General features: G+C 70.3%; 55 protein-coding genes and 1 pseudogene (1 of these 56 only partly in view). 30 read left to right on the top strand and 26 right to left on the bottom strand.

Translation table 11 applies throughout. The features are described from left to right. The 4 genes from HW130_RS15905 to HW130_RS15890 all read right to left on the bottom strand — a co-directional run. A protein-coding gene (locus tag HW130_RS15905; RefSeq protein ID WP_177150232.1) for a DUF2993 domain-containing protein crosses the window boundary here: on the bottom strand, positions 1-604 show its 5' portion. It extends 146 nt beyond the left edge of the window; 604 of the gene's 750 nt are visible here — the first part of the coding sequence; it begins with the start codon at positions 602-604; its stop codon lies off the left edge, out of view. 169 nt (positions 605-773) lie between these two features. Beyond that, complete coding sequence (locus tag HW130_RS15900; protein ID WP_177150231.1) at positions 774-1,835, bottom strand: hypothetical protein; 1,062 nt, start codon at positions 1,833-1,835, stop codon at positions 774-776. Positions 1,836-1,845: 10 nt separating this feature from the next. Beyond that, on the bottom strand, positions 1,846-2,100 hold the full coding sequence (locus HW130_RS15895) for a MoaD/ThiS family protein (protein WP_177150230.1): 255 nt from the start codon (positions 2,098-2,100) through the stop codon (positions 1,846-1,848). Between the two features lie 44 nt (positions 2,101-2,144). Continuing rightward, positions 2,145-2,963: an alpha/beta hydrolase gene (locus tag HW130_RS15890; RefSeq protein WP_177150229.1), complete on the bottom strand. Its 819-nt coding sequence runs from the start codon at positions 2,961-2,963 to the stop codon at positions 2,145-2,147. A 258-nt stretch (positions 2,964-3,221) separates the two neighbouring features. Between HW130_RS15890 and HW130_RS15885 the strand changes: the two genes are divergently transcribed. The 5 genes from HW130_RS15885 to HW130_RS15865 all read left to right on the top strand — a co-directional run bounded on the left by HW130_RS15885 (position 3,222) and on the right by HW130_RS15865 (position 8,664). Beyond that, a complete protein-coding gene (locus HW130_RS15885; protein WP_177150228.1) occupies positions 3,222-4,001 on the top strand; it encodes a response regulator transcription factor in 780 nt (259 codons plus the stop codon). Between the two features lie 24 nt (positions 4,002-4,025). Continuing rightward, entirely contained in the window at positions 4,026-5,051 is a 1,026-nt protein-coding gene (locus HW130_RS15880; RefSeq protein ID WP_177150227.1) for a LacI family DNA-binding transcriptional regulator, read from the top strand. Positions 5,052-5,489: 438 nt separating this feature from the next. After that, positions 5,490-6,479: a S1C family serine protease gene (locus HW130_RS15875; protein WP_177150226.1), complete on the top strand. Its 990-nt coding sequence runs from the start codon at positions 5,490-5,492 to the stop codon at positions 6,477-6,479. A 20-nt stretch (positions 6,480-6,499) separates the two neighbouring features. After that, entirely contained in the window at positions 6,500-7,213 is a 714-nt protein-coding gene (locus HW130_RS15870; protein ID WP_177150225.1) for a response regulator transcription factor, read from the top strand. Further along, positions 7,210-8,664, top strand: coding sequence for a cell wall metabolism sensor histidine kinase WalK (locus HW130_RS15865; protein ID WP_177150224.1), 1,455 nt, complete (start codon positions 7,210-7,212; stop codon positions 8,662-8,664). Before HW130_RS15870 ends, HW130_RS15865 begins: the two co-directional genes overlap by 4 nt. Before the next feature lie 33 nt (positions 8,665-8,697). On the opposite strand, the gene HW130_RS15860 is transcribed toward HW130_RS15865, so the two are convergent. Further along, on the bottom strand, positions 8,698-9,570 hold the full coding sequence (locus HW130_RS15860) for a phosphatidylinositol-specific phospholipase C (RefSeq protein WP_177150223.1): 873 nt from the start codon (positions 9,568-9,570) through the stop codon (positions 8,698-8,700). 151 nt (positions 9,571-9,721) lie between these two features. After that, complete coding sequence (locus tag HW130_RS15855; RefSeq protein ID WP_177150222.1) at positions 9,722-11,539, bottom strand: bifunctional UDP-sugar hydrolase/5'-nucleotidase; 1,818 nt, start codon at positions 11,537-11,539, stop codon at positions 9,722-9,724. A gap of 497 nt (positions 11,540-12,036) precedes the next feature. Between HW130_RS15855 and mshD the strand changes: the two genes are divergently transcribed. From mshD to pstB, 11 genes are all read left to right on the top strand, one after another. After that, the gene (mshD, locus tag HW130_RS15850) at positions 12,037-12,960 is read left to right on the top strand and encodes a mycothiol synthase (protein ID WP_177150221.1); all 924 of its coding nucleotides are present in this window, start codon (positions 12,037-12,039) and stop codon (positions 12,958-12,960) included. A 100-nt stretch (positions 12,961-13,060) separates the two neighbouring features. Continuing rightward, positions 13,061-13,459 (top strand): GntR family transcriptional regulator, encoded by a 399-nt coding sequence (locus tag HW130_RS15845; RefSeq protein WP_177150220.1) that lies wholly within the window; start codon positions 13,061-13,063, stop codon positions 13,457-13,459. Continuing rightward, the gene (locus tag HW130_RS15840) at positions 13,456-14,337 is read left to right on the top strand and encodes an ABC transporter ATP-binding protein (RefSeq protein WP_177150219.1); all 882 of its coding nucleotides are present in this window, start codon (positions 13,456-13,458) and stop codon (positions 14,335-14,337) included. The genes HW130_RS15845 and HW130_RS15840 overlap by 4 nt, the downstream gene beginning before the upstream one ends. Next, on the top strand, positions 14,334-15,278 hold the full coding sequence (locus HW130_RS15835) for an ABC transporter permease (RefSeq protein WP_177150218.1): 945 nt from the start codon (positions 14,334-14,336) through the stop codon (positions 15,276-15,278). Before HW130_RS15840 ends, HW130_RS15835 begins: the two co-directional genes overlap by 4 nt. 201 nt (positions 15,279-15,479) lie before the next feature. Beyond that, the gene (locus HW130_RS15830) at positions 15,480-17,711 is read left to right on the top strand and encodes an RNA degradosome polyphosphate kinase (protein ID WP_177150217.1); all 2,232 of its coding nucleotides are present in this window, start codon (positions 15,480-15,482) and stop codon (positions 17,709-17,711) included. Then, positions 17,698-18,984, top strand: coding sequence for a CHAD domain-containing protein (locus HW130_RS15825; protein WP_177150216.1), 1,287 nt, complete (start codon positions 17,698-17,700; stop codon positions 18,982-18,984). Before HW130_RS15830 ends, HW130_RS15825 begins: the two co-directional genes overlap by 14 nt. Beyond that, a complete protein-coding gene (locus HW130_RS15820) occupies positions 18,981-19,397 on the top strand; it encodes an NUDIX hydrolase (protein WP_177150215.1) in 417 nt (138 codons plus the stop codon). Before HW130_RS15825 ends, HW130_RS15820 begins: the two co-directional genes overlap by 4 nt. A 236-nt stretch (positions 19,398-19,633) precedes the next feature. Next, positions 19,634-20,767, top strand: coding sequence for a phosphate ABC transporter substrate-binding protein PstS (gene pstS / locus HW130_RS15815; RefSeq protein WP_177150214.1), 1,134 nt, complete (start codon positions 19,634-19,636; stop codon positions 20,765-20,767). Between the two features lie 95 nt (positions 20,768-20,862). After that, positions 20,863-21,858, top strand: a complete 996-nt coding sequence (gene pstC / locus HW130_RS15810) for a phosphate ABC transporter permease subunit PstC (RefSeq protein WP_177150213.1) — start codon at positions 20,863-20,865, stop codon at positions 21,856-21,858. After that, positions 21,855-22,928, top strand: a complete 1,074-nt coding sequence (pstA, locus tag HW130_RS15805) for a phosphate ABC transporter permease PstA (RefSeq protein WP_177150212.1) — start codon at positions 21,855-21,857, stop codon at positions 22,926-22,928. The genes pstC and pstA overlap by 4 nt, the downstream gene beginning before the upstream one ends. Before the next feature lie 50 nt (positions 22,929-22,978). Further along, positions 22,979-23,755, top strand: coding sequence for a phosphate ABC transporter ATP-binding protein PstB (gene pstB, locus HW130_RS15800; RefSeq protein ID WP_177150211.1), 777 nt, complete (start codon positions 22,979-22,981; stop codon positions 23,753-23,755). A gap of 833 nt (positions 23,756-24,588) precedes the next feature. Here pstB and HW130_RS15795 read toward each other — a convergent pair. Beyond that, positions 24,589-25,587 carry an inorganic phosphate transporter gene (locus HW130_RS15795; RefSeq protein ID WP_177150210.1) on the bottom strand — a complete coding sequence of 333 codons (999 nt, stop codon included), beginning with the start codon at positions 25,585-25,587 and terminating at the stop codon, positions 24,589-24,591. A 5-nt stretch (positions 25,588-25,592) separates the two neighbouring features. After that, entirely contained in the window at positions 25,593-26,213 is a 621-nt protein-coding gene (locus tag HW130_RS15790) for a DUF47 family protein (RefSeq protein WP_177150209.1), read from the bottom strand. A 194-nt stretch (positions 26,214-26,407) separates the two neighbouring features. On the opposite strand from HW130_RS15790, the gene HW130_RS15785 reads away from it, so the two are divergent. Then, positions 26,408-26,752 (top strand): metal-sensitive transcriptional regulator, encoded by a 345-nt coding sequence (locus HW130_RS15785; protein WP_218183572.1) that lies wholly within the window; start codon positions 26,408-26,410, stop codon positions 26,750-26,752. Between the two features lie 111 nt (positions 26,753-26,863). Here HW130_RS15785 and HW130_RS15780 read toward each other — a convergent pair whose 3' ends face one another. Continuing rightward, positions 26,864-27,055: a hypothetical protein gene (locus HW130_RS15780; RefSeq protein WP_218183571.1), complete on the bottom strand. Its 192-nt coding sequence runs from the start codon at positions 27,053-27,055 to the stop codon at positions 26,864-26,866. 169 nt (positions 27,056-27,224) lie between these two features. Next, on the bottom strand, positions 27,225-28,049 hold the full coding sequence (locus HW130_RS15775) for a hypothetical protein (protein ID WP_177150207.1): 825 nt from the start codon (positions 28,047-28,049) through the stop codon (positions 27,225-27,227). 401 nt (positions 28,050-28,450) lie between these two features. On the opposite strand from HW130_RS15775, the gene HW130_RS15770 reads away from it, so the two are divergent. Beyond that, positions 28,451-30,019 carry an FAD-binding oxidoreductase gene (locus HW130_RS15770; RefSeq protein WP_177150206.1) on the top strand — a complete coding sequence of 523 codons (1,569 nt, stop codon included), beginning with the start codon at positions 28,451-28,453 and terminating at the stop codon, positions 30,017-30,019. Between the two features lie 22 nt (positions 30,020-30,041). Here HW130_RS15770 and HW130_RS15765 read toward each other — a convergent pair whose 3' ends face one another. Together HW130_RS15765 and HW130_RS15760 are read right to left on the bottom strand one after the other, a co-directional pair. Beyond that, entirely contained in the window at positions 30,042-30,785 is a 744-nt protein-coding gene (locus tag HW130_RS15765) for a phosphatase PAP2 family protein (protein WP_177150205.1), read from the bottom strand. 241 nt (positions 30,786-31,026) lie between these two features. Then, entirely contained in the window at positions 31,027-32,040 is a 1,014-nt protein-coding gene (locus tag HW130_RS15760) for a bifunctional lytic transglycosylase/C40 family peptidase (RefSeq protein WP_177150204.1), read from the bottom strand. Positions 32,041-32,420: 380 nt separating this feature from the next. Here HW130_RS15760 and HW130_RS15755 point away from each other — a divergent pair, with 380 nt between their 5' ends. After that, entirely contained in the window at positions 32,421-32,612 is a 192-nt protein-coding gene (locus HW130_RS15755) for a hypothetical protein (RefSeq protein ID WP_177150203.1), read from the top strand. Positions 32,613-32,759: 147 nt separating this feature from the next. Further along, complete coding sequence (locus HW130_RS15750; protein WP_177150202.1) at positions 32,760-33,554, top strand: thioesterase family protein; 795 nt, start codon at positions 32,760-32,762, stop codon at positions 33,552-33,554. A 14-nt stretch (positions 33,555-33,568) separates the two neighbouring features. Here HW130_RS15750 and HW130_RS15745 read toward each other — a convergent pair whose 3' ends face one another. Then, entirely contained in the window at positions 33,569-34,375 is an 807-nt protein-coding gene (locus HW130_RS15745; protein WP_177150201.1) for an SAM-dependent methyltransferase, read from the bottom strand. Between the two features lie 138 nt (positions 34,376-34,513). Between HW130_RS15745 and HW130_RS15740 the strand changes: the two genes are divergently transcribed. Then, positions 34,514-35,194, top strand: coding sequence for a hypothetical protein (locus tag HW130_RS15740; protein ID WP_177150200.1), 681 nt, complete (start codon positions 34,514-34,516; stop codon positions 35,192-35,194). Positions 35,195-35,205: 11 nt separating this feature from the next. Here HW130_RS15740 and HW130_RS15735 read toward each other — a convergent pair whose 3' ends face one another. Together HW130_RS15735 and HW130_RS15730 are read right to left on the bottom strand one after the other, a co-directional pair. Continuing rightward, positions 35,206-35,355 (bottom strand): hypothetical protein, encoded by a 150-nt coding sequence (locus HW130_RS15735; RefSeq protein WP_177150199.1) that lies wholly within the window; start codon positions 35,353-35,355, stop codon positions 35,206-35,208. Positions 35,356-35,370: 15 nt separating this feature from the next. Next, positions 35,371-35,787 (bottom strand): ATP-binding protein, encoded by a 417-nt coding sequence (locus tag HW130_RS15730; RefSeq protein ID WP_177150198.1) that lies wholly within the window; start codon positions 35,785-35,787, stop codon positions 35,371-35,373. 201 nt (positions 35,788-35,988) lie between these two features. On the opposite strand from HW130_RS15730, the gene HW130_RS15725 reads away from it, so the two are divergent. Together HW130_RS15725 and HW130_RS15720 are read left to right on the top strand one after the other, a co-directional pair. Continuing rightward, positions 35,989-36,840, top strand: a complete 852-nt coding sequence (locus tag HW130_RS15725; protein ID WP_177150197.1) for a helix-turn-helix transcriptional regulator — start codon at positions 35,989-35,991, stop codon at positions 36,838-36,840. A gap of 11 nt (positions 36,841-36,851) precedes the next feature. Beyond that, positions 36,852-37,172 (top strand): DUF397 domain-containing protein, encoded by a 321-nt coding sequence (locus HW130_RS15720; RefSeq protein ID WP_177150196.1) that lies wholly within the window; start codon positions 36,852-36,854, stop codon positions 37,170-37,172. 166 nt (positions 37,173-37,338) lie between these two features. Here HW130_RS15720 and HW130_RS15715 read toward each other — a convergent pair whose 3' ends face one another. The 8 genes from HW130_RS15715 to HW130_RS15680 form a co-directional block, all read right to left on the bottom strand. Then, positions 37,339-37,773: a hypothetical protein gene (locus HW130_RS15715; protein ID WP_256356113.1), complete on the bottom strand. Its 435-nt coding sequence runs from the start codon at positions 37,771-37,773 to the stop codon at positions 37,339-37,341. 77 nt (positions 37,774-37,850) lie between these two features. Then, positions 37,851-38,081: a hypothetical protein gene (locus HW130_RS15710; protein ID WP_177150195.1), complete on the bottom strand. Its 231-nt coding sequence runs from the start codon at positions 38,079-38,081 to the stop codon at positions 37,851-37,853. A 51-nt stretch (positions 38,082-38,132) separates the two neighbouring features. Further along, positions 38,133-38,519: a hypothetical protein gene (locus HW130_RS15705; protein WP_256356137.1), complete on the bottom strand. Its 387-nt coding sequence runs from the start codon at positions 38,517-38,519 to the stop codon at positions 38,133-38,135. Positions 38,520-38,638: 119 nt separating this feature from the next. Continuing rightward, positions 38,639-39,118: a contact-dependent growth inhibition system immunity protein gene (locus HW130_RS15700; protein WP_177150194.1), complete on the bottom strand. Its 480-nt coding sequence runs from the start codon at positions 39,116-39,118 to the stop codon at positions 38,639-38,641. A gap of 6 nt (positions 39,119-39,124) precedes the next feature. Beyond that, entirely contained in the window at positions 39,125-39,457 is a 333-nt protein-coding gene (locus tag HW130_RS15695) for a hypothetical protein (RefSeq protein ID WP_177150193.1), read from the bottom strand. 33 nt (positions 39,458-39,490) lie between these two features. Beyond that, entirely contained in the window at positions 39,491-44,206 is a 4,716-nt protein-coding gene (locus HW130_RS15690) for a putative T7SS-secreted protein (RefSeq protein WP_177150192.1), read from the bottom strand. Then, entirely contained in the window at positions 44,206-44,853 is a 648-nt protein-coding gene (locus HW130_RS15685; protein WP_177150191.1) for a hypothetical protein, read from the bottom strand. Before HW130_RS15685 ends, HW130_RS15690 begins: the two co-directional genes overlap by 1 nt. Further along, positions 44,850-45,362 (bottom strand): SseB family protein, encoded by a 513-nt coding sequence (locus HW130_RS15680; RefSeq protein ID WP_309140448.1) that lies wholly within the window; start codon positions 45,360-45,362, stop codon positions 44,850-44,852. The genes HW130_RS15685 and HW130_RS15680 overlap by 4 nt, the downstream gene beginning before the upstream one ends. Before the next feature lie 217 nt (positions 45,363-45,579). On the opposite strand from HW130_RS15680, the gene HW130_RS15675 reads away from it, so the two are divergent. Continuing rightward, on the top strand, positions 45,580-46,122 hold the full coding sequence (locus HW130_RS15675; protein ID WP_177150190.1) for a MarR family winged helix-turn-helix transcriptional regulator: 543 nt from the start codon (positions 45,580-45,582) through the stop codon (positions 46,120-46,122). A 23-nt stretch (positions 46,123-46,145) separates the two neighbouring features. Here HW130_RS15675 and HW130_RS15670 read toward each other — a convergent pair whose 3' ends face one another. After that, on the bottom strand, positions 46,146-46,499 hold the full coding sequence (locus tag HW130_RS15670; RefSeq protein WP_177150189.1) for a hypothetical protein: 354 nt from the start codon (positions 46,497-46,499) through the stop codon (positions 46,146-46,148). A 41-nt stretch (positions 46,500-46,540) separates the two neighbouring features. Further along, positions 46,541-48,194 (bottom strand): annotated as a pseudogene (locus HW130_RS15665) (cbb3-type cytochrome c oxidase subunit I). A 394-nt stretch (positions 48,195-48,588) separates the two neighbouring features. Here HW130_RS15665 and HW130_RS15660 point away from each other — a divergent pair. The 6 genes from HW130_RS15660 (at position 48,589) to HW130_RS15635 (ending at position 55,767) form a co-directional block, all read left to right on the top strand. Continuing rightward, the gene (locus tag HW130_RS15660; RefSeq protein ID WP_142217964.1) at positions 48,589-48,897 is read left to right on the top strand and encodes a hypothetical protein; all 309 of its coding nucleotides are present in this window, start codon (positions 48,589-48,591) and stop codon (positions 48,895-48,897) included. Positions 48,898-49,049: 152 nt separating this feature from the next. After that, positions 49,050-49,883, top strand: coding sequence for a hypothetical protein (locus HW130_RS15655; protein ID WP_177150188.1), 834 nt, complete (start codon positions 49,050-49,052; stop codon positions 49,881-49,883). After that, a complete protein-coding gene (locus HW130_RS15650) occupies positions 49,873-51,171 on the top strand; it encodes a hypothetical protein (RefSeq protein WP_177150187.1) in 1,299 nt (432 codons plus the stop codon). Before HW130_RS15655 ends, HW130_RS15650 begins: the two co-directional genes overlap by 11 nt. After that, positions 51,168-52,721 carry an SCO6880 family protein gene (locus tag HW130_RS15645; RefSeq protein ID WP_177150186.1) on the top strand — a complete coding sequence of 518 codons (1,554 nt, stop codon included), beginning with the start codon at positions 51,168-51,170 and terminating at the stop codon, positions 52,719-52,721. Before HW130_RS15650 ends, HW130_RS15645 begins: the two co-directional genes overlap by 4 nt. A 12-nt stretch (positions 52,722-52,733) precedes the next feature. Further along, entirely contained in the window at positions 52,734-54,149 is a 1,416-nt protein-coding gene (locus tag HW130_RS15640) for an ATP-binding protein (protein WP_177150185.1), read from the top strand. 1 nt (position 54,150) lies between these two features. Continuing rightward, a complete protein-coding gene (locus HW130_RS15635; protein ID WP_177150184.1) occupies positions 54,151-55,767 on the top strand; it encodes a type IV secretory system conjugative DNA transfer family protein in 1,617 nt (538 codons plus the stop codon). Between the two features lie 4 nt (positions 55,768-55,771). Here the strand turns inward: HW130_RS15635 and HW130_RS15630 are convergent, their stop codons facing one another. Then, complete coding sequence (locus HW130_RS15630) at positions 55,772-56,323, bottom strand: GNAT family N-acetyltransferase (protein ID WP_177150183.1); 552 nt, start codon at positions 56,321-56,323, stop codon at positions 55,772-55,774. Positions 56,324-56,439: the final 116 nt, after the last annotated feature.

Here is a 56,439-nt window from a genome sequence, read left to right as displayed (position 1 = left end):
CCGGGACGGGCAGCCGCGGCAGCTCCTGCGCCTTCAGCCGCACCGTGGTCCCGTCACTCAGGCCGACCGTGCTGTACGTGCTGACCTGACGGTCGCCGAGCAGCGCCTTCAGCGTGTCGGGCACCGGGACGCCCGCGCCCTCCAGCAGCCCGGTCAGCGGACCGGTCACCTTGACCTGCCCCTTCGCGGCCCGCTCGGGACCGGCGTATGCGACAGCGGCGCCCCTGGGGGCCGCCTCGCTCAGGTCCGCGTACGAGATGCGGGCCGACCCGTCGGCCCGGCCGGCGGTGGCGGAGGAGAAGCTCCCGTCGACGCGCACCTGGCGCAACTCGGCCTTCACCTCGGTGACGTTGACCTCGCGGCCGCCCGCGGTGGCGGTGATGCCGGAGAGGCTCACGTCGACCTCGTCCAGCTCCCTGCCCAGCACCTGGGTGAGGAACGGGAAGCCGCCGATGGACACCTCGGGCGTCGTGGACAGCCCCTGACTGCTCTTGATCCTGTCCGCCGCCTCGGACTCGGCCAGGTTGACCGCCAGCCGGTCGGCGGCGACGAAGAGGCCGCCGAGGATCACGCCGACGATCAGCAGTATCCGCAGTGCACGCATTGCTCGGAGTCCCCCACCTTGTCCTGGCCCTGTCCTGTCGGCCCCCGGCCGCCCGCGGGCGTGAATCGGTCCGGACGACGCCGTCTGCTCAATGATCGACGTCCGGGGCCCGGCATTGGTTCCGTACCGGGCCTGCGTCGCGCACCGAGACCGCCGGGCCGGCGCCCGCTCAGACCAGTGCGCGGCCGAGGAGATACACCACGGGAGCCGCGGCCGTCAGCGGCAGCGCCACGCCCGCCGTCATGTGCACGAAGCGGGACGGGTAGTCGTAGCTCGCAACCCGCAGCCCGATCAGCGCGCAGGCACCGGCCGCGCACCCGAGCAACGCGCCCCCGGATCCCGCACTCGTCAGCCCGCCCGCGGCGATGCCCGCTCCGGTGGCCGCGAGCAGCGCGACCACGACGGAGACCACGCCCGGCAGCGGCAGCGCACGGGCGACGACGGCCACGGCGACGGCGATCGCGGCGATCGTCACCGCGTCGGCGTCCGCCGCGAGGAATCCCGTGGCGAGGATCGCCAGCGCGGCCGAGGCGACCGTCGCCATCAGCCCGGCCATGCGCTCGTCCGCGCTCGCGAGGCTGCGCAGCTGCAGGACGAGCGTGAGCAGCACCCACACGCCGAGCGTGCCGATGATCGCGGCCGGGGCGCTCCCCCGGCCCACCGCGAGCAGCGCGGCGTCGGCGACGAGGCCGCCCGCGAAGGCCAGGGCGATGCCCTGCCGCGCGGGCCACATCCCGTTCAGCCGGAACCAGCCCGCCGCGGTGACCGCCTGGAGCAGCACGAGGGGGACGAGCAGCCCGTACGTGCCGAGGGCGGCGCCGCCCGCGAGCAGCAGACCCAGCAGGGCGGTCAGCCCGGCGGGCTGCAGACCGGGCGCGATGATCGGCGAGCGGCCTTCGGCACGGGCCCGCTGGGCTTCAGTGAGCCGCGGCTGTGGAGCGTCCCCGGGCGCGCCGTGGCTCATGCCGGCCGGCGCCGCAGGGGACTCGGGCGGCAGCGGAGCGGCCGCCTCGGCGGGCGGCGGCGGCAGGAAGGCCGTGCCGGCCGCGGCAGCGGGCTGCATCACCGGCTGGTACTGGGTGTCCCAGGTGTCGCCCTGCCAGGTCTGCGTGGCGCCCGCGTCCGGGTAGGGCTGCTGCCCGTACGCGTCCTGCTGTGCCGGGTACGGCTCCGGCTGCTGCTGCCGGTACGGCTCGTAGGAGCCGGACGGATACTGCTGATCGCTGCTCATTCTGTGCGGTTCACCCTCCTGCGAACGGCGGGAGCACCTCGACCGTGCCGCCCTCGGCAAGGCGTACGGTCTCATGGCTCCGGGTCCCGACGGGGTCACCGTCGACGAGGAACGAACACCGACGGAGTACCCGCGTCAGCTCGCCCGGGTGCCGTTCGCGTACCGCGTCGAGCGCCTCGGCGAGCGTCTTCGCGGCGTACGGCTCCTCCGCGACGCCGGCCGCCGCCTTGGCCGCGGCCCAATAGCGGATGGTTCCCGCTGCCATAGCGGCACTCCTCTCATTCGTGTCGCGCCGCCCTCCATCATGGGTCATGCGGCGACCAGCCAGTCCGCGAGGCGGACGAGCAGCGCCTCGTCCGCGGCGTTCTCGGCGTGGCCCATGCCCGCTTCCAGCCACAGCTCGGCCGAGCCTGCGGCGGCCGCGGCCAGCATGCGCGGATGGTCGAGCGGGAAATAGGGATCGCTGTCGCCGTGGACGATGAGCAACGGGGTCGGCGCGATCAGCGGCACCGACTCGACCGGCGAGAGGGGAACCGGGTCCCAGTCGCGGTGGTGGATACGGGTGCGGAAGCCGTAGCGGCCCACCAGCCGGCCGACCGGGCGCGTGACAACCCAGTGGAGGCGGCGCATCGGGGCCGTACCCCGGTAGTACCAGCGCGCGGGGGCGCTCACGGCGGCCACCGCATCGGTCCGTGCTTCCGTGCGCCCCTCGCGCTTCTGCACGGCCGCGTGGCGCAGGACGACGGAGCCCCCCATGGAGAACCCGACCGTCACCACCCTGGCGTAGCCGAGCGAGCGGGCCCACTCCACCGCGGCGGCCAGATCGAGCACCTCGCGGTCGCCGACGGTGGAGCGCCCTCCGGAGCGGCCGTGCCCCCGGAACGAGAACGTCACCACACCTGCCCGCCGCGCGAAGACGCCGGCCGCACGCCGCAGCGCGGGTCGGGCCACGGAGCCCGTGAAGCCGTGGGCGACGACGATCGCCGTCGCGGCCGGACCGGCCGAGCACGGCTCGTGGAACGCCTCGATCGGGACGCCGTCGAGAGCCCGCAATATTGCGCGCCGGGGGCCGCGAGAGATCGAGGACACGTCCACAGTGTGAAATCGGCCCTCTTCCGCGCAACTCATGTGGGCTATTCTGCTGGGCAGAGGATCCGGGCAATGCCGCCCCCGGGTCCTTTTGTGTTTTCCGGCCGTTGTTACAGCAAGGTGAACACAAGCTCACAAAGGCTCTCGGGCGCGAGAGAGCCGCCGTACGAAGCAGTGCCGCAGGCGTCCTCGCAGGGACCGAGGAGGAACCGACGTCATGGACGAGCGAACCGAGCACCGATCCGAACACCGATCCGAAGACATGCACCGCACGACGATCCGGACGGGTGGAATCCGATGAGCTCTCTGCTGCTCCTGACCAATGCCCTCCAGCCGTCGACGGAGGTTCTCCCCGCCCTCGGACTGCTGCTGCACAACGTACGGGTGGCCCCCGCCGAGGGCCCGGCCCTCGTCGACACCCCCGGCGCCGACGTCATCCTCGTCGACGGCCGCCGCGATCTGCCGCAGGTGCGGTCGCTGTGCCAGCTGCTGCGCTCCACCGGGCCCGGCTGCCCGCTCGTCCTGGTCGTCACCGAGGGCGGCCTCGCCGCCGTCACCGCCGACTGGGGCATCGACGACGTCCTGCTCGACACCGCCGGACCGGCCGAGGTCGAGGCGCGGCTGCGGCTCGCGATGGGCCGCCAGCAGATCACTGCCGACGACTCCCCCATGGAAATCCGCAACGGCGACCTGTCGGTGGACGAGGCGACCTACAGCGCGAAGCTGAAGGGCAGGGTCCTGGACCTGACCTTCAAGGAGTTCGAGCTGCTGAAGTACCTCGCCCAGCACCCCGGCCGGGTCTTCACCCGCGCCCAGCTGCTCCAGGAGGTCTGGGGCTACGACTACTTCGGCGGTACGCGCACGGTCGACGTCCACGTACGGCGGCTGCGCGCCAAGCTCGGCCCCGAGCACGAGTCCCTCATCGGAACCGTACGGAACGTGGGCTACCGCTTCGTCGCCCCGGAGAAGGTGGAACGGGCCGCGGAGGAGGCCAAGGCGAAGACGTCGGCGGCCGTCACCCACTCGGACGAACCTCCTGTGATCGAGGAAGCGGCCGTACGCCCTGCCCAGAGGTAGGTCACCCCGCGTAGACTTCGCGCCGTGGCCAAGGTGACGCGGGACGACGTTGCGCGACTGGCGGGTACTTCGACCGCCGTCGTCAGCTACGTCATCAACAACGGACCCCGGCCGGTCGCCCCGGCCACGCGCGAGCGGGTTCTCGCAGCGATCAAGGAGCTGGGGTACCGGCCCGACCGGGTCGCGCAGGCGATGGCCTCGCGACGGACGGATCTCATAGGCATGATCGTGCCGGACGCCCGGCAGCCGTTCTTCGCCGAAATGGCGCACGCGGTGGAACAGGCTGCCGCCGAGCGCGGAAAAATGGTGCTCGTCGGCAATTCGGACTACCGCGACGAGCGCGAGGTCCACTATCTGCGGGCGTTCCTCGGCATGCGCGTCTCGGGACTGATCCTGGTCAGCCAGGGCATGAGCGAGCGGGCCGCGGCCGAGATCGAGGCGTGGGACGCACGGGTCGTGCTGCTGCACGAGCGGCCCGAGGCGATCGACGACGTCGCGGTCGTCACGGACGACGTCGGCGGCGCGCAGCTCGCGACCCGGCACCTGCTGGAGCACGGCCACGAGTACGTCGCCTGTCTCGGCGGCGTCCCGAACACCCCGGCGGTCGGCGACCCGGTCGCCGACCACGTCGAGGGCTGGCGCCGGGCGATGAAGGAGTCCGGGCGCTCGATCGACGGCCGGCTCTTCGAGGCGCCGTACAACCGCTACGACGCCTACCAGATCGCGCTGAAGATCCTGTCCGGGCCCGACCGGCCCCCGGCGATCTTCTGCTCGACGGACGACCAGGCCTTCGGCGTGCTGCGGGCGGCGCGAGAGCTGCGGATAGACGTGCCGGGCGAGCTGGCGGTGGCGGGCTTCGACGACGTGAAGGAAGCGGCGCTCACGGATCCGCCGCTGACGACGATCTCCTCGGACCGGCCCGCGATGGCCCGTGCGGCGGTGGACCTGGTCCTGGACGACGGCCTGCGGGTGGGGGGCTCGCGTCGCGAGCGGGTGAAGCTGTTCCCGTCGGGCCTGGTGATCCGCCGCTCCTGCGGCTGCAACGCCTGACAGGGCGGCGCGCGCCGCCCTGTGGTGACTGCATGCTCGACGTGACGCACGCCCGACGTGGGCGCGCGGTCACGCAGGCCGTGACCGCGCCCGCGAGGGCGCTGCGCCTGGCGGGGCGCCGCCCCGGACCCCGCCTCCACCTCCCCTTACGGCCTGGCGGCCGTGGGTGGTGCCCCAGCGGGGCTGGTGTTGCTCCCGGCGACGCTGCCCCCGCGAGCGCCACGCCAACGCCCGCGGGGCCGAAGGTATCGCCGTGCCCCATGGCGCAGGGCAAGGGGCGGCGCGGAGCTGCCGCCCGTCAGGGCCGCAACCCGCCCGGGGTCCGGAGCCGAGTCCCCGGCAAAGGGCCGCGACGCTTATATCGGGCATACACCCTTCTGTCGGGCTTCTCAGCGGCGCCTCAGACTTCTCTCATCTCCGGCCACGACAGTCGTTTCCATGAGCGATCACCACCGCCGAACCGGCGACGAGGGAACCCACCACACCCACCACCTCGGCGCCTACCCGCCGTCACCGCCCCTGCCCCCGCTCCCGCCCGGTGCGGCGGCGCATCGGGCGGACCGGGCCAAGCGGCCCGTCGCGCTCGTCGCCGCCGTCGCCATCGTCGCGGCGGCCATCGGCGGCGGCGCCTCCGCCCTCGTCGACCGGTTCGGCGACGGCGACAGCGGCACCGTCGGCGGCTCCGTCGCCTCCGGCACCAACGTCTCGCAGAGCAGCAAGGGCACCGTCGCCGGCGTCGCCCAGGCCGTCTCGCCCAGCATCGTCGAGATCAACGCCGCCTCCGCCTCCGGGCGGTCCACCGGCTCCGGCGTGATCATCACCTCCGGCGGCGAGATCGTCACCAACAACCACGTCGTCTCCGGCGCCGAGACGATCAAGGTGCGTCTCAGCGACGGCAGGACGTACACCGCCGACATCGTCGGCGCCGACCCCGACAAGGACCTCGCCCTCATCGAGCTGAACGGCGCCAAGGGCCTCAAAGCCGCCGCCCTCGGGGACTCCAGCAGCGTGAAGGTCGGCGACGAGGTCGTCGCGATCGGCTCCCCCGAGGGCCTGACCGGCACCGTCACCAGCGGCATCGTCTCCGCGCTCGACCGTGACGTGACGGTCTCCAAGGAGGAGGACCAGGGCGGGCAGGACCCCCGTGAGAACTGGCCCTTCGAGTTCGGCGGGCAGCAGTTCAACGGCGACACCGGCGACTCCAGGACCACCTACAAGGCGATCCAGACCGACGCCTCCCTCAACCCCGGCAACTCCGGAGGCGCGCTCATCGACATGAACGGCGAGGTCATCGGCATCAACTCGGCCATGTACTCGCCCAGTTCCGCCACCGGCTCCACCGCGGGCAGCGTCGGGCTCGGCTTCGCGATCCCCATCGACACGGTCAAGGCCGACCTGGACGATCTGCGCTCCGGCGGGGACAACTGATCGCGTGCGAGGCTGGATCCATGACTGAAGGCGACCGCATCCTCATCGTCGACGACGAGCCCGCCGTGCGCGAGGCGCTGCAGCGCTCCCTCGCCTTCGAGGGGTACGGCACCGAGGTCGCCGTCGACGGCGTCGACGCGCTCGCCAAGGCGGAGGCGTACGCCCCCGATCTCGTCGTCCTCGACATCCAGATGCCCCGGATGGACGGCCTGACCGCGGCCCGCCGACTGCGGTCCGCCGGGTCCCGGGTGCCGATCCTGATGCTGACGGCTCGCGACACGGTCGGCGACCGCGTCACCGGCCTGGACGCGGGCGCCGACGACTACCTGGTCAAGCCGTTCGAGCTGGACGAGCTGTTCGCCCGTATCCGCGCCCTGCTGCGCCGCAGCGCATACGCTGCTGCGGCCGAGGCCGCGGGGGACGAGGACGTGCTGTCGTTCGCCGATCTGCGCATGGACCTCGCGACCCGGGAGGTCACCCGCGGCACCCGCCGCGTCGAGCTGACCCGTACCGAGTTCACCCTGCTCGAACTGTTCCTGGCCCATCCGCGCCAGGTCCTCACCCGTGAGCAGATCCTGAAGTCCGTCTGGGGCTTCGACTTCGAGCCCAGTTCCAACTCGCTGGACGTGTACGTGATGTATCTGCGGCGCAAGACGGAGGCGGCCGGTGAGCCGCGGCTCGTGCACACCGTGCGCGGCGTGGGCTACGTCCTGCGATCGGGCGGCCCGGAGTGATCGCACGCTTCCGTGCCCTGCCGCTGCGCTCCCGGCTCGCGCTGCTGGTGGCGACGGCGGTCGCGGCGGCGGTCGCTGTCGTCTCCACCGTGTGCTGGTTCGTCGTGCGCGGCAAGCTGTACGACGAGGTGGACGGCAAGCTGCACTCGGCGAACGAGAACACGCCGCTGCGGGCCATCGACATCGCCACCACGCTGAGCAACTGCGCCCGCAAGGCCACCGACCCGGCCGATTTCCAGGGGCCGAGGTCCGACTACTACTTCCAGCTCGCGCGCACCGACGACGACCGGCCGTGCGTCTTCGCCAGGAACTACGCCGGCACGGTCCGCGTCACCGCGGCCGACCGGGACGTGGCGCGGGCCGGGGACCCGGCGATCGAGGCGTACCGCAACGGCACGGACACGGAAGGCCGGTCGGTGCGGGTGCTGACCGTCGCGGCCGTCGCGGCCCCGCCGGGCGGCGGGGTGGTCCGGGACACGGCCGTCATGTACGCGTTCCCGCTCGCGGAGACCGAGAACACGCTGCGCGAGCTGGCCCTGCTGCTGCTCGTCGTCTCCGGCATCGGGGTGTTCGGCGCGGGCGCGGCCGGGCTGTGGGTCGCGCGCACCGGGCTCGCGCCCGTGGACCGGCTGACCGGCGCCGTCGAGCACGTGGCGCGCACCGAGGACCTGAGCGTGCGCATCCCGATCGACGGGAACGACGAGATCGCCCGGCTGTCGCGCTCGTTCAACGCGATGACCGCCGCGCTCGCCTCGTCGCGCGACCTCCAGCAGCAGCTCATCGCCGATGCCGGTCACGAGCTGCGCACGCCGCTGACCTCGCTGCGGACGAACATCGAACTGCTCGCCCGCAGTGAGGACACGGGACGCGCGATCCCGCCGGACGACCGCCGGGCCCTGCTCGCTTCGGTCAAGGCGCAGATGACGGAACTGGCGTCGCTGATCGGCGACCTGCAGGAGCTGTCCCGCCCGGACAGCGCGGCCCACGGCCGCCAGGTGCAGGTCGTGGCGCTGCACGAGATCGTCGACGGCGCGCTGGAGCGGGCCCGGCTGCGCGGACCGGAGCTGAGCTTCGAGGCCGACGTCCGGCCCTGGTACGTACGCGGTGACCAGGCCGCCCTGGAACGGGCACTGGTCAACGTCCTGGACAACGCCGTGAAGTTCTCGCCGCCGGGCGGCGCGATCGAGGTGCGCCTGCGGGACGGCGAACTGACCGTCCGGGACCACGGGCCCGGCATCCCGCGGGAGGAACTGCCGCACGTCTTCGAGCGGTTCTGGCGCTCGCCGTCGGCGCGGTCGCTGCCGGGCTCGGGTCTCGGGCTGTCGATCGTGGCCCGTACCGTCCAGCAGGCGGGCGGCGAGGTGGCGCTCGCCGCGGCGGAGGGCGGCGGAACGCGCGCGGTGATCCGCCTGCCGGGCGCCGCGACGCCGCCGCCGTCCACCGTTCAGTAGGGCGACGGCCGCCGCGGCGGTCCCGCTGCCCCGTCAGCCGTTGTGGCGGATGAGGGAGTCGACCAGTCCCGCGCGGGTGTTGGGGAAGTCCATGGGGACGATTCCCAGCCCGCGCCAGCCGCCCGCCACCGAGCCGTCGAGGAAGGCGTGGACGCGCGGGTTGAGGTTGTCGGAGTTCCAGCGCGGTGGCAGGTAGGCCGCCGTGCTGACGTAGTTGACGAACAGCTTCCCCGGCTGCTCCACGGCCTTGCGGAAATGCGCCTCGATCTTCGGGTACTTGGCGTTCGGGGCGGCGTTCCAGTCGTCCTGGATGTCGAAGAGCGCGCCGTCCGCGTACCGCACTCCGGGCAGGCCGCCGTTGTCGCCGAGGAGGACGACCCTGCCGCGCGCATGGCCGAGCGCGGGAATGCCGTCGCCGATGCGGAACAGCGACCGCCAGCCCCGGCGGTCGAGGTAGTCGTCGAAGACCGCGCGGAAGGTCGCGCCGCTCTCCTCGGAGTACTCCTGCTTGACGCGCATCAGCACCGTCTCGGACGGGTGCGCGGCGAGGAAGTCGCGGCAGGCGATGAGGATGTCGCCGAACATCAGGTTCTGGTAGTACGGCCCGTGATGGATGGCGAACGAGCCGCCGGTCACCCGGCACCGTACGTCGAGGAAGCGGATGCCGCTGTTCAGTTGCTCCGCGACGGTCGTGTTCTGGCACTCCGTCCACAGCCCGCCGAACCGGGCGCCCGAGTCGTGGGTGCCGGGAATCGTCAGGCGCTGGAGGGGAGTCGAGTCGGCGGCACCGGCCATCCAGTCCTGCGCGGACAGGGTGCGGCGCGGTGCGGCGGCGGCGTGGGGGGCGCCGATGAGGGCGGCGGCGGAGAAGGCCGCCGCGCCCGCGAGAAATCTCCGTCGGTCCATGGCCGGGAGTATGACGCGTTCACGACAAGACGCGCCAGGGTCCGGACGCCTCGCTCCGCCCAAAGGTCTGGACCGGCCGGAAAGTGCCCGCGGAAACGACGGTGGGGCGGCGGGCCCCCGGCCCGCCGCCCCGTCGTCCGGCACCGACCGCTTACCGGACGACCGTGATGCGGTCCGCCGCCGGCGGCGCGATCGGCGCGGACGCCGAGGAGTTGGCCGCCAGGTAGGCGTTGAAGACGTCCAGGTCGGAGGCGCCCACCAGCTTGTTGGTGTGCTCCTTGAGGACCGTGAAGCCGTCACCGCCGCCCGCGAGGAACTCGTTCATCGCGACCGGGTACGTCTTCGCCGGGTCGATCGCCTCGCCGTTGAGCTTCACCGAGCCCACGACGACCCGGTCGGTGCCGGTCTTCGTCAGATCCAGGGTGTAGGTGAAGCCCTTCGAGACCTGGAGGATCTTCGGCGACGCCTCGTTCGGGCCGCTGACCTGCTGCTGGAGCGCGGTGATCAGCTGCGCGCCGGTCAGGTCCACGACATTCATCATGTTGGTGAACGGCTGGACCGTGAAGGCCTCGCCGTACGTCACCACACCGTCGCCCTCGCTGCCCGACGCCTTGTGGACCAGGTCGGAGCGGATACCGCCCGGGTTCATCAGCGCCAGCTGGGCGCCGCCCTTGTCGGCCGGCGCGAGGCCCGCCAGCTGCGCGTCCGCGATCAGGTCGCCGAGCGGCTTCTCCGGGGTGGTCGCGCCGCGGCCGTTGATGTCGGCGGAGATGAAGCCCTGGGGGCGGTTCGCGATCGGGGCGGCCAGCTTGTTCCAGCGCGTGATCAGGTCCGTCATGTCCTGGGCCTTGGCCTGGTCACGGCTGACGATGTGGTTCGCCGACTTCACCGACGTACGGACGATGTCGCCGGTCCACCGGTCGTAGGTGAGCGTGGTGTCCGTGTAGAGCTTGCCGTACGAGGACGCCGAGGTGACCATGCGCGGCTTGCCGGCCGGGTCCGGGACCGTGCACACGTACGCCTGGTGGGTGTGGCCGGTGACCAGGGCGTCGACCTTGGGCGTGATGCCCTTGGCGATGTCGACGATCGGGCCCGAGATGCCGTCGCCCGCGCCCGGCGAGTCGCAGTCGTAGTTGTACGAGGTGGAGGCGGGCGAGCCGCCCTCGTGGATGAGCGCGACGATCGACTTCACGCCCTTGCGGTCCAGCTCACGGGCGTACTTGTTGACCGTCTCGATCTCGTCGTGGAACTTCAGGCCCTTGATGCCGTTCGCGCTGACGATGTCCGGCGTGCCCTCCAGGGTCACCCCGATGAAGCCGATCTTGACGCCGTTCTTCTTCCAGACCGTGTACGGCTTCAGGATCGGCTTGCCCGTCGACTCCTTGGTGACGTTCGCCGCGAGGTAGGGGAAGTCGGCGCCCTCGAACTCCTTGCCCTCCTCGAAGCAGCCGTCGGTCGGGTGGCAGCCGCCGTTCTGCAGGCGGGCCAGCTCGACGGCGCCCTCGTCGAACTCGTGGTTGCCCACGCCCGCCACGTCGAGGTCCAGCTTGTTGAGCGCCTCGACGGTCGGCTCGTCGTGGAAGAGACCCGACAGCAGCGGGCTCGCGCCCACCAGGTCGCCGGCGGCGGCGGTGACGGAGTACGGGTTGCCCTGGCGCGCGGTGCGCAGCGAGGTCGCGAGGTACTCGACACCACCGGCCGGGATCGTCTTGACCGTGCCGTCGGCCTGCTTCTCGGAGACGGTGCCCGCGGAGCCGGCCGGCGGCTCCAGGTTGCCGTGCAGGTCGTTGAAGGAGAGCAGCTGCACATCGACGGTCCGCGGGTGGTGACCGGAGCCCTGCCGGTCGGCGCCGGTGGCGCCGGCCGGCAGCGCGGCCGCGAGCGCGCCGACCGTGGCCAGGCCGGCGGCGGCGACGAGCACGCGCCGGGTCCGCCTGTCCGCGCAGTGATGGGGTGGTGTCGCTGACATCTGTCTCCTTGTCAGGTCAAACGGGGAGAGAGGGGCGAGCGGCAGCCTAGAGTCAACGCGCGTAGCGCGACAGGGGGATACGGGTTACGACCTGGTTGCCATCACTCAGGAACCGGACGTACCGGTCGAATTGACCGTCTGGCCCGCCATGCCCCTCCAATGCGGGGCACATCGGCGGCACGTCGCGGGTGGGCGCATCGGCGGGCGGGGCTGCCGCGGGCGGGGCGTCTCGCCTCAGGCCGGTGCATCGCGGGTGGGGCGCGGCGGGGGTATCCGCACCCGCCCGTGCGGCGCGTCCCGGCTCGGGGTGAGGCGGGGAGGCCCTCGCGGGGGCGCACGCCTCGGCGGGCCGCGTCACTCCGACGGCGTAGCCGCACTCTGCGGCACCCCCGCTCGGGTGCATGACTCGGCCACGCGGCCGGAGCCCGCCCCCGTCGGGTGACACATCCGGTGGCGGACGCTGCCCGCGGTGCCACCCACCGCCGTACCCTCGACACATGACGATCGACGCAGTGATTCCGGAGCCCGGCCGGCAGATCCAGTCCCTGGAGGAACTCACCGCCGAGCAGGCCGAGGCCGTGTCCGAGCTGCTCGCCGAGGCCGCCCGGTCGGACGGGATGCAGGCCGTGTCCGAGCAGGGCCGGCTGCAGCTGCGCGGCGGCCGGCGGGAAGGCGTGCAGCACTTCCTGGTCTCCGTCGAGGGACAGCTCGTCGGCTACGCGCAGCTGGAGGACACCGACCCCGTCGAGGCCCCGGCCGCCGAGCTCGTCGTCCACCCGAGCCACCGCGGGCGCGGCCACGGACGGGCCCTCGGGACGACGCTCCTCGACGCCTCGGGCAAGCGGCTGCGGATGTGGGCGCACGGCGGGAAGTCCGCGGCCCGGCACATGGCGCAGGTCCTCGGCCTGACGCTCTTCCGCGAACTGCGCCAGTTGCGCCGCCCGTTGGGCCCCCAGAGCATTCCCGAGCCGACCTACCCGCGGGGTGTCACCGTACGGACCTTCGTGCCGGGGCAGGACGACGCCGAATGGCTCGCGGTGAACGCCGAGGCGTTCGCCCACCACCCCGAGCAGGGCTCGCTGACGCAGCGGGACCTGGACGACCGCAAGGCCGAGCCGTGGTTCGACCCCAAGGGCTTCTTCCTGGCCGAGCGGGAGGGCCGGATCGTCGGCTTCCACTGGACGAAGGTGCACGCGGAGGAACAGCTCGGCGAGGTCTACGTCGTCGGCATCAGCCCCGACGCCCAGGGCGGCGGCCTCGGCAGGGCCCTCACGGCGACCGGCCTGCGCCACCTCGCGGCCCAGGGTCTGCCGACGGCGATGCTCTACGTGGACGCGGACAACCTGGCGGCGCTGCGGGTGTACGAACAACTCGGCTTCGTGACCCACGAGGTGGATCTCATGTACCGCACCGAGACCTGATCCGGCCCGCCAACGGGCGAAGGGGGCGGCGTCATTGACACCGCCCCCTCTCTTGCACCACCCTTTCACTACTCAATTAGTGAAAGGGTGGTGCAGTGACGTGGTCGAGTTCCGCATCGACCGGCGCAGTGGCGTCGCCACCTATCTCCAGATCGTCCAGCAGACCAAACAGGCCCTGCGCCTCGGACTGCTGCGGCCGGGGGACCGCCTGCCCACGGCCCGCGAGGTCGTGGAGGCCACGGCGATCAACCCGAACACCGTGCTCAAGGCCTACCGCGAACTCGAACGCGAGGGACTCGTCGAGCCCCGCCGCGGCCTCGGCACCTTCGTGACCCGGACCCTCGGCGGCCAGGCGGCCGGCACACCGCTGCGCGCGGAGCTCGCCGACTGGGTCGCGCGGGCCCGCTCGACGGGACTGGAGACGGACGACATCACCGCGCTCCTCGCCTCCGTGCTGGAGAAAGAGGAACCGTACGGACACAAAGGGGACGGCGCATGACCGCGACCGCGATCGAGGCGAACGGCCTCGGCAAGACGTACCGCAGACAGGGCCGCCCGGCCCTGCGCGACTGCTCGTTCCGGGTGCCCGCGGGGCGGGTGTGCGCCCTGGCCGGGCCCAACGGCGCCGGGAAATCCACCCTGCTCGCCCTGGCTGCGGGGCTCACGCGCCCCGGCGAGGGCGCCCTGCGAGTGCTCGGCGCCGAGCCCGCTGCCGTGCGCGACCACATCGCGTACGTCGCCCAGGACAAACCCCTCTACCCCCAGCTGACCGTCGCCGACACCCTCCGCCTGGGCCGCGAACTCAACCCCGGCCGCTGGGACCAGGCCCTCGCCGAGCGGATCGTCGAGGAGGGCGGCCTCGGCGCCGGCACCCGTGTCCGTACGCTCTCCGGCGGCCAGCGCACCCGCGTCGCGCTCGCCCTCGCGCTCGGCAAGCGCCCCGAACTGATGCTGCTGGACGAGCCGATGGCCGATCTCGACCCCCTGGCGCGCCACCGGCTCATGGGCACCCTCATGGCCGAGGCCGCCGAGCACGGCACGACAGTCGTGATCTCCTCACACATCCTGTCCGAGCTGGAGTCGACCTGCGACTACGTCCTGCTCGTCGACGGCGGCCGCATCCGCCTCGCCGGCGACACCGAGGACCTGCTCGCCGCGCACACCCTCCTCACCGGCCCCGTCTCGGACCTCGCGCCGCACACCGTCGTGGAGTCTCGTACGACAGGGCGTCAGCTCACCGCGCTGATACGCCCGCAGGGCGCCCTCACCCCCGTCTGGCAGACGTCGACCCCCTCCCTGGAGGAGCTGCTCATGGCCCATCTCCGCTCCCCCGAGGCCCCCGCCCTGCTGACGACGGACGCGGCGGTGGCGGCATGAGTGCGCTGTCCTCCGGCACCGGCGGCATCCTGCGCGGCACCGCCTGGGTCGTCGTCCGCCAGCACCGCACCGTCCTCGGCGTCGCGGCCGGGGCACTGGTGCTGTCCGCCGCCGTCGCCGCGGGCCTGCGGATCTGGTTCGAGGCGACCCCGCCCGACGACTTCGACCGCAACCTGTTCCCCCGTTCCGATGTACGCAGCACGCTCCTGGTGATCGTCGAGTACGCCGGCCTGGCCGCCATGCTGCTGCCGCTGCTGGTCGCGGCCGCCGTGGCGGGCCCGGTGGTCGCCCGGGAGCTGGAGAGCGGGACGTACAAGCTGGCCTGGTCGCAGTCGGTGACGCCGCTGCGGTGGTTCGCGACCAAGGTGACGGTCCCCGCCGTGACCGTCACGGCCCTCATGGCCGCCCTGATCGGCGTCTTCCGCCTGGCCTGGGAACCGGTGTCCACCAACACGCACCTGCGCTGGTACTCGCGCCATGTCTTCCTCGCCATCGGGCCCACGGCGATCGCGTACGGCCTGCTCGCGGTCGCGGTGGGCGCGCTCACCGGGCTGCTGGTGCGCCGCACGCTGGCCGCCATGTCCGTCGCGGGCCTCGCGACCGGGGCCGTCCTGATGCTCATGTCCTCGCAGTGGCACAAGCTGTGGACGACCAGGAGCGGCAGCAGGTCGGACCCGGAGCGGTTCCCCTTGACGGAGGACTGGTTCTTCACCGACACCGGGCTGCTGACCGTGTCCGGCGAACGCCTCGGCGGCGACACCTGCCTCGTCCTCGACCGCGAGGCGTGCCTCGCCGAGCGCGACATCGTCGGCCGCTGGTACGACTACCATCCGGCATCGCACCTGTGGCCGCTCCAGCTCGTGGAGACCGGCATCGTCCTGGCCCTCGCCGCGGCCGTGGCCTGGGCCGCGTTCCGGATCTTCCGGCGGCGGCACGGCTGACGCCCTGGCGGGGCCCCCGCGTCCCCCCGGGGCCCCGCCACGCTTTCCCTCACGTCATGTCGTCGTTACCGGGCATTCAGACACCCTTGCGACCCTCGGCCAATGCAGCCCGCTGTGCCCGACTCCCCCAACGGGAGAAAAGCCCTCGCTCCGGCCCTCTCCGACGCGCCGGTGACTCTTTCCGCGCGGAAGAATGGGTCCATGAGCCAGCAGCCCGCCGAGGTCCCGGTCCAGCATCCCCAGCCGTCCGTCGCGTCCATAGCCGCGCACCGGCCGCACACCGTCGCCGCCACCGTCTCCGATCTCGAACCCGATCTCGACGCGGATCTCGACACCTACGTCGAGGACTCGGAGCACATGCTCGCCGGCGAGCTGCCCCAGGGGCGGTTCCTCGACCGCGAGCGCAGCTGGCTCGCGTTCAACGAACGCGTCCTCGAACTCGCCGAGGACCCGGCCACGCCCCTGCTGGAGCGGGCCAACTTCCTCGCCATCTTCGCGTCCAACCTGGACGAGTTCTTCATGGTCCGGGTGGCCGGACTGAAGCGCCGCATCGCCACCGGCGTCGCCACCCGCTCGGCCTCGGGCCTCCAGCCCCGCGAGGTCCTCGACCTGATCTGGACACGCTCGCGCGAGATCATGGCGCGCCACGCCGCCTGCTTCCAGCAGGACGTCGCCCCCGCACTCGCGGACGAGGGCATCCACCTCATCCGCTGGCCCGAGCTCACCGAGAAGGAGCAGGCCCGCCTCTTCACCCTCTTCCGGCAGCAGATCTTCCCGGTCCTCACGCCGCTGGCCGTGGACCCCGCGCACCCCTTCCCGTACATCTCGGGACTCTCGCTGAACCTCGCCGTCGTCGTGCGCAACCCGGTCAGCGGCCACCGCCACTTCGCCCGGGTCAAGGTCCCGCCGCTCCTCTCGCGCTTCCTGGAGGCCTCCCCGCAGCGGTACGTGCCGCTGGAGGACGTCATCGCGGCGCACCTCGAAGAGCTGTTCCCCGGCATGGAGGTCCTCGCCCACCACATGTTCCGGGTGACCCGGAACGAGGACCTGGAGGTCGAGGAGGACGACGCCGAGAACCTGCTCCAGGCCCTGGAGAAGGAGCTCATGCGGCGCCGCTTCGGCCCGCCGGTCCGCCTGGAGGTCGAGGAGTCCATCGACCCGTACGTGCTCGACCTGCTGGTACGCGAGCTGAAGGTCTCCGACGCCGAGGTGTACCCGCTGCCCGGGCCGCTGGACCTCACCGGCCTGTTCGGGATCTCGGCGCTGGACCGGCCCGAGCTGAAGTTCCCGAAGTTCGTCGCGGGCACGCACCGGGACCTGGCCGAGGTCGAGTCCGCGTCCGCGCCCGACATCTTCATGGCCCTGCGCGAACGGGACGTGCTGCTGCACCACCCGTACGACTCGTTCTCCACCTCCGTCCAGGCCTTCCTGGAGCAGGCCGCGGCCGACCCCGACGTCCTCGCCATCAAGCAGACGCTGTACCGCACCTCCGGCGACTCCCCGATCGTCGACGCGCTCATCGACGCCGCCGAGTCCGGCAAGCAGGTCCTCGTCCTCGTCGAGATCAAGGCCCGCTTCGACGAGCAGGCCAACATCAAGTGGGCGCGCAAACTGGAGGAGGCCGGCTGCCATGTCGTCTACGGGCTCGTGGGCCTCAAGACGCACTGCAAGCTGTCGCTCGTCGTACGCCAGGAGGGCGAGACGCTGCGGCGCTACTCGCACGTCGGCACCGGCAACTACCACCCCAAGACCGCCCGGCTCTACGAGGACCTGGGGCTGCTCACCGCGGACCCGCAGGTCGGCGCGGACCTCTCCGACCTCTTCAACCGGCTCTCCGGCTACTCGCGCCGCGAGACCTACCGCAGGCTGCTGGTCGCGCCCAAGTCGCTGCGGGACGGGCTGATCTCGCGGATCAACAAGGAGATCACCCACCACCGCGCCGGACGCCCCGCCTATGTCCGCATCAAGGTCAACTCCATGGTGGACGAGGCGATCATCGACGCCTGCTACCGGGCGGCGGCGGCCGGCGTCCCGGTCGACATCTGGGTACGCGGCATCTGCGCGATCCGCCCCGGCGTGGCGGGCCTCTCGGAGAACGTCCGGGTGCGCTCGATACTCGGCCGCTTCCTGGAGCACTCCCGCGTCTTCGCCTTCGGCAACGGGGGCGAGCCGGAGGTGTGGTTCGGAAGCGCCGACATGATGCACCGCAACCTCGATCGCCGTATCGAGGCACTGGTACGGGTCACCGACCCGGCCCACCGCGCGGCCCTGACCCGGCTGCTGGAGACGGGCATGTCCGACACCACGTCGTCCTGGCACCTCGGCCCGGACGGCGCGTGGACCCGGCACGCCACGGACTCCGACGGTCAGCCGCTGCGGCACGTACAGGAGATGCTCATAGACGCCCGGAGGCGCCGGCGTGCACAGCCCTGAACTTTCCCGCGACACCGCCACGGCGGGCGAGGCGGTGGCCCACTACCTCCACGCGCAGGCGGGGGACTTCCTGCGCAGCCTGCGGCTGCACGGCGAGAGCGGTGCGGACACGGCGGGAGCCTCGGAGGCGGCGCGAGCCCTGCGGGCGGCGTCGCGCCGGATCAGCGGGACGCTGTACACCTTCCGCCCGCTGGTGGACCCGGCCTGGGCGGACGGCCTGCGGACGGAGCTGGGCTGGCTCTCCTCGACGCTGGCGCTGGAACACGCCTGCACGTCGCGCCTGTCCCGCCTGCTGGACGCCCTGTCCCGCCTGTCGGGCGCGTCCCCGCTCCCGCCGACGAGGACGGAGCTCTCCCCGCTGCACGCCGCCTCGGGCGGCCGCTGCGCCATGGCCTCCGGCCCAGGCGGCACGGGCACCGGGCCCATGCTCTCCGCTCCGACGGCCGCGTCGGGCACAGCGGACGCCGCCGCACGCGGCGTGAACGACGGAGGGAGCGCCGGGTCGAGCGCCGCGGGCAGCCGCGCCGGGCGGGACGCAGCAGGCGGCGAGGGATCCCCGGCCGACGACAACCTCGGCGCAGGTCACGGGGCCGGGGCCAACGGCCCCGGCAGCCCGGGGCGCGGCGCCGGGGCCGCGCGCGGTGGCGTGCTCAACGTCGGGGCCGCGCGGGCCGGCGCCCTGCTGGAGCGGCAGCTCACCCTCGCCCGGACGAGGGCGCACTCCGCCGCGCTGCAGGCGCTCGGCTCCTCCCGGTTCCACGCCGTCGCCGACGCCGTCGCCTTACTGGCCTCCGACCTCCCGCTGGCCCCCGCAGCCGCCGGCCCGGCCGTCGACACGCTCGGCCTGCTCGCCGAGGTCGCGGAGCGTCGCCTGCTGGACGCCGTCGCCCAGCTCCCCCTGGGCCGCGCGGCCCACCCGTACAACGCGGACGCCCTGGTCAACGGCCTCGCGACCGCCACTGCCGGCGAGGAGCAGGACGCCCCCTGGCACGAGGTCCGCAGGCTGGTGCGGCTGCACCGCTACGCCCAGGAGGTACTGCACCCAGGCGCCGAGCCGGTCCTGTGCCACGCCGGGCGGGTGCTGGACCACCACCGCGACGCCGCCGAGGCGTCCGAGGCCGCCGCGGCGGCCGCCCGCACGCCCCGGATCGCACCGGCCACCGCGTACGCCCTCGGTGTGCTCCACGCCGACCAGCGGCACGAGGTCGAGGCCGCCAGGTTCGCCTTCCAGCAGGAATGGCGGCACGCCACGGTGACGGTCAGCGCGCCATGAACGACGGCACGGTGCTCGCCGCCGGCGTCGTGCTGTGGCGCCGGTCACCGCACGGACACGGCGACATCGAGATCTGCCTCGTCCACCGGCCCAAGTACGACGACTGGTCGCACCCCAAGGGCAAGCTCAAGCGCGGTGAGGACGCCCTCGGCGCCGCCCTGCGCGAGGTCCTGGAGGAGACCGGCCACCGGTGCGTCCCCGGGGCCCGGCTGCCCTCCGTCCGCTACATCGCCGGCGGGCGACCCAAGCACGTCACGTACTGGGCCGCCGAGGCCCGCTCGGGGTCCTTCGCCGCCAGCCGCGAGGTCGACCGCATCGTCTGGCTGCCGCCCGCCGCCGCGCGCGAGCGCCTCACGCAGCCCCGTGACCGCACGCTGGTCGACGCGCTGCTCCAGGCGCTGCACACCGCGTGACCCCCACCTCGCGCCACCGCCCCCCGACGCCGCCGGCGTGACCACGCCCGCGATCGGCCCAATCCCGGGAGCGGCACCGGGTCGCCGGACACGGTTCACCTTGCGTTCACTCTCCCCCGTTGGTCACTTCACCTGATCTGCCTAATTTCGGCCGTACACGGTGACCGGTGCAGTGCCGGCCCCCCACCCCGACGCACGCCGCACACGATCGCGGCAACTGGAAGGAACACCCGAAAGTGAAGCTTCAGCGCAAGAACGGGCTTCGCGCCACCGCGCTCGGTGCCCTCGCCCTGTCCGGCGCCCTGGTCCTCACGGCGTGTGGTTCGGACGACAACACCGCGCCCGGCGGCTCCGGCGAGAAGACCGGCGCTGCGTCGAACATCAAGTGCGACGACGCCAAGGGCCAGCTCCTCGCGGCAGGCTCGACCGCCCAGAAGAACGCCATGGACCTGTGGGTCAAGAACTTCCAGGCCGCCTGCTCCGGCGTCGAGGTCAACTACCAGGCCATCGGCTCCGGCGGCGGCATCACCAAGTTCAACCAGGGCCAGGTCGCCTTCGCCGGCTCCGACTCCGCGCTGAAGCCGGAGGAGGTCGAGGAGTCCAAGAAGATCTGCAAGGGCGGCCAGGGCATCAACCTGCCGATGGTCGGCGGCCCCGTCGCGATCGGCTACAACCTGGACGGCGTGGACAACCTGGTCCTCGACTCCACCACCCTGGCGAAGATCTTCGACTCGAAGATCACCAAGTGGAACGACAAGGCCATCGCCGCGCTCAACCCCGACGCGAAGCTCCCGGCCACCGAGATCCAGGCCTTCCACCGCTCGGACGAGTCCGGTACGACCCAGAACCTGCACAAGTACCTCAGCGAGGCCGCCCCGGCCGACTGGAAGCACGACCCGAAGTCGAAGTCGTGGCTGGCCCCCGGTGGCCAGGCCGCCAACGGCTCCTCCGGCGTCGCCGCCCAGGTCAAGCAGACCCAGGGCTCCATCGGCTACTTCGAGCTGTCCTACGCGACCTCGCAGTCCATCGACACCGTCAAGCTGAACACCGGTGCCGCGGCCCCGGTCGAGGCCACGACGGAGAACGCCTCCAAGGCCATCGCCGCCGCCAAGATCAAGGGCACCGGCAACGACCTGGCCCTGTCCCTCGACTACAAGACCAAGGTCGAGGGCGCGTACCCGATCATCCTCGTGACGTACGAGATCGCCTGCGACAAGGGCAACAAGGCGGAGACGCTGCCGACCCTGAAGGCGTTCCTCAACTACACCGTCAGCGACGAGGGCCAGAAGGTCCTCGCCGAGGCCGGCTACGCGCCGCTGCCCGCCGAGATCGCGGCCAAGGTCCGCGAGATCGTTCCCACCCTGGCCTGACGTCCGGCCGGGGCCGGTCCGCCACCGCGGGCCGGCCCCGGCATCCGGTGCACCGCCGCCTGGAGCCGTACGGCTCCGCAGACCGGAGACTGAAGATGGATACAGCAACCACCACCAAGAACCCACCGCCCGGCGCGCCGCCGTCCGAGGGCACCGCCCGAGGAGGGCTCCGCCCCGGTGACCGCATCTTCCTCGGCATGTCCCGGGGTGCGGGCGTCTTCCTCCTGGTGATCATGGCCGCGATCGCGGGATTCCTCGCGTATCGCGCCGGCATCGCCATCTCGAAGGACGACGCGAACTTCCTCACCACCTCCGAGTGGAACCCGGCCGGCAGTCCGCCGGTGTTCGGCATCGCCGTGCTGGCCTTCGGCACGGTCGTGAGCTCGGTCATCGCCATGGTCATCGCCGTGCCGGTCGCGATCGGCATCGCGCTGTTCATCTCGCACTACGCGCCGCGCCGGATCGCCGCCCCGCTCGCGTACGTCGTCGACCTGCTCGCCGCCGTCCCCAGCATCATCTACGGCCTGTGGGGCGCCATCTTCCTGGTCCCCTACCTCGACGGCATGAACAGCTGGCTCGACGAGTACCTCGGCTGGACCTACATCTTCGACAAGACCGGCGAGGGTGTCGCCCGCAACCTGTTCACGGTGGGCGTCCTGCTGGCCATCATGATCCTTCCGATCGTCACCAACGTCACCCGTGAGGTCTTCCTCCAGGTGCCGAAGATGCACGAAGAGGCCGCCCTCGCCCTCGGCGCCACTCGCTGGGAGGTCATCCGCATGTCGGTGCTGCCCTTCGGCCGCTCCGGCATCATCAGCGCCTCCATGCTGGGCCTCGGCCGCGCGCTCGGCGAGACGATGGCCGTCGCCGTCGTCCTGTCCCCCAGCTTCATCATCTCCGGGCACCTGCTGGACCCGGGCGGCGGCACGTTCGCGCAGAACATCGCCGCGAAGTTCAACGAGGCGGACGAGTTCGGCCGTGACGCGCTGATCGCCTCCGGCCTCGTCCTCTTCGTCATCACCCTGCTGGTCAACGGAGCGGCCCGCGCGATCATCGCCCGCCGCAAGGAGTACTCGGGGGCCAACGCATGAGCCAGGTCATTGAGGACACGCGTCCGGCGCCCGCCGTGCGCACCGCCCCCCTGTCGCACGCGCGCATGCCGCGCTGGGCGCCGGCGGCCATCGCGGCCGGCTCGATCGCCGCGGGATGCGGCATCGGCCTGGGCGCCGGCTGGCACAGCCGCGTCCAGTGGGGCCTGATCGCCGCGCTGCTCTTCGTCGCCGCTACCTACGTCATCACGGCGAAGGTGGAGAACGTCCGCCAGGCCAAGGACCGCGTCGCCACCAGCGTCGTCTGGGTCAGCTTCGTCGTGGCCGTCGTGCCGCTGTTCTCCCTCGGCTGGGTGACCATCAGCAAGGGCATGGAGGTCGTCGACGGCTACTTCCTCAGCCACTCGATGAACGGCGTGCTCGACGCACAGCCCGGCGGCGGCATCTACCACGCGCTGCTCGGCACCGTCGAGCAGGTCCTGATCGCCACTGTGATCGCCGCCCCGATCGGCATGCTCACCGCGATCTACCTGGTCGAGTACGGGCGCGGGAAGCTGGCGAAGGCCGTCACGTTCTTCGTCGACGTCATGACCGGTATCCCGTCGATCGTCGCGGGCCTGTTCGTCCTCGCCACGTGGAACCAGATGCTCGGCTTCGGCCCCTCCGGCTTCGCCGGCGCCATCGCACTCGCGATCCTGATGATGCCGGTGGTCGTCCGCTCCACCGAGGAGATGCTGAAGCTGGTCCCGAACGAGCTGCGCGAAGCCTCGCTCGCCCTCGGCGTGCCGAAGTGGCGGACCATCGTCAAAGTGGTCCTGCCCACCGCGATCGGCGGCATCACCACCGGCGTGATGCTCTCCGTGGCGCGTGTCACGGGTGAGACCGCCCCCGTGCTGCTCCTCGTGTTCGGTACGAAGCTGATCAACCCGAACCCCTTCGAAGGCGCCCAGTCCTCGCTGCCGCTGTACGTGTACGACCAGTACGCGGTCGGCACGGACGCCTCGATCGCGCGCGCCTGGGGCGCCGCGCTGGTGCTGATCGCCTTCGTCATGCTGCTCAACCTGGTCGCCCGCGGCATCGCCCGCTGGAAGGCCCCGAAGACCGGCCGCTGAGGCCACGACATCGGCTCCGCCGACGCGGGGCATTCTGGAAGTGAAGTGACATGGCCAAGCGAATCGACGTCAGCGGCCTGACCGCCTACTACGGCTCCCACAAAGCGATCGAGGACATCTCGATGACGGTGGAGCCCCGCTCAGTGACGGCCTTCATCGGCCCGTCCGGCTGCGGCAAGTCCACGTTCCTGCGCACCCTGAACCGCATGCACGAGGTCACCCCCGGTGGCCGCGTCGAGGGCAAGGTGATGCTGGACGACGAGAACCTCTACGGCTCCGGTGTCGACCCGGTCGCGGTGCGCCGCACGGTCGGCATGGTCTTCCAGCGGCCGAACCCGTTCCCGACGATGTCGATCTTCGACAACGTCGCGGCGGGGCTGCGACTGAACGGGAACTACAAGAAGTCCGAGCTGAGCAACATCGTCGAGAAGTCCCTCAAGGGCGCGAACCTCTGGAACGAGGTCAAGGACCGCCTCAACAAGCCGGGTTCGGGTCTGTCCGGCGGTCAGCAGCAGCGTCTGTGCATCGCCCGCGCGATCGCGGTCGAGCCCGACGTGCTGCTGATGGACGAGCCCTGCTCGGCGCTCGACCCGATCTCGACGCTCGCGATCGAGGACCTGATCGGTGAGCTGAAGGAGCGCTTCACGATCGTCATCGTGACGCACAACATGCAGCAGGCGGCGCGCGTCTCGGACCGCACGGCCTTCTTCAACCTGGCGGCGGTCGGTCAGCCCGGCAAGCTCATCGAGATCGACGACACCGAGCGGATCTTCGCCAACCCGTCCGTCCAGGCGACCGAGGACTACATCTCGGGACGCTTCGGATAAGACGTCTTGGGGTGCTGCATGGCGGTGCCACCCACAAGACGACGGGCCCGCCCCCTCTCCCAGGGGGCGGGCCCACGCATGTCCCGCCCCCCCGTGCTCTCGGCGCGGCTGCGCCGAAGCCCGGAACTGGCGTCTTCCAGGACGAGCGGCTCTGGGAAGCCCTCACCCGCCAGGGCGCAGGGCCGAAGCGAGCCCCGAGGCTCTCGCCCCGCCAAACCGGGCCCCGGAGGCCACGGGCCCGGGGCCTGGAGCGAAGCCCCTAAAGGCCCCGCCCGCCAGGCGCAAAAGGCCAGGTCGGGGCGGAGCGCCAAGTCGCACCTGTCAGAGCGGTTTCGGCTCCTGGGGCGAAGCCCGGGAGCTCGGCCTGCCTGGCGGCCAGGGGCCTGGGGCAGAGCCCCTCAGTCCACGTCCGTCAGGGGCGAAGGACCACGGGGTCCGGAGTCGCACCCGCCCAGGCGGGGCCGGGGCCCCGGGGGCGGAACCCCGGAGACGCACCCGGTCAAGGCCACGGCCGGGTCAGAACCGCGGAGTTCGGGCCCGTCAGCGGCGCAGGACCGCAGAGCCCGAGGCACCCGGAGTCACACCTGCCAGGGCGTGCCCGGGATGTCAGCTCGGGGCGAAGCCCCGGGCTCCCGCCCCGCCAAGCCGGGCCCAGGGTCCACGGGCCGAGCCGGGGACGCGGAGCGCGAAGCCCCCGCCAAGCCCGCGCCCGCCAGGGCGCAGGGCCACGGGTCTGGGGCGGAGCCCCAGTTCGGGAAGGGGCGGGGTGGGGAAAAGCCAAAGGCCCCCGCCACCCCGAAGAGCGGCAGGGGCCCCGACACAGCACCCCGGCGTCAGCCGAAGACCAAATACACCACGCCGTAGCTCAGCGCAGCGACCGCCGCCGCCGCCGGCATCGTGATGAACCACCCCAGCACGATGTTCTTCGCGACACCCCACCGCACCGCGTTCACCCGCTTCGTCGCCCCGACGCCCATGATCGCCGAGGTGATCACATGCGTCGTCGAGATCGGCGCGTGGAACAGGAACGCCGAGCCGAACATGATCGACGCCCCCGTCGTCTCCGCCGCGAACCCCTGCGGCGGGTCGAGCTCGATGATCTTGCGGCCCAGCGTCCGCATGATGCGCCAGCCGCCCGCGTACGTCCCCAGCGACAGCATCAGCGCACAGGCGATCTTCACCCACGTCGGGATCGGGGCGCCCGCGTTCTCCACGTCGGCGATGACCAGGGCCATCACCACGATGCCCATGGTCTTCTGGGCGTCCTGCAGACCGTGTCCGAGGGCCATACCGGCCGCCGACACCGTCTGCGCGATGCGGAAACCGCGCTTCGCCTTGTGCGGATTGGCATTCCGGAACATCCACAGGATCGCGACCATCACCAGATAACCGGCGATCATGCCGACGAACGGCGACACGAACATCGGGATGACGATCTTCTCGACCACCCCGGTCCAGATCACCTCCGTCCCGCCGGCGAGCGCCGCGCCGACCATCCCGCCGAACAGCGCGTGCGACGAGGAGGACGGCAGCCCGAAGTACCAGGTGATCAGGTTCCACACGATCGCGCCGACGAGGGCGGCGAACAGGATGCCCATGCCGCGGTCGCCGTGCGGGGTCTCGATGAGCCCCTCGCTGACGGTCTTGGCGACGCCCTGTCCGAGGAACGCGCCCGCGAGGTTCATCACCGCGGCCATCGCCAGCGCCACGCGCGGTGTCAGGGCACGCGTGGAGACGGAGGTCGCGATCGCGTTCGCGGAGTCGTGGAAGCCGTTGGTGTACGTGAATCCGAGCGCGACACCAATGGTCACGATCAGGGCAAAGGTGTCCACTGAGCTCAGGACTCCTTGACCGCGATGGTCTCCACCGTGTTCGCGACGTGCTCGAACGCGTCGGCGGCCTCTTCCAGCACGTCCACGATCTGCTTGAGCTTGAGCACCTCGATGGCGTCGTACTTGCCGTTGAAGAGCTGGGCCAGCAGCTTGCGATGGATCTGGTCCGCCTGGTTCTCCAGCCGGTTGACCTCGATCCAGTACTCGGTGAGGTTGTCCATGGTGCGCAGGTGCGGCATCGCCTCGGCGGTCAGCTCGGCCGCCCGCGCCAGGACCTCGATCTGCTGCTCGACACCCTTGGGGAGCTCTTCGATGTTGTAGAGGACGACGAGGTCGACGGCCTCCTCCATGAAGTCCATGATGTCGTCGAGCGACGACGCGAGCGAGTAGATGTCCTCGCGGTCGAACGGCGTGATGAACGAGGAGTTCAGCTGGTGGAAGATCGCATGGGTGGCGTCGTCCCCGGCGTGCTCGGCTGCCCGCATCCGTTCCGCGATCTCGGCCCGCGCGGAGGAGTCCGCACCGAGCAGTTCCATCAGGAGCTTCGAGCCGGTCACGATGTTGTCCGCGGATGCCGCGAACATGTCGTAGAAGCTCGTCTCCCTGGGGGTCAGACGAAATCGCACGTGGGGTCCTCGGGGTGCTTTGGATTCGGTCAGGCTGATGCTAGGCGCATCATCCGGCCACGGCTAACCGGCAAGGTCCCAGTGTCGCCCATGAACCACCGTGATCAGCACAGACCCCCACGAGATCCCGCACGATTCGTTACCATATACCCACGAGGGGTATACGACCCCTTTCTGGACAACGGGAGGACGCGATGACGACCACCGAGGCGGCCGGCCCCCCGGTCACGGACCCCGGCACCGACCACGACCACGGCGTGCACGGCTACCACAAGCAGAAGAACGAGCACCTCAAGCGGCTGCGCCGGATCGAGGGGCAGATCCGGGGCCTGCAGCGGATGGTCGACGAGGACGTCTACTGCATCGACATACTCACCCAGGTATCGGCCTCGACCAAGGCCCTGCAGTCCTTCGCGCTCCAGCTCCTGGAGGAGCACCTGCGGCACTGCGTCGCGGACGCGGCTGTCAAGGGCGGCGACGAGGTGGACGCCAAGGTGGAAGAGGCGACGAAGGCGATCGCCCGCCTGCTGCGCACCTGACCAGACTGTTTCGGCCCGTTTCGCCCTGTCCTGCCCGGTGGCCATCCGCGCGGCGCGGGGCGCCGCGAGTGGCTTGATCCGTACGCTCCGGTCAGCGAGGAGTGGCGATCATCACCCGCCGAGCGCCCCCGCCGGCCTCTCCGCCGCCACCATCAGCACCTCGTCGATACGGTCGGCACTGAGCCGGTCCTCGTCGGCGGCGGACGCGGCGATCATCAGCTCGCCGCACAGTTCGATCTCGGCGAGGGCGACGGCAGCATGGTCCTCCTGGACCGTCGTCGTACTGGGCGGAGCCACGTGCAATCACCTCTTCCGGCCGATGTCCGTTCCCTAGCGTAGGGAGCGGGACACAGACCGCGCATGGCACGTCCGGACCATTTGGAACCTGGCCTTCCCGGGCCCCTTCGACCCCGCCCGCACACCGGCGCGCACGCCCGAGCGCCGGCCCGCCCGGCCCGCACGCCGACGTGGCTCAGGCCCTGACCTTGCCGGAGTAGATGTCCTCGGCGGCCGGAAGCCGTACGTCCACGGGCGTCCCGAAGTCGAACAGCACGGTCGTCGAGGTGACCGCCACGGTCCGGCCCTCGTTCGCGAAGGTGAAACGATGCCGCACCTTGAGCAGCCGGCCCGACTCATCGAGGTATGCGTCGAACGGGACCACGTCCTTGGTGAACCCTCTCGCCGCCGCCGCCAGCGACGCCCGCGCGTGCGGCTGTGCCGCCGACGCCGCCCTGCCGATGTCCGTCGTCCCGCGGAAGTGCCGCACCTTGTGGCCGGACATCTCCGTCTCCCGCACGTACGTCACCTGCTCGGTGCCGCGCAGCAGCTCGGCGGCGGCCAGCGGGTCGGTCGCGCCGCCGGTGACGAGGTTCCCGTCCTCCAGCGTGGTCGTGTCGACCCGTACCCACTTGTCCGCGGGCACACCGGCACCCCGGTTCTTCATGTACAGCGCGCCCGGAGTGAACAACTCCGTGATCGGCTCGTGCCTGGCCTCACCGGCGGGGTCCGGCGGGAGGACGACGGTGAGCCGGCCCATGCGCCGGGCGAAGTCGTAACCACCCTCGCCGCGGATGGTGACCCGGGTCCCGCCGGCCGCCATCTCCATCGAGGTGCGGGCCCTGGAGCTCTTCGCGCCCGCCAGCACGTCCGCCGCCCTGCGGACCTCCTCGGCCGAGCCCCGGCGCTTGCCGTCCTCGGCGGCACCCGCGCCGGAGCACCCGGTGGCGGCCATCACCCCCACCACGGTCGCCGCGACGGCGATCGCGCCGCCCCTGCGCCTGTGCTGCTGCACCACCATCGCCTGCCAACCCCCAACGCCGGACCGCTGCTTGGACGAATCCCACCCGCGCCCCTCGGCCCGAGGGGCCTGTGGGCACCCGCCTCGCATAACGACGGCCCGGTCACCTCGTCACGCCGGGCCCCGGGCATCGCGACACGCTGGGGCGCAGTACGGTTGACAGGTGCCCCAGCGAGACGTGCCCGTCGGTAATCCGGCGCACCTGACCACGACCGTCGAGCGTGGTTCCTTCGCCCTCGCCCGTTGCAGCTGCGGCTGGTCGGGGCCCGCCCGACGGTCCCGCGACCGGGCACGTACGGACGCCCGTACGCACGCCACCGCCTCCTGACACGACCTGGGCGCCGGCAGGACTCGCGGGAACCCGTCCCGGCCCCGTACCGTCTCCTTTCCCAGGAGGCCCCATGGACCGGCGTGCGCTGCTCACCACCGTTGTTGCTGTCACCACCGCTCTGACCACCACCGCCTGCAACCGCAGGGACGGCGGTACCGCCGAGGCGAGCGGGACCACGGCCCCGGCCGCCCGCACGCCGACGGCCGCGCGGACACCGGCCGGTCCCGCCGACTGGAGCGCGCTGGCCCGCGGCCTCGACGGGAAGCTGATCCGGCCGGGAGACGCCGACTACGCGAGCGCCCGGCAGCTGTACAACACCCGCTTCGACGGTCAGAAGCCGGCCGCGGTCGCGTACGTCGCGGGTGAGGACGACGTCAAGGAGTGCCTGGCGTACGCGAAGGCGCACGGCGTCCCGGTGTCCATCCGCAACGGCGGCCACTCCTACGGCGGTTGGTCGTCCGGCAACGGCAGGCTCGTCGTCGACGTGTCGTCACTGGACCGCATCGGCGCCGACGGCGCCATCGGCGCGGGCGCCAAACTCGTCGACGTCTACAAGGCCCTCGCACGCCGCGGCCGCACGATCCCCGCGGGCTCCTGCCCCACGGTCGGCATCTCCGGCCTCACACTCGGCGGCGGCCACGGTGTGACCTCGCGTGCCTACGGCTTGACCTGCGACAGCCTGACCGAGGCGACGCTCGTCACCGCCGACGGCAGGACGCTGACCGCGAGCGCCACGCAGAACAAGGAACTCTTCTGGGCGCTGCGCGGCGGCGGGAACGGCAACTTCGGCGTGGTGACCGGTTTCCGGTTCCGTACGCACCCGGCGCCGCCGACCGTCACCGCCTACCTGACCTGGCCCTGGTCGAGGGCCGCGGCCGTCATCGCCGCCTGGCAGCGCTGGGGGCCGGCCCAGCCGGACGAGATCTGGTCGTCGCTGCACCTGGCCGCGGGTCCGGGCGGCGTACGTCCGACACTCTCCGTCGCCGCCTTCACGCTCGGCCGCGAGAGCGACCTGCGCAATGCCCTCGACCGGCTCGCCGATTCCGCGGGCTCGCCCGCGTCCTCGGCGGCGCTTCGGCCGCGCAGCTATCTGGACGCGATGCTCGCCTACGCGGGCTGCCTCTCCCTCACGGACGAGCAGTGCCGCCTGCCCGGCACCACCCCGGGCCGCGGCAAGCAGGGTGCGCTGCCGCGCGAGACGTACGCGGCGGCGTCGGACTTCTTCGACCGGGACCTGTCGCCCGCCGGGGTGCAGGCGCTGATCGCGGCGGCCGAGGCCTTCACCCGCATCCCGGCGGGCCGGGGCGGCGGCGGCTCGATCGCGCTGACCGCGCTCGGCGGCGCGGTGAACCGGGTGGACCCGCTGGCGACATCGTTCGTGCACCGGCGTTCGCGGATGCTGGCCCAGTACATCGCCGCCTGGCGGCCGGGCACATCCGGCTCGGCCCAGCAGTCCTGGCTGAGGGACGCCCACGCGTCGATGCGGCGGTACGCGTCGGGCGCGGCGTACCAGAACTATCCGGACCCGAACCTGCGCGACTGGCGCCGGGCCTACTTCGGTCCCGCGGCGGACCGGCTCACGCGCGTGAAGCGGCAGTACGACCCGGACCGGCTCTTCGCCCAGCCGCAGGGCCTGTGAGGACGCCTGCCGCCGAAGACGCCTACGCCGCCAGCCCGTTCTCGCCCGCTCCCGCCTCCTCCGTACGCGACTCCGGGATGTCCAGCGGCTCCGTGACCAGCGTGGTGCCGGGGACGCGCCGGGAGCGCACGAGCCGGGACAGGCGGCGCGATCCGGCGACCGCGGACACCAGCGGGGTGAGCAGCGCCAGGGCCGGCGGGGCGAGCAGCAGGGTCACGGCGGTGCCGAGCGCGAAGCCGCCGATGACGTCGGTCGGGTAGTGCACACCCATGTAGACGCGGCAGAAGCCCTCGGCAGCGGCGAGGGCGAGGGCGGCGAGACCGAACCCGCGGTGGGCGATGAAGAGTCCGGCGCCGAACGCCATCGCCAGCGTGGCGTGGTCGCTGACGAAGGAGAAGTCGGTCTTGCCCGCGACGAGGACCTCCAGGCCCTCGTGGTCGACGAACGGCCGGGGCCGTTCGACGAATCCGCGGATCGGGATGTTGACCAACAGGGCGATCCCGGCCGCGAGCGGCGTCCAGACCAGTGCTGCGACGGCGGCGACGGAGTCGTCGACGGTGCCGCGCCTGCGGACGCTCCACCAGCACCAGAGGGTGACCAGCACCAGGCCGAGCATGATGCCGTACTCGCCGACGAACTCCATGGCCCGGTCGAACCAGTCCGGTGCGTCCTTGGCCATGCCGTTGATGTCGTGGAGCAGGCCGACGTCGGGGTTCGTCCCGCCCCTCGTCTCCGTCAGGGGGAACCCGATTGCGAGTCCAGACATCTGCCGCGGCCCCTTGCCTTGTGCCACCGGCGCACGTGCCTGTGCGCCGCTCTGCCAACCCCCGTGCTCAGTCCGGTGTGCTGCATGGTCAGTGCGGCCGTCCCTGTCAAGGGAACGACATGCTCCCCGGTGTCGTTCCACTCTCCACCGAACGATCACCATGACGTTATCGAAGAGTGACACGTCGTCGCAGCTCAGAGCGCCGACTGAGCAGTCGCATTCCAGCCACCAGTCAGCTGTCTCACGCTGCCGGCAGATCGGTCGGCAGGGCCGCCGCACCCTCCTTCGTGACGCGGGTCGCACCGAAGTAGTCCGGAGTGTCGATCTTGTCGAACCGGATCACCGCGCCGGTGTACGGAGCGTTGATCATGTACCCGCCGCCGACGTAGATGCCCACGTGCCGGATCGCGCGCGAGTTGGTCAGGTCGTCCGAGAAGAAGACCAGGTCGCCCGGGAGCAGTTCCTCCCGCGTGGGGTGCGGACCGGCGTTGTACTGGTCGTTGGCCACACGCGGCAGCTCGATGCCCACCGTGCGGTACGCGGCCTGGGTGAGGCCCGAGCAGTCGAAACGACCGCCCTGCTCCGGCGTGCCGTTGCCGCCCCACAGGTACTTGGTTCCGAGCTTCTGCTGCGCGAAGTAGATGGCCCCGGCGGCCTGGCGCGACGGCTCGACCCTGCCGACGGGCCGCGCGAAGCTCTTCTCCAGATTCCGGATGACCTTCACGTAGTTCTGCGTCTCGCGGTACGGCGGGACGCCGCCGTGCTTGATGACCGCGTACGCACCGGCGTTGTAGGCGGCCAGCATGTTGTCGGTCGGATCACCGGGCGCCTTGCGAACATATCCGGCCAGTTCGCAGTCGTACGAAGCGGCGGACGGAATCGCGTCGGCCGGGTCCCACACGTCGCGGTCGCCGTCGTTGTCGCCGTCTATCCCGTGCGTGGCCCACGTCCCCGGGATGAACTGCGCGATGCCCTGCGCGGCGGCCGGGCTCTGCGCCTTCGGGTTCCAGCCGCTCTCCTGGTAGAGCTGGGCGGCGAGCAGGGCCGGGTTGATGGCGGGGCACAGATTTCCCCACTTCTGCACCAGCGGCTGGTAGCGCGCGGGCACGGCTCCCTTCGCGAGGGCGACCGCGCCGCCCTTGACGCCCCCACCGAACAGGCCGGCGGCCGCCGAGTAGGTGCCGACGACGAGCAGCGCGACGAAGCTCAGACACAGCCCCACGGACGCGCCCGCGATCAGCCACGCCTTACGCACCGTCAACCACCTTTCACCCCACGGTAGTACGCCCGGTGTCAGTGTAGGTGGACGGTGCGTCGTTCCGGAGGTGGACGACTCCCCCTGTCCGAACCGCATCGGCGCGGCGGCGGACACCGGCGCACGCGTCGGCGGTCACGCCAGGTGCCCCGGCCAACTCCACTCGGTAGCAGGGCGCTTGGCGTGAAAGAGCATCGCGCCCAGGGGCGGGGGTTACGGTCGCGGGTGGGGCAGCGGCAGGGCGGCCGGCGCCGGTCGCGCGGACACCTACCCGCGCAAGTGGTCTGAACCAATTGCCGCTACTCTGTGTAATGCAGCCAGGAAGGCTGAGGTCAAACCCCTCCGGCGACCACGGCGGGGCCAGCAATACAGGAGCACACGTGAAGAACTCTGCGATCGTGACCGACGCGCCGGGCACGGAGGACACGCAGAACGGGGGCCTGAAGGGGGCTGTTGCCGCACGCCGACAGGGGCGCAGCAACGACGCCGGCGGCACCGCCGCCACGGTGACGTTCATCGCGCTGCTGGGCATCGCGGTCGCCCTGCTCGGCTACATGGTCGTCTCCGGCTGAACCCCGGAGCCGCCAGGAGGGGCCCGCGTTACCCGCAGGGGTCACGCGGGCCCCTTCGCGTACCACCTGCCTCTGGAGCATCCCGTTACCGGCAGGTAGCGTGTGCCGTACACCCATCCCCCGAGGTGTCAGGGAAGGCGGCCCCGCATGACGGACCTCCAGGCGTTCTTCGAGCGACTCTCCGAGGACCGCTACGCGCCCACCGAACACACCCGTGGCCCGTGGGACGCCGCTTCCCAGCACGCCGGCCCGCCCGCCGCGCTCCTCGGCCGCTCCTTGGAGGAACGCCCCGGCGCGCGCACCGACATGCGGCTCGCCCGGATCACGTACGAGATCCTGCGCCCGGTGCCGATACGCCCCCTGACCGTCGCCGCCTCGGTCGTGCGCTCCGGCAGAAGCGTGGAGGTCGCCGAGGCCACGCTGACCCCCGAGGGCGCGGACGCACCCGTGATGCTGGCGAGGGCGCTGCGCGTGCGGACCACCGAGGAGCCGGGCCCCTCCGTCGCGGAGGGCCCGCTCCTCCCCTCGCCCGAGGACACGTCCGCCACGCCCTTCTTCGGCGTCCCGTGGGACGTCGGCTACCACACGGCGATGGAGACCCGGTTCGCCGAGGGATCCTGGCTGGACCAGGGGCCTGGGACATGCTGGATGCGCATGCGGCTGCCACTCGTCGCGGGCGAGGAGACCCGTCCGCTGGACCGCGTCCTGGTGGCCGCCGACTCCGGCAACGGAATGAGCAACGTCCTCGACTTCTCCCGGCATCTGCTCATCAACCCCGACCTGACGGTCCATCTGCACCGCCACCCGGTGGGCGAGTGGGTCTGCGTCGAGGCACGCACCAGCGTGGACGAGGCGGGCATCGGCCTGGCCGATGCCCGGCTCCACGACGAGAAGGGGCCGATCGGCCGCAGCGCCCAGAGCCTGTTCATCGGCCCCCGCTGACCCCCGCCGTGCCGTTACGCCTTGCGTCCCACGCCCGCGAACATCGCGACCTCCTCCGGCATCGCGGGGTCTCCCGCGTCCGGGCGCCAGCGGTTGCAGGAGACGATGCCCGGTTCCAGCAGGTCGAGCCCCTCGAAGTAGCGGGTGAGCTGGTCCGGGGTGCGCTGCGTGAGGCGGGGTGTACCGTGCTCGTTCCAGAACGCGACCGCGGCGTCCACGTCCGGCATCGCGGGGCTGGTGATCGTGTGGGACAGGACGAGGTGGCTGCCGGGCGCCAGAGCGTCCATGAGCCGGCGCACCAGGGCGTACGACTCCTCGTCGTCCTCGACGAAGATGACGACGCCGAGCAGCATCAGCCCGACGGGCCGGCTCAGGTCCAGCGTCTTCGCCGCGCGCTCCAGGATCGCGTCCACGTCCCGCAGATCGGCGTCGAGATAGTCCGTGACGCCTTCCGGACTGCTGGTGAGCAGGGCGCGGGCGTGCACGAGGACGAGCGGGTCGTTGTCCACGTACACGATCCGCGACTCGGGCGCGACGCGCTGCGCCACCTCGTGGGTGTTGTCGGCGCTGGGCAGCCCCGTGCCGATGTCGAGGAACTGCCGGATCCCGGCCTCTTCGGCCAGGTACCGCACGGCCCGCCCGAGGAACCGCCGGTCGGCGAGCGCGTACTCCCCGATCCCCGGATGCAGCGTCCGGATCTGGTCGCCGGCCTCCTGGTCGACTGGGTAGTTGTCCTTGCCGCCGGTCCAGTAGTTCCAGATCCGGGCGGTGTGGGGCCGGGACGTGTCGATGCGGTCGAGAGCGCGCGCGTTGTCGGTCACGCGCGTCAGCCTAGTCAACTCCCGTTGCGGTGAGGAGGGTTGGGCACGTGGCCGAAAAGCACGCGGCGGTGCAACGGCCTCGCCGGCCCGGTCGTCGTACCTCGTGCACCTGCATTCGGCTCTTCTTGGAGGTACGTCATGCGACGGTTGACGACGGTCGCCGCGGCGCTCACGCTGACGGGCGCCGGGCTGGCGGGCGCGTCCTGCGCCGCGACCGGCCAGGCGGACAAGGCCGACGCCGTGACCCGCACCGCCACGGGAGCGGCGAGCACCCCCGGCCCGGCGCGAACGACCACCCCGACGGACACCACCGGCCCGACGGACACCACCGGCAAGGCAGGTCCGGCCGCCACGGGAACGGCGTGCTCGATCGCATGGGGCAGCGGCGTGAAGTCGGCCCCGGAGTCGGAGCCCGGGCCGCTGAAGAACGTCAGGACCAGCCGGCACGCCTGCTACGACCGCATGGTCTTCGACATCGGCGGGACGGCACGCAGGACCGGCTACCACGTCGGTTACGTCGACACGTTCCACCAGGACGGCTCCGGCGAGCGGATCCCGGTGAGCGGCGGAGCCGTCCTGCAGGTCCACGTCTCCGCCCCGAGCTACGACCCGGCGACGCTCGAACCGACCTACCTCGGGAAGGCCGGCAAGCGGCTGCCGGGCGTGAACGTCACGGGCTACAGCACCTTCAAGGACACCAGGTTCGGCGCGAGCTCGGAGGGGCAGACACAGATCGCCCTGGGCGTCCGCGCCAAGCTGCCCTTCCGGGTGCTCCGGTCCGCCGACCACCTGATCGTGGACGTCGCACACAGGTGGTAGCCCGGAGGACGTCAGCGGGGCCGGGCGCCGCCCCCGTCCCCGTACAGGGGTAGTTCACCGGTGGCCACGGACAGGGCGAGCGGGTCCGGCAGCGGAATCTCCTCGCCGTACGTGCCCGGCAGGGTCTCCTGATAGCCGCCGTTCGACGGGCTGGTGTGCACGCAGCAGTCGCCCGATCACCGCGCACCGCCGCCCAGTTCCACCCAGAGGAGCTTCCCGCCCTGCGGCAGCGCGGTCGCACCCCACGCGTCCGCGCACACGGCGACGAGGCAGAGCCCCCGGCCGCCTTCCGCATCCGGCGCGGGCCGGCGCGGCAGCCCCTCGAAGGGCGCCGGGATGTCGGGACAGGTGTCCCACACCCCGAGCCTGAGCCGTCCCTGCTCGGGCGCCCGCAGCCGAAGCCCGTACGGACCGTCGGTGTGCCGAAGGGCGTTGGTGACGAGCTCGGAGGCGAGCAGCTCGGCGATCTCGACGAGCGCGCCGAGCCGGTGCGCGTGGAGGACGGCACGGAGGGTGCGGCGGGCGATGCCAGGTGCGCGGGGATCCTGCGGGAGTTGGAGGGCGTAGGTCCAGGGCGGGGCTACGGTGGTCATGGAAGTCTCCTCGACGGAGTGCGAGTTGTCGCGGGAATGCGGGTGCCTGGTGACCAGGTCGCTCCGTCGAGCGGGGTGCTTCCAGGCGGGTGGCCTGAGGCTTAGGCTAGGTGGACGCAAAGAAACTTTGCATCGATTCGAGAGATTCCATGCTTGAATCCCTCGTGTGGGTGACCTGACCCCTGACACCGAAGGAGTTGCATGCCTGCGAGGCCGGCCCCCACAGCGCGGCGAGTGCGCCTCGCCACCGAGCTGCGTCGCCTTCGCGAGCGGGCCGGAATGACAGCCACCGAGGCGGCAAGGGAACTGGGCACCAGCTCAGGTCAGTTGAGCAACGTCGAAACGGCTCGCTTCGGCGTCAGCGCCGACCGGGTCCGAGCCATGGCCCGCGCCTATTCCTGCGCCGACCAGGCCTTTATCGATGCCCTCGCGGCCATGGCCACCGAGCGAGCCCGCGGTTGGTGGGAGCAGTACCGAGACATCCTCCCCGCGGGCCTGCTGGACCTCGCCGAGTTCGAGCATCACGCCATTGGGCTGCGCACGGCATACACCTCGCACATCCCCGGCCTCCTCCAGACCGCCGAACACGCTCGGGAGGTCTTCCGCCAGGTGGTGCCGGAGCTGACCCCACCCGAGGTCGAACATCGTGTGTCGCATCGCATCAAGCGCCAGGACGTCATTTACCGGTCAGACCCGATCCCGTACGAGGCTGTCGTGCACGAGGCAGCCTTGCGGATGCAGTTCGGCGGACGAGAAACCGCTCACCGCCAACTGGACCACCTGCTCCGCATGAGCGAGCGGCCACACATCACACTGCGAGTGATCCCCTTCGCGACGGGCGCGTTTCCCGGGTCGGGACAATCTCTCGCCTACGGCTTCGGCCCCGTGCCCCAGCTCGACACAGTCCACCTCGACCAGTCACATGGCCCTGTTCTCCTGGATGCAGAAGCACAGCTCACCCGCTACCGGACCCTGCTCGACCGGATGGAGGCCGTAGCTCTCGCCCCCGAAGCATCGCGGGACTTCATCCACAAGATTTCCCGCGAACTGTGAAGGGACCGACCATGCCCACACTCGAGTGGCAGAAGTCCTCGTACTGCGGCGAGGGCGACGCCTGCGTAAACGTTGCTGCGGACGCCACCGGCGTCAAACTCACCGAGAGCAGCGACCCGAGCGGGGTGATCCTCCGCACCACCCCCGCCGCCTTCGCGACCCTCACCCACGCCCTCAAGACGGGCGCGCCGAGCCCATACATAGACGTCACCCACACCCCGGACGGCCTCGTCCGCGTCGGCGGGGTCGTCACGACGACGGACGAGAAGTGGGCCGCGTTCGCACGGGGCGTACGCGCGGGAGAGTTCGACCACTTCGGCCGCTGCCAGTAATGGCCCGGCAGCCACGCAACCCGTGCATGGTGACCTTGCTGATGGTGCGGCTCATCCCCTCCTCGGCTTGCGAGGCCTGGTCCAGGTGCCGTGCGGCCGGTCTCGTTCCCGGGCCGGCATCACCGCGTCGAATTCGGCCTTGCTGGTGAGCTTTCGCGGTTCGGGTTCAAGCACGGGTGCAGTTGCTCGCCACGGGACAGTCGAGGCCCAGCCGAAACGAGGGGCATGGTCTCGTTGTAGTGGGGGCGAACTCTGCGGTGACCAGCGGGGGCATCTGGTAATTCCGGCCTCGTACGTGCGCGATGAACGCCTCGGGGAGCAGGACGTGGTGCGTCTCCACGTAGTGCGGGAAGTCCTGGCGCCAGAGCCAGGTGCCGTCGGTGACCAGCGATGAACAGCCCAAGGAATGGCGGTGCGCGTCCCCAGTGATGACGTCGTGGCCCGCTTCCATAACATCGATGAGGACGTGGCCGGCATCCAGGTAAGCCACCAGGCCCGCCTCGTCCGGCTCACCGCCGGGCCGGACGGCTTCACGGATGGATCCGTTCGGCCGACCGGGGAGGTCGTCGAGTTCGTCGTAGAAGCCCAGAAGTCCCAGCACCGTACCCCCTTGCTACGACGGGGCCGTTCCCTCCGTCGCTCGCCTCGGAGGATGCGCCCGAGCCAGTATCACCAGTATCAATCGAGCTGGACCGCTCCCCAGACACTCACGCTCCACACATCCTGGTGCCCGACCCGATATCCGCGTTCGTCCTCGGGCTCGTCCACGGCCAGCACGGAGACGTTCGATGCCGGAGCTCGGTACTCGACGAACCCGCCCTGCTCCCGAGTGGTCAACTCGAGAGTCGGCGCGACCCGCCGCAGCTCGCCACGCAAATCGTCCCAGGCAAGGTAACGGGGGAACTCCACGCCCAGGCGCTCTGCCCACTCCTCCGCCAGGCTCGGCTCCGCGGCCAGCCGTCACGGCTGGTTGTCCAGTCCCTCGATCAGACTCACATCCCCGTCCGCCCCTTTCTCACACTCACGCAGCATCTGTGCGATCTCGATGTCCCGCTCCAGTGCGCTGAGCCGAGGAGGTGTCCTGGAGTCGTCGAGAACCACGGCACGCAGGTGATTGCCGACCTGCGGAGGGGCCACATCGGCCGACCACCAGGACGAGTGCTTGACCTGGTCGATGAAGCCGACGACGCCCGCGGCATCGACCTGCGAACCGACAAAAGCCACGGCTGTGACCACGACAACTACTTCCTGATGATCCACCAAGTACGCCGCACGGCTGATTTCATCCAGCGCTTCATCACCACCCGTCGCAGTGCCCGCCTCGCCCGCCACCTGACGGTGAACCAACTCGACGAATGGGGTGCCCCTGGGTCGAGATACTCTCGCGTGACTCATTGAACCGTTCCCGCCCCAGGATGGGCATAGGCGGCAAGGGTGACGCCTGCTGTAGACCAGCCGGTCGACCCTCAGATATTTCGAGTGTTGTCAAGGAACTCCTTTACGTCTGACTGGATGTATGGAGAGAGATCCACGAGTTGGTGGAGAATGCCGCTCACCTCTTCAACCCACTGTGGCGACGTCCGCCAAACCTCGGAGGAGCAGGTCAAAACGGCGGAAAGCAACTCTTCGTCGTAGAATCCGCCGCCGGCCTGCGCGGGTGCCGTCTCGCTCAGAATTTCCAGCGCCACAGGCATCAGCCACGGCAATCCGACCTCCTGGCCGATCATCCTGCTCAATTCATATGCACTGAGCTCACCGATCGGACGCTTCCTCAAGGCATGCACAGTGCGCACCAGCCCGGTGGAACCAGCCGGCGGCTGGGACAAGGTCCTGTTACGAGTCATCAAGAAAGCGCCTTTCTTCGGTTCGAATGTCAGCGGCGTCCGATAGAGTGAGGGAATCCGTTCATATTGACGCTGCAGCCCGACCCCTACCTGATCGACCAAATCACCTCACTGGAAATACTCACTCATCAGGTACGAAAGATGCTCGCGTGCCGAAACATCGAGCCGCTCCATCGACAGGCTGCAAAGCGGCGTGAGCTGAACTGCCTCCACCAAACCGGTCTCCGTCAGTTCACCGATGGCATGGAGTTCACTTTCCAGGCAGTCCGCATCACTCTCCAAGACTGCCACCGAGGAGAGCAGCGAACTCACAACCGACACTTCTCGCTGATCAAATGATTGCAGCCAATCACAGACTCTCTCGCAAGTCTCTTCCCTGACCTGCGGATTTGTGGAGACCAACCCCTTGACGATTTCGATCAAATTCTCGTTGCCTACCATGACGCCCCTCCGTCGAGCCCGGAGTACATTCGACTAGAGTCCGGGGAACTCATCCGGCCAAACGATGTGCGTCGCCTCGGCAGCCGCGTCGTTGTGATGCGGACTCTTCGGGTTATGCACCTGCTTGTGATAGAGATTGCCCATCATATCTTGATACTGCCCAGAGATCTGAATCCTATATATTTCATTCCAGCGCGAAGGCGAGTCGAGCGGAACATTATCTCCACGGTCGGGCCCGTGTATCCTAAGTCGCACTCGTCGCCCTTCCGAATCTCGCCAAATATACTCCAGCCCGTACTGTGCTCCGCCATTCGGGTCCGGTGTCATCTCACGAATTCTCGCACTATCAGGAACCACGCTCATGGGATCCCGACCTGTCATGTCCCAGGGCCCAGGTCCTGCTGGTGAATCCTCCATCTCCTCTCCGTCAGGACACCCCCCGGGCGCCAAGCCCAGGGGATCCACTTGCCCTTGAGGGTTCTTGACGTACGAATTCGGATTTGGCGCTGGTATCAGCCCGAGAGGATCCGACGAAAGATACTGCGCAACCTCGGGGTCGTAGTAGCGATAGAAGTTGTAGTGAAGGCTGGTCTCGGCGTCAAAGTATTGACCGGGGAACCGCAGGGGCGTGTACGTCGTACTCGACTTACTCCAAGTGGTCGCTCCCCACAGGGTGTTACGTGCCCTCCAAGTGACCGCGCCCGACTCGTCGATCAGTTCGTTCGGCGCACCAATCAGATCCGTGACAATGGAGAAGAAACGCTCGTCAATGACCTGCTGCGATGCATCGGGCGAAAGGATGCGTTCCGTCTGACTCAGCGGACGGAGGCCCCGGTGGTCCCAAGTAAGGGCCACGCGGTTCGGCAGGGCCTCGCTCTCCTTCGTCTCTTCGCACAGCGTCGTCCCATCCCAGGTGAACGTGACCTGTTCCAGAACGATCGTGCCGTCTTCTGCCAGCCGTCGCTTGGCGATCCGTCGCCCCAGCCCGTCGTACGCGTACCGCCAGACCGCCCCGTCGGGTGTGGTGACCGACCGCATGCGGCTCTCGGCGTCCCATTCGTAGCGCCAGGTGTCCGGCTTGCGGGACAAGCGGGTCTTCTGGCGCAGCGAGATGCGGCCGAGTGCGTCATGTTCGTAGCGGACGTTGCCCGCGCGCGTGATCGTCGTGCCGGTGTACTCACGTGCACCGACGGCTTCCTGGCCCGGATGGGAGGGCGGCCAGGACGCATGCGTCTGATTGCCTGCCTCGTCATAGGCATAGCGCTCGGTCCAGCGCCCCGCGTGGACAGCGGTGACGCGGCCGGCCGGGTCCAAGTCGAAGGCCTTGGGACCGGCAAGTAGGTCGTTCAGGCCGATGAGGTTGCCGTCGGCGCGGTAGGTGTAGTCGCGGCGCTGGATACTGCGACCGGCGCCCGTGACGTGCTGGCTGGTGAGGCGACCCATCACGTCGTACTGGGATGCCAGCGTGACCGTGTCGCCGATGTGGCGGGCGATTTCCTGGCCCGCCGCGTCGTGTTCGAAGGTGAGCGTGCGGCCCGAGGTCGCCAGCGATGTGCGGCGGCCTGCGGCGTCGTACGTCCAGGTACTGACCGCCCCGGTCGGGGTCATGCGGCTGACGCGGCGGCCGAGCGCGTCGTACGTGTACGACATCGTGCGGCCGTTGACAGTCTCGGAGACCAGGCGACCGTAGCGGTCGCGGAGATACGTGATCGTGGCGTCCGCGTTGACCGCTTCCGCGAGCTGGTCCGTGAAGTCGTACGCGAACGTCGTGACGGCCCCGGCAGCGTCCTTGCGGACGACGCGGTCGAGGTCGTCCCGCTCGTAGCGGATGGTCTGGCCGAGCGCGTCGGTCCGGGCGGTCAGGCGGCCGGCCGCATCTCGCTCGTAGACGAGGGGCCGGTTGTCGAAATCCGTCTCGGATATGAGCCGGCCGGCCGCGTCGTACTCGTAGTCCCAGGTCAGCCCCTGGGGGTTGAGCACCTGGGTCAGGCGCAGTTCGTGGTCGTGGGTGAACTCGTAGCGCACGCCGTCCGGGCCGGTGCGGGCGCTCATGAGGTCGAAGTGGGTGTACTCGAAGCGGGACACCTGGCCCATGGCGTCGGTGTGGGTGAGGCAGTTGCCTTCGCCGTCGTACGTCCATGACTGCTCGCTGCCGTCGGCATCGATGCGGCGCGCGAGCCGCCCCTCCGGGGTCCACTCCATGCGCGTGATCGCACCGAGTGGGTCGGTGACGGCGACGGGACGGCCGAAGGCGTCCCGGTCGATGCGAGTGGTCGCACCGAGGGGGTTGGTGACCTCGACGGGCAGGCCGGCCGCGTTGCTGCGGACCCGGGTCGTGTTCCCAAGCGCGTCGGTGACGGCGGTGACGTGACCGGCTTCGTTGTAGGTGTAGTGCGTGACGGCCCCGGACGGGCTGGTCATGCTGGTGCGGTTGCCGCGTTCGTCGTACTCCTGCCGGACCGTCGTCCGGTCCGGGTTGATGACGCGCACCGGGAGGCCGAGGTCGTTGTACTCAGCGGTGGCTTCGCGGCCATCGGGGCGCACCACGGTGGTCAGCCGGCCGGACCCGTCGTACGCGAAGCGGGCCGTGCGGCCGAGCGGGTCGGTCTGGCTCAGGAGCCGGTCGTAGCGGTCGCGTTCGAAGCGGGTGACCGCCCCCAGCGGGTCGATCTGCTGGACGACCTGGTGCGCCTCATTGACGACGTACCGGCGGACCGCCCCGCCGCTGGTGGTCGCCGTGGTGACGCGCAGGCCGGTCTCCGGGTCCGGGTCGCTGTAGGCGAGCCGCAGGGCCATGTGGCCAGCCGAGCCGCCTTCGGCGATGCAGCGGTCCTGGTCGTCGTACTCGTACGTGTACGAGCTGCCGTTGGTGTCTGTCCACGACGTGACACGGCCGCGCTCGTCGTAGGCGAACTGCAGCGGCAGACCGGAGGAATTGGTGACGGAGGTGAGATGGCCGTCGGTGTAGCCGTAGCGCAGGACTTCCTGGTCCGAGCCGTCCGGGGCCGCGCCCGCCAAGTGAAGGGCGGTGATCCGTCCCTCACTCGTGGTGAGCTTCAGGTGGTAGCCGCCGTGGTGGACGATCGAGGTCGGCGCATCGGACTCGTCGTACTCGAAGGTGATCCAGTTGCCGTTGCGGTCGTCGATCTGAGCCAGCAGCGCCAGCTCATTGCCGTGTGGCGTGAAGTGCCAGACGCTGCCCGTGTCCGGATCGGTGACGGTGTAGTCGCCGTCCGGATCACGGTCGAGGGGCCAGCGTGGGCCGTGGCTCGGCAGGACCGGGACGCCGGGCGCGGGGTGCGGGTAGGCGATGAGCCGCCCGTCCTCACGCACGAAGACGACACCCTCAGCGTCGATCTCCAGCCGCTGGTCGGCCGTGGACGCCCACGACGGGCCGAACCAGCGTCCGGCCCGGTAATCGGAGGCTACCCTGCGGCGGAACGACAGGGGCAGGACGCCGGGAAGCGCGACGTCCGTCTGCGGCAGGTACATCACACCCGTGGCAAGGTCAATCGGGTCCGTGCCGTCTTTGCAGACCGAATCCTCTGTGCGGGTGTTCTTCGGTGGATCGTTACGGGCGCCCTTCTGCGCACCTGACTCGGCGGCTTCGGTGACCGCGTGCTTCGCGCCACTGCGCAGGCCCGCTGTGGCCACGCCCTTGACGACACCAGCACCCTTCGTTCCCAGGATTTCGGGGACGAGGCGGCCGAGGAATTCGGCGGGGTCGCCCTTGGCTGCGTCCCAGGCGTTCTTCAGGGCGCGGTCGGGGTTCGCGACAGTGGACACCAGGCCGGCGAGCGTCGTGTTGACGCCCTTGTAGTACTCGGCGGGGTGGGTCAGGTTGTACATGTCGATCGGGTTGACCGAGCGGACGAAGTTGACCAGCCCCGCGGTGCCCTTGATGATGCCGCCGCCGAAGTGGGCCAGCTCGATGCTCTGGCCCAGGCTGTAGTCCATGAGCTCGGTCTGGAGCTTGTCCAGTCCGGTCTTGTCCTTCGGTGCGTGGGCCATGGCAGCCTTGACCGCGCCCTTCGCCGTCTCCGCGGCCTGGTTCCGCGCAGTGCGGGCGTCGTCCAGGATCTCCTGCGCCTGCTTGCGTTTGGCCGTGCTCGGATCCTTGAACTCACCCGGGTGCGGCAGCGGATTGTCACTGTTGCGGGCGGCGTCGTAGGCATCGGCCTTCTTGTTGAACTCCGCAGCCGCCTTCTCGTAGTCCTTCTTCGCCTCGTTGTAGAGGGCGATCGCCTCACGCGCCTTGCCCTGCGCCGTGACAATCGCCTTCGAGTACGTCTCCAGGGCCTTGGCCGCGTCCTCGAACGCGTCCGCCGCGCGGAGCCAGTCGGTGGGAAGCGTCTGGAACTTCTCCCGGAACGCGTTGGCGGCCTCGCCCTTCCAATGACTGGAGTCGAGCTTCTTCATCCCGCCGCCGACCAGATCGAACGCCTTCTGGAAGTCCCGCAGGTTCTTCACCGTCGAGGCGATCTTCTCCGGCTTGCCATGGATCAGCTCGTTCGCTTCCTCGGTCTGCCCGAGCTGCTTCTCCCCGACCTCCGCACCCAGAGAGGAAGCGGTCTCATCTCCCCAGTCCTCGACCGCGTCCGCCCAGTCGTGCGCACCGACCTTGTCCAGCCCCTGGCCGGCCTTGTCGGTCACATAGTCGACACCCTCGCCGACCACTTCCTTGCCCTTGTCGACGGCCTTGTCGAATCCGTCGACAAGGCCATCGCCGATCCCCCGCCAGTCCACCATCAGCGACTCTCCCCCCACCGCGGCTGCTCAGCCTGATCGATCGTGGCCTGATCAGGGTCGAGGTCTTCCTTCAGCTGCTCGTCCATCGCGTCCCGGATCTTCGGGTCGATCAGCCCGGAACGCTCCATGGAGTCCATCTGCGCGTCCATCACGTCATACGTGGTGTTCTTCCAGGTCTGCTTGACCTCGCCGTGAGCCTCACGCATCGACTCCGCGCTCCAGTCCGCGTTGTCCCAGGCGTGCTGGTCACGAATCGTGTCCCAGCTCATCTGCTTGACCTCGTCCTCGGACAGATGAGGATTGCCGTTCAGCGAGTTCACACCGATCTTGATCGCGTCCTTGACGTACTGCTCCTGCTCCGCGAACGACCCCGCCGACAGACCCACCCCCTTGGCGAAGGCGTTGCCCTTCAGCGTCAGGGTGCGCACCCCCCACTCCCAGCGGCTGCAGAACGTCTCGAACTCCGCCGCCAGCCCGCCGTGACCCAGCTCCAGCCCCGACAACGCGAGGTCCGAGAACCCCCGCCCCACCGACGCCTCGCCGATCATCCCGAGCTCCTTCAGCTCGGCATGCGCCAGATTGATACCGTTCGCGATCTCCGCCAGCGCCGCCGGCGGAGCCTTCAGCTCCGGCTCGCCCCCACTCACCGCATCCCCCCGAGATCCACCGCCACCGCATCGGGCACGATGCCCTCCACCGGCGGGAACAACATGCCGTCATCACTGCCCGCGTCCAGCGCAACCCCGCCCGGACCCGGCAGCATCGGCACCATCACATCCAGCAACCGGGCACCCAGAACCGTCCGGTACGCCCACTCGCGGCCCGCATCCCCCTGCGCGACCGCGAACCGCGCCAACGCCTCCTCGTCCGAGAACGCACAGATCCACCGCACCCCGTTGAAATCCGCCGTCCACAAACTCCCGTGCGCGTCGAACGGCACCAACACCGCCGACCGCCGGAACTCCCCCAGCAAACGGGCAAACGCCCGCCGCGCCACCGCCACCTCGTCCACCGGCTCAGCGGCCACCGGCACTGCTGGTGTTACCGGCGGAATCGTTGACGGCTCAAACAATGCGGTCGGACCCGGTACGTCCACCAAGTCGGCCAACCGTGAAGCCGGTCGAGGCTTCGGTATCTCATCCCCGTTGTCAGTCACCCACGAATGCTGCCACGTGCACATTTCCGCAAGCAACGAAGAATGGTCCGAATCACGTCCGACTGACCTTGGGCGCACGGAAGCTGACTCAGCATCACCGGACCGGCATGCCACGGCAGGGCGTGCGATGGGCGCACGTCCAGGCCCGATCCCAGGCACCAGGCGCGCCCGCCAGGTGGGACTCCCTTCGCTGCGCTGTCGCTAGTCTTGCCCCGATATGGCTGAGGACGACGAGATCCACATCGCCGACGAGGGCGACAGCGTGGACGCGATGATGGCCGAGTGGCGCAGCGAGTGGCCGGAACTGGACGTGTCGTCCAGCGCGGTGATCGCCCGCCTGCTGCGTGCGGCCCAGCTGCTGGAGGACCGGTTCACGAGCGGGTTGCGTCGCCCCGGCGGGATGCCCATCGCCAACGTCGGGGACTTCGACCTGCTGCAGGCACTGCGCCGCAGCGGTCCTCCCTACACGCTGACCCCCGGACAGTTGCGCCAAGCCCTGATCGTCTCCTCCGCCGGCATCACCGGAAGGCTCAACCGGCTCGAGCGGGAGGGCTGGATCGAACGCGGCCCCTCCCCCGCCGACGGCAGAAGCACTCTGGTCCGTCTGACGGAGGAGGGCCGGGCGAACATCGACCGGGCTCTGGGACAGCACTTCGGCCTGGAACGCGACGTGCTCTCCGTGCTGGAGCCGGAGGAACGCGCAGGGGTCGCGGACGCCCTGCGCAAGCTCCTGGCCGCCCTGGAGGCGGACTCCGCCTGAAAAGACCGGGCCGCTGAACGACCTCAGGCCGCTCCCGCCGCCGTCCCGAGGATCACCGCGATGCAGAGCGCGACCATTCCCATGGTGACGACGGCCATCGCGGCGGCCATGGACCGTGTCAGGCGGCGGTGGCGCGCCTCGTACTGCGCCTCGATCTGCTGTATGCGTTCCGCGATGTGGCGGGTGACCTGACGGGCGTTCTCGACCTGTACCCGGGCGTACGCCTCCTCGACGTCGAGGCGCTGGTCGGTGGTGAGGCCGGGCAGTTCCGAGGCGAAGTCGCGTGCCTTGCGATGCGCCTCCCGGACGTGTGCCTCTCGGTAGAGGTAGCCCTCGATCTGGCGCAGGCCGAGGTTGGCTTCATGACGGGCATCCATGGAAGGCTCCTGAGCGGTGGCGAGGTCGGAAAAAGGTGTTCTCAGCGCAGGCCTGGGGCGGTCGCCCGGTCCTCTCCTGTGCCGTCGGCGGCGAACTCGGGATGGTTGAGGTCGAAGGCGGGTGAATCGCTGCGGATGCTCGGCACCGTGGTGAAGTTGTGCCGCGGCGGCGGGCAGGACGTGGCCCACTCCATCGAACGGCCGTAACCCCACGGGTCGTCGACCTCGATCTTCTTGCCGTACTTCGCCGTCTTCCAGACGTTGTAGAAGAACGGCAGCATCGACAGACCGAGCAGGAACGAGGCGATCGTCGACACGGTGTTCAGCGCGGTGAAGCCGTCGGCGGCCAGGTAGTCCGCATAGCGGCGCGGCATGCCCTCCGCGCCCAGCCAGTGCTGGACGAGGAAGGTGCCGTGGAAGCCGGCGAACAGCGTCCAGAACGTGATCTTGCCGAGCCGCTCGTCCAGCATCTTGCCCGTGAACTTCGGCCACCAGAAGTGGAAGCCGGCGAACATCGCGAAGACCACGGTGCCGAAGACGACGTAGTGGAAGTGCGCGACGACGAAGTACGAGTCCGTGACGTGGAAGTCCATCGGCGGGGACGCCAGGATGACGCCTGTCAGACCGCCGAACAGGAACGTGACCATGAAGCCGATGGACCACAGCATCGGTGTCTCGAAGGACAGCGAGCCCTTCCACATCGTGCCGATCCAGTTGAAGAACTTCACGCCCGTCGGCACCGCGATGAGGAACGTCATGAACGAGAAGAACGGCAACAGCACAGCACCCGTCGCGTACATGTGATGTGCCCACACGGTCACGGAGAGACCTGCGATCGCAATGGTCGCCCCGACCAACCCCATGTAGCCGAAGATCGGCTTGCGCGAGAAGACGGGGACCACCTCGGACACGATGCCGAAGAACGGCAGCGCCAGGATGTAGACCTCGGGATGGCCGAAGAACCAGAAGAGGTGCTGCCACAACAGCACACCGCCGTTGGCGGGGTCGAATATGTGGCCACCGAACTTCCGGTCGTACTCAAGAGCGAGAAGCGCGGCCGCCAGCACGGGGAAGGCCAGCAGCACCAGCACACTGGTCAGCAGCACGTTCCAGGTGAAGATCGGCATCCGGAACATCGTCATGCCGGGGGCACGCATGCTGACGATGGTCGTGATGAAGTTGACCGCTCCCAGGATGGTGCCGAAGCCCTGCAGGGCCAGCCCCGTGATCCACAGGTCGGCGCCGGCTCCCGGCGAGCGGACCGTGTCGGACAGGGGGCTGTAGGCGGTCCATCCGAAGTCGGCCGCACCCTGCGGGGTCAGGAAGCCGGCCATCGCGATCACCGAACCGAACAGGTACAGCCAGTACGCGAGCATATTCAGGCGGGGGAACGCCACGTCGGGGGCGCCGATCTGCAGCGGCATGATCCAGTTCGCGAAGCCCGAGCATCGTGAACGCCTGGTTGAACTGTTCGTTCGACATGATCTGCGTGCCCGGCCGGGCCAGCTCGGCCCGCATGAGCAGAGCCATCAGGCCACCGACGCAGAAGAACGCGAACGAGGTGATCAGGTAGAGCGTGCCGATCTTCTTGTGGTCGGTGGTGGTCAGATACGCGACCACCGCGCGGCCCGGCGAGCTGCGCTGAGCCGTAGAGGTCGCCCGGGGCGACGCGGCGGGCGGTGACGGAGCGGGCATGACCACAGCAATCCTCCAAGCGTGCGAGATGTCCGGGCCTGCGGCGCTTGCTCAACCGTGGACCGGACCTTCCCAGGGTATCTCGCTCGCGAGAGAAATAAATGGCGAGGGTCGTCGACCCCTCCCGCACCCACCCAAAGAACCCCAAAGGTGGCACAACGACAGTCATTGCCCGGAGTCACCCTGCGTGATACACAGAGTGACGATATGTGTACAGGGATCGAATCGGGCCACGCCTTCGCAGGTCAAGGCAGCCGCTTCGGTCAAACGTGCGGAGATCGGGTAAAGAGACCCTCGAAGTCGGCTTACGCGGGCGGTTTCATCAGCGAAGATAGAACCTGGCCCGTGCCGAGTGGTGGGGGCGGCGAACAACCCAACAGGGGCGGTGAGTTACATGATCCTGGCAGCCGAAAAGGGCGACATCACCACCATCATCGGCGGTATCGCCCCGAATTGGGGGCCCTTCGGAAGCCTGGGCAACGAGGCTCGAGTGATGATCGAGGTGGTGATGGCCGTTGCCATCCTCCTCTGCCTCGGCATCGCCATCTGGGGCGCGGCCAAGCAGCGCATCGGCGCGACAGCGCTCCGCGACACCTTCAGCGCGGAGCAGGGCAAGGGCCTGATCGTCGCCGGACTCACCGGCGTCTTCATCATCGGCTCACTGGGGACCTTGTTCACCATCGTCTACGGGATGGCCGTCTAGCCCGGCCGCCCGCCCGTCCTCTCCGGGCTCGCCCGGCCCACCTCCGAGGTTGCGTCTCCCCTGATGTCCCCCATCCTGCTGATGTCACGTCACCACACCGCGTCCGCGCGGCCCGCAGCACGTCCACTACCGGTTGAGGGGGCCTGCCCGAGATGAGCCTCGGCGACGAGCACGACAGCCGTACGAACGAGGGCTTCGGCGGCTCGGGCCAGACCCGCACCCGGCTCCCGGGCACGAGCGAGGACATCTACGGCGGCGCCCGCCGCCCGGTGCGCACCTCACGTTCGCTCATCGGGGTGGTGGGCGTGGTGGTGCTGCTGATCGCGGCGATCGCCTTCGCCAACAAGGGCGGTGGGGCGGAGGACACGTCGGGCGACACCGGCAAGTCCCCCGACAGCCGCCCGACGGCGGCGACGGGGGTGCGCCCGGTGAAGGGCAACGAGGGCGGCATCCCGACGGGGTACGCGCGGGACGAACAGGGGGCGCAGAGCGCGGCGGCGAATTACGCGGTGGCGCTGGGGTCTGCCGAAATGTTCGACAAGGCCAAGCGCGACGGCATCCTCGACGTGGTGATCACGCCCACGGCTGTGAACACGTTCCGCACCACGTTGGACAAGGCCTATTCGCCCTCGTTCTTCAAGAACGTCGGTCTCAACGAAGACGGTTCGACACCGAACGGCTTCACCTTCATCTCGCGCACTTCGCCCATCGGAACCAAAATCACCAACTTCGCGGGCACGCGGGCGACGGTCGAGGTGTGGTGCACCGGTCTCATCGGTCTGGCCGGTGAGGGCTCCACCAATCCGGTCACCGACGGATGGTTCACCATCACCATGGAGCTGGAGTGGGTCAACGGTGACTGGAAGGCCGTAACCCACTCACAGAAGGACGGACCCGCTCCTGTGGGAGGGGACACTCGGGCATCGAGCGCCGAAGAAATCGCTGGTGCGGTCAATGGGTACGGAGGCTTCACGTATGCCCGCTAGTACGCAACGCCGCATCACGTCCGTGGGTACACTGCTGGCTGCCGTCCAGGCAGCCGCAGTCGTCTTCGCCACGCAGGTGTTCGCCGCGCCGACGCCGAGCCCCGGCCCTAGCAACAATCCCTGTGATTTGATCCACGGCCCCGCCCGCGACTACTGCGAAGACGGCGACGCCCCCGGCGGCCGCAGCCCCGCCGGGGTCGACGACCCCACCGCCGCCCTCGACCCCCTCTCCTCCCTCGCCCGTGGCTGCGCCGACGCCGCCGTCACCCTGCTCGACTACCTCTCCGGCGCCGTCAAGGAGACCGCCGAGGTCGACTTCACCAACCCCGCCTTCCTCGCCCGCTACGCCATCGTCTTCGCCGCCGCCACCGTCCTCACGCTCATCCTGTGGCTGCTCGCCGTCGCCAAGCGCGCCATCCGCGGCGTACCGCTCACCACCGCGATCTCCGAGGCCGTCGGCTTCCTCTGGCTGACCGTCCTCGCCTCCGCCTTCACGCCGCTGATCCTCTACACCGTCGTCACCGCCACCGACGCCGTCACCGAGGTCATCGCCTCCGGGACCGGTCAGCAGACCGACATCTTCTTCGGCAGCTTCAAGGAGGCACTCCAGAAGGGCGACAGCATCAGCGGCGGCCCGATCATGCTGATCATCGTCGCGCTGGTCACCGTCCTCGCCGCCGGCATCCTCTACCTCGAGCTGTTCATCCGCGCCGTGCTGCTCTACGTCGGCGCCCTCCTGGGCGTAGTCGTCTACGCAGGGCTCGTCGACAAGAACATGTGGGGCCACGTCCGCCGCTGGGCCGGGATCATGATCGCCATCATCCTGGTCAAGCCCGTCATCGTCATCGTGCTCGGCCTCGCCGGCGCGCTCTCCGCGGGCGAGGGGCCGGACTCCTTCTCCGCCGTCGTGTCCGGGCTCTCGATCATCCTGCTCGCGATCTTCGCCTCCGCCATGATCTACCGCTTCGTCCCCGGCTTCGGCGACGAGATCGCCAACTCCCGCAACAACCGCATCCAGAACGCCGCCGAGGGCAAGGCCGCCGCCGTCATCAGCTCCCCGGCCGCCCTCGTCTCGCAGGGCATCAAGACCCACAGCTCCCGCGGCAACCAGAACACCGGCGGCGACTCCGGCGCAAGCACGCCCCGCCCCGCCAACCCCGTCAGCGGCGGCGTCGCAGCACACGGCAGCCGTACGGGCCAGGGGGCCGCGCCCTCGCCCCGTAGCAGCACCCCGACCAGCGGCACCCCGCACAGCAACCGCAACAGCACAGGAGGTGGCCGGCGTTGACGACCCAGTCCCCACCCATCGCGCCCCGCCGCACGTACCTCATCGGCCGCGCCCGGCCGAACGCGATCGTCGGCAAGAACCGCGAGACCGGCGAGATCGCACTGATCATCGCCGGCGCGTTCCTCGGCATGATGAGCGGGCTGCTGGTCCCCGTCCTGTCCCTGCGGATCGTGCTGCTCACGGGCTTCCCGATGCTCGCGCTCGCCGCCGTGTACGTCCCCTACAAGGGCCGCACCTTCTACAAATGGTTCGAAATCAACCGCAGCTACAAGCGCACCCTGCGCCAGGGCACCACCTACCGCTCCGGCGCCGTCGAGGCCGGCACCCGGATCGACGGGCGGGAGATCGAGGTCGGCCCGCCGCCGGGCATCGGGCGGATCAACTGGCTCGCCGCCCCCTTCGGCCCCGACGAGATCGCCGTCCTGCTGCACGCCGACCGGCGCACCGTCACCGCGGCCATCGAGATCGAGGGCCCCGGCGTCGGACTGCGCGACAGCGAGGACCAGGAGGCCCTGGTCGACCGGTTCGGCACGCTGCTCAAGCATGTCGCGAACGGCGACGGCTTCGTGACGCGCATTCAGATGCTCGCGCGCACCCTGCCCGCCGACCCCGACGCACACGCCAAGGACGTCGCCCAGCGCGGGGACGAGAAGGCGCCGGCCTGGCTCCAGGAGTCGTACGAACAGCTCCAGTCCATGGTGTCCACCTCCAGCGAGCAGCACCGCGCCTACCTCGTCGCCTGCATGCACTACTCGCGCGAACTCGCCGCCGAGGCCCACGCCATGGCCCGGGCCGCCAAGCACGCCTCCGGCGTCAGGCGGCTCGACAAGGACGCCGGCCTCGCCGTCGTCATGGCCCGCGAGCTCACCGACATCTGCGCCCGGCTGGCCGAGGCGGACATCCGCGTACGGCAGCCCCTCGGCCAGGCCCGCCTCGCGTCCCTCGTGCATTCCATGTACGACCCGGACCACCCCATCGACCACATCCAGGCGATGACCAAGCGAAACGCCTGGCCGGCCGAGCTGGACGCCGTCGAACCCACGTACCTCCAGGCCAAGACCCGCGAGTCCTCCACCCGCGCCCCCTGGTGCCACTCCACCGCGTGGGTCAAGGAGTGGCCGATGACGCCGGTCGGCGTCAACTTCCTCGCGCCGCTGCTCGTCCACACCCCCGACGTGATCCGTACGGTCGCGGTGACGATGGACCTGGAGCCCACCGAGGTCGCCATCGAGCGCATGCTCACCGAGAAGACCAACGACGAGGCGGACGCCAGCCGAGCCGCCAAGATGAACCGGACCGTCGACCCGCGCGACATCGCCGCGCACGGACGGCTCGACCAGCGGGGTGAAGATCTCGCGAGCGGTGCGGCGGGGGTCAACCTCGTCGGGTACATCACTGTGTCGTCGCGTTCGCCCGAGGCCCTGGCCAGGGACAAGCGCACGATCAGGGCCTCTGCCGGCAAGTCGTATCTGAAGCTGGAGTGGTGCGACCGCGAGCACCACAGGGCCTTTGTGAACACCCTTCCGTTCGCGACCGGCATCCGCCGATAGGGGCCTTGAGCCATGCGTGATCCGCTGTCCGTCCTCACGGATGCCTTCACCTCCTTCCTGTTCGGAAAGGTGGAGACGACCCGTCTGCCCGTCCGCACCTCGACCGGGCAGGCGCAGGCCGTCTACCTCCCGACGGCCGCACCCGGCCTCGGAGACTCGGGCGTGATCATCGGCCGCGAGGTCTACAGCGGCAAGGGCTACATCTACGACCCCTTCCAGCTGTACGGGCAGCAGCTCCCCGCCCCGCACTGGCTGGTGCTCGGCGAGTCCGGCAACGGCAAGTCGGCGCTGGAGAAGACGTACGTCCTGCGGCAGTTGCGCTTCCGCGACCGCCAGGTCGTCGTCCTCGACGCACAGGGCGAGGACGGCGTCGGCGAGTGGAACCTGATCGCGCAGGAGCTGGGGATCACGCCCATCCGGCTGGACCCGATGACGGCGCTCGACGGCGGCATCCGCCTCAACCCGCTCGACCCGGCGATCACCAGCACCGGCCAGCTCGCCCTGCTGCGGACCATCATCGAGGTCGCGATGGGCCACGGCCTCGACGAGCGCAGCGGCTTCGCGCTCAAGGTGGCCCACGCGTACGTGAACGAGTCGATCACCGACCGGCAGCCCGTCCTCATGGACATCGTGGAGCAGCTGCGCCACCCCGAGGCGGCGTCCGCCGAGGCGATGAACGTCGACATAGACGATGTACGCGCCTGGGGCCTGGACGTGGCCCTCGTCCTCGACCGGCTCGTCGACGGCGACCTGCGCGGCATGTTCGACGGACCGACGACGGTCGGCATCGACCTGGACGCGCCGCTCATCGTGTTCGACCTGTCCCACATCGACCGCAACTCGATCGCGATGCCGATCCTGATGGCGATCGTCGGCGTGTGGCTGGAGCACACCTGGATCCGGCCCGACCGCAAGAAGCGCATCTTCCTGGTGGAGGAGGCGTGGCACATCATCAACAGCCCGTTCGTCGCGCAGCTCTTCCAGCGGCTGCTCAAGTTCGGGCGGCGGCTCGGCCTGTCGTTCGTGGCGGTCGTGCACCATCTGTCCGACGTGGTGGACGGCGCGGCGGCACGGGAGGCCGCGGCCATCCTGAAGATGGCGTCGACGCGGACGATCTACGCCCAGAAGGCCGACGAGGCGCGGGCCACCGGGCGCGTGCTCGGCCTGCCGCGCTGGGCCGTCGAGATCATCCCGACGCTCACCCCCGGCATCGCCGTCTGGGACGTCAACGGCAACGTCCAGGTGGTCAAGCACCTGGTGACCGAGGCCGAGCGGCCCCTCGTCTTCACCGACCGGGCGATGACGGAGTCCTCGCGGCCCGCGGTGCCGGAGCACGTCCAGGCCGCGGAGTGGGAGGCGGAGCAGCGGGCGGCGCTCATCGAGCGGCAACAGCAGATGGACGAGTCCTCAGAGTCGACGGTGGCGTGAGATGGAGCAGGGGCGCCAGGGGCGGGGCCGAGGCGGGGAGCGTGAAGGGGGCATCCCCGACGGCCTGTTGGTCGGGCTGCTGGGCTTCCTGCTCGGGCTGACGGTGCTGGTGTGGACGGCGACGGGCCTGGCGGGTCTGTTCGCACACGGCGCCTGGCCGACGGGCGTGACGTTCACCAGTACGCCCGTGGCCATGCGGTCGCTGGCCTCGGCCCCGCAGGACCTGCCCGCCGCCTGGCCCTCGACCCCGCCCGCCGAGCTCTCCGGCTACGGGCTGTTCTGGGGCCTGGCCATCGGCGAACTGATGGTGCTGGTCGTGCTGACCGTGTTCACGCTGGGCACGGTGGCACGCTGGCGTGCGGTCCGCGCGAGGACCAGCGCCGAGAGGCACGCGATCGCGCGGACGTCGTCGGAGCCGCACGGCAGGGCCGACAAGACGCCCCCGCCCGCCCCGGCCGTGGAGACGGCATCCGAGGCCCCGGCGCCGCCCGCACCCGCGCCGCCCGTGCCCGAGCAGTCCGTGCCCGCGGCCCCCGCGCCCGTCCCCGCATTCCAGCCGGCCGACCCGGCGGCGACGGCGGCTCCCGCACCGGCTCCGTACCCGCACGCGCCCGCTGTCCCGTCCACCGCAGCGGCCCCAGTCCCCTACCCGCCCACGAGCGTTCCGACCACCGTCCCCGGCCCGCGCGGCACCGGTTCCCGCGTCCTGTACGGCGATCCCGCCACCCGCCGGCCCTCCACCGTCCAGGCGCTCCTCGACGCCGAGGGCCCCGTCCTCGTCGTCACCTCCGACGCCTCCGTGTGGGCCGAGACGAAGGGCGCCCGCGCCAAGCTGGGACCCGTCCTCGTCTACGACCCCGGGCACCTGTGCGACACCCCTTCCCGGCTCCACTGGTCGCCCACCGCCGGCTGCGAGGACGAACGGACCGCGGCCGCCCGCGCCACCGCCCTCCTCGCTCCCGTGCGCCCCCGGGCCCTGATCGACGCCGCCATGGCCGACACGGCGGAAACGCTCCTGCGCTGCTGGCTGCACGCCGCCGCCGTGGACGGCCGGCCGTTCCGCCAGGTCCACCGCTGGGCGCAGGGCACCGGCGCCCACGAGCCCGTACGCATTCTCCGCACGCATCCCAAGGCCGCCGCCGGGCTCGCCGGACTGCTGGAGTCCGCGCTCACCGCGTATCCGGAACGCCGGGACATCGCCCAGCAGTTGACCGGCCGTGCCTTCGCGGCACTGTCGTCGGTCCACATCCGTGAGGCATGCACCCCCAATCGAACCGATTCGCTGGCCTTGGAATCTTTTGTGAACGAAGCGGGCACGCTTTACGTGGTGGGTGAACCGATCGAGGATCCGCGCTCCCACCCCGGTGCGATGCCGCTGCTCACGGCACTCGCCTCAGACGTGGTCGAGCACGGCCGCCGCATGGCCGCACGGTCATCCGACGGTCGGCTCGACCCACCACTGACCCTCGTCCTCGACGACGTGGCGGCCGTGGCACCGCTGCCCGTGCTCCCCGACCTCCTCGCCACCGGCCAGGACCAAGGCCTGCCGACGCTCGTCCTGCTGCGCTCGGCCGAACAGGCCCGCGCCCGCTGGACGGCCCCTCTGCCCTCCCACTGAGCCGCTAGGCCACCTCGCGCCTGACCTCGTACTCGCGCGCCATCTCGTCCCCCGGAATCGGAGACCTGTCGACGCTCGGTACAAAGCCCGCGCGCCGGTAGAGCGCCTCGGCCCGCGCGTTGTCCAGGTGGAAGATCAGACGTACCCGCTCCACCCGCGGCGATTCCAGCGCCCACGACCACTCCAGGGCCGCACGGAACAGCGCGTCCGCGAGACCGCTGCCTCGCGCCTCCGGCCGAACGAACACGCCCACCACATGCGTCTGTTCCACCGACGCCGGCTTCCCGACCCGCGCCTCGGCGCCCGGCCGCTCGACCAGCAAGGACACCGTGCCGTCCCAGCTTCCGTCCGGGGCCTCGCCGATGAACTGGATCACCTCGCGGCCGGCCGCCGCCGAAGCCGTGCGCTCCTGCCAGAAGGAGTCCGGCCGCGCCACGGCGTCCTCGTACGTCTCCAGAAAAGCTATCGAGGCCAGTGGGTCCTGAAGGGCGGCAAGCCGCAACTCGCGGGCCTTGGCCCATTCTTCGGCGCGCACGGGCCGGATGACGTAGTCCATGCCCCGATAGTGGCCAAGGCCCCTGCACCACGGCAACGAGGTTTCCGCCTCGGCGCACTGTGCCGCTGCGTCCCCTGCTGCACCCGGACACACCCCGGAACGCAGGAAAGCCCCGG

Origin of the sequence: Streptomyces sp. PKU-EA00015 (assembly GCF_013387495.1) — a bacterium.
Classification (GTDB): domain Bacteria; phylum Actinomycetota; class Actinomycetes; order Streptomycetales; family Streptomycetaceae; genus Streptomyces.
Note: the sequence above shows the minus strand (reverse complement) of the source record. Positions and strands in the feature narration are given on the sequence as shown.

Bases quoted from the DNA above. Each gene is read 5' to 3' on its own strand.
- HW130_RS15900 (WP_177150231.1), bottom strand. From the start codon at position 1,835: ATGAGCAGCGATCAGCAGTATCCGTCCGGCTCCTACGAGCCGTACCGG.
- HW130_RS15895 (WP_177150230.1), bottom strand. From the start codon at position 2,100: ATGGCAGCGGGAACCATCCGCTATTGGGCCGCGGCCAAGGCGGCGGCC.
- HW130_RS15890 (WP_177150229.1), bottom strand. From the start codon at position 2,963: ATGAGTTGCGCGGAAGAGGGCCGATTTCACACTGTGGACGTGTCCTCG.
- HW130_RS15885 (WP_177150228.1), top strand. From the start codon at position 3,222: ATGAGCTCTCTGCTGCTCCTGACCAATGCCCTCCAGCCGTCGACGGAG.
- HW130_RS15875 (WP_177150226.1), top strand. From the start codon at position 5,490: ATGAGCGATCACCACCGCCGAACCGGCGACGAGGGAACCCACCACACC.
- HW130_RS15870 (WP_177150225.1), top strand. From the start codon at position 6,500: ATGACTGAAGGCGACCGCATCCTCATCGTCGACGACGAGCCCGCCGTG.
- HW130_RS15860 (WP_177150223.1), bottom strand. From the start codon at position 9,570: ATGGACCGACGGAGATTTCTCGCGGGCGCGGCGGCCTTCTCCGCCGCC.
- HW130_RS15855 (WP_177150222.1), bottom strand. From the start codon at position 11,539: ATGTCAGCGACACCACCCCATCACTGCGCGGACAGGCGGACCCGGCGC.
- mshD (WP_177150221.1), top strand. From the start codon at position 12,037: ATGACGATCGACGCAGTGATTCCGGAGCCCGGCCGGCAGATCCAGTCC.
- HW130_RS15840 (WP_177150219.1), top strand. From the start codon at position 13,456: ATGACCGCGACCGCGATCGAGGCGAACGGCCTCGGCAAGACGTACCGC.
- HW130_RS15835 (WP_177150218.1), top strand. From the start codon at position 14,334: ATGAGTGCGCTGTCCTCCGGCACCGGCGGCATCCTGCGCGGCACCGCC.
- HW130_RS15830 (WP_177150217.1), top strand. From the start codon at position 15,480: ATGAGCCAGCAGCCCGCCGAGGTCCCGGTCCAGCATCCCCAGCCGTCC.
- HW130_RS15820 (WP_177150215.1), top strand. From the start codon at position 18,981: ATGAACGACGGCACGGTGCTCGCCGCCGGCGTCGTGCTGTGGCGCCGG.
- pstC (WP_177150213.1), top strand. From the start codon at position 20,863: ATGGATACAGCAACCACCACCAAGAACCCACCGCCCGGCGCGCCGCCG.
- pstA (WP_177150212.1), top strand. From the start codon at position 21,855: ATGAGCCAGGTCATTGAGGACACGCGTCCGGCGCCCGCCGTGCGCACC.
- pstB (WP_177150211.1), top strand. From the start codon at position 22,979: ATGGCCAAGCGAATCGACGTCAGCGGCCTGACCGCCTACTACGGCTCC.
- HW130_RS15785 (WP_218183572.1), top strand. From the start codon at position 26,408: ATGACGACCACCGAGGCGGCCGGCCCCCCGGTCACGGACCCCGGCACC.
- HW130_RS15775 (WP_177150207.1), bottom strand. From the start codon at position 28,049: ATGGTGGTGCAGCAGCACAGGCGCAGGGGCGGCGCGATCGCCGTCGCG.
- HW130_RS15770 (WP_177150206.1), top strand. From the start codon at position 28,451: ATGGACCGGCGTGCGCTGCTCACCACCGTTGTTGCTGTCACCACCGCT.
- HW130_RS15765 (WP_177150205.1), bottom strand. From the start codon at position 30,785: ATGTCTGGACTCGCAATCGGGTTCCCCCTGACGGAGACGAGGGGCGGG.
- HW130_RS15750 (WP_177150202.1), top strand. From the start codon at position 32,760: ATGACGGACCTCCAGGCGTTCTTCGAGCGACTCTCCGAGGACCGCTAC.
- HW130_RS15740 (WP_177150200.1), top strand. From the start codon at position 34,514: ATGCGACGGTTGACGACGGTCGCCGCGGCGCTCACGCTGACGGGCGCC.
- HW130_RS15730 (WP_177150198.1), bottom strand. From the start codon at position 35,787: ATGACCACCGTAGCCCCGCCCTGGACCTACGCCCTCCAACTCCCGCAG.
- HW130_RS15725 (WP_177150197.1), top strand. From the start codon at position 35,989: ATGCCTGCGAGGCCGGCCCCCACAGCGCGGCGAGTGCGCCTCGCCACC.
- HW130_RS15720 (WP_177150196.1), top strand. From the start codon at position 36,852: ATGCCCACACTCGAGTGGCAGAAGTCCTCGTACTGCGGCGAGGGCGAC.
- HW130_RS15695 (WP_177150193.1), bottom strand. From the start codon at position 39,457: ATGGTAGGCAACGAGAATTTGATCGAAATCGTCAAGGGGTTGGTCTCC.
- HW130_RS15690 (WP_177150192.1), bottom strand. From the start codon at position 44,206: ATGGTGGACTGGCGGGGGATCGGCGATGGCCTTGTCGACGGATTCGAC.
- HW130_RS15675 (WP_177150190.1), top strand. From the start codon at position 45,580: ATGGCTGAGGACGACGAGATCCACATCGCCGACGAGGGCGACAGCGTG.
- HW130_RS15670 (WP_177150189.1), bottom strand. From the start codon at position 46,499: ATGGATGCCCGTCATGAAGCCAACCTCGGCCTGCGCCAGATCGAGGGC.
- HW130_RS15660 (WP_142217964.1), top strand. From the start codon at position 48,589: ATGATCCTGGCAGCCGAAAAGGGCGACATCACCACCATCATCGGCGGT.
- HW130_RS15655 (WP_177150188.1), top strand. From the start codon at position 49,050: ATGAGCCTCGGCGACGAGCACGACAGCCGTACGAACGAGGGCTTCGGC.
- HW130_RS15650 (WP_177150187.1), top strand. From the start codon at position 49,873: ATGCCCGCTAGTACGCAACGCCGCATCACGTCCGTGGGTACACTGCTG.
- HW130_RS15640 (WP_177150185.1), top strand. From the start codon at position 52,734: ATGCGTGATCCGCTGTCCGTCCTCACGGATGCCTTCACCTCCTTCCTG.
- HW130_RS15635 (WP_177150184.1), top strand. From the start codon at position 54,151: ATGGAGCAGGGGCGCCAGGGGCGGGGCCGAGGCGGGGAGCGTGAAGGG.
- HW130_RS15630 (WP_177150183.1), bottom strand. From the start codon at position 56,323: ATGGACTACGTCATCCGGCCCGTGCGCGCCGAAGAATGGGCCAAGGCC.